This window comes from Pandoraea nosoerga (assembly GCF_902459585.1).
In the GTDB taxonomy this organism is placed as follows: domain Bacteria; phylum Pseudomonadota; class Gammaproteobacteria; order Burkholderiales; family Burkholderiaceae; genus Pandoraea; species Pandoraea nosoerga.
Map to the genome: position 1 here is coordinate 346,028 of NZ_CABPSC010000002.1, position 57,671 is coordinate 403,698.

The following is a 57,671-nucleotide window of genomic DNA, read 5'->3' on the forward strand; positions in this document are numbered from 1 at the left end:
TCGTCCGTCGGGCCTTCCACGCCCCAGTTGGCGCTGAAGTTCTCGCCCGCACCGTCGCGGTTGTCCTCGCCGTTGGCTTCGTTGTGGCGCTCGGCGTATGCGGTGAGGTCCGCCAGCGTGAAGCCGTCGTGCGCGCTCACGAAGTTGACCGAGGCCCACGGCTTGCGCCAGCGCCGCGCGAACAGCCCTGCGGAGCCGAGCAGGCGCTCCGCGATGTCGGGCCGGATCCCGTCGTCGCCGCGCCAGAAACGGCGCACCGTGTCGCGGAATTTGCCGTTCCATTCGGCGAACCGGGGCGGGTGCTGTCCGAGTTGGTAGCCGTCCGGCCCAATGTCCCATGGCTCGGAAATGAGCTTGGTGCGCGCGAGCACCGGGTCTTGCAGGATCGCGTCGAAGAAGCCGGCCCCCGGATCGAAGCCGTAACCCTCGCGCCCGAGCGTGACGCCAAGATCGAAGCGAAATCCGTCGACCTGCATCGTCTCGACCCAGTAGCGCAGCGAGTCCATCACCATCTGCAGCACGCGCGGATGCGACAGGTTGAGCGTGTTGCCGCAACCGGTGTCGTTGATGAAATATCGCTCGTCGCCCGGCACGAGACGGTAATAGCTCGCGTTGTCGAGTCCGCGCCACGAAAGTGTCGGTCCGAGCTCGTTACCTTCGCACGTGTGGTTGTAGACGACGTCGAGGATCACCTCGATGCCGGCCGCATGCAGGGCGCGCACGGCGCGGCGCATGGCATCCATGCCGCCATTGCCGAGATAGGCGCCCTCGGGCGCGAAATACGCGAGCGTGTTGTAGCCCCAGTAGTTGCGCAACCCGCGGTCGACGAGAATCCGGTCGTGCAGAAACGCCTGCACGGGCAGCAGTTCCACGGCCGTCACCCCGAGCCGGTGCAGGTGGTCGATGAGGCGCGGCGAGGCGAGAGCCTCGAAGGTGCCGCGCACCGGCTGGCGCAGGCCGTCCATCTGCATCGTCAGGCCTCGCACGTGCGCCTCGAGAATGACGGTGTCGTCCCATGGCGTGTGCGGACGCGTGTCATGACGCAGCGTGTCCGGCGCTTCGACCACGATGGCTTTCGGCATGGCCGGCGCGCTGTCGCGTCGGTCGATCGACAGATCGGCCTTGTGCGAGCTCACGCGGTAGCCGAACAGCGCGTCGGACCAACGGACCTTGCCGAGCAACGCCCGGGCATAGGGGTCGAGCAGCAGCTTCGCGGGATTGAACCGATGGCCTTGCTCCGGCGCATACGGGCCGTGCGCGCGGTATCCGTAGACCAGCCCGGGGCCGGCGCCGCGCAAGTAGCCGTGCCAGACCTCGTCGGTGCATTCCGGCAGCGGCAGGCGCTTGAGCTCCTTTCGCCCGCGCTCGTCGAAGAGGCACAGGTCGATGCGCGCGGCGTTGGCGGAGAACACGGCGAAGTTGACGCCAAGACCGTCCCACGTTGCACCAAGCGGTGTCGGAAGCCCGGGCAGCAAGGGTTCGTTGAGCGTATGCGGCATCGGCTATTTCTCCGGGGTCAGGACCAGACAACCCAAGGGGGGCAGCGTGAGCGCGAGCGACGCTGCATGGCCATGCGACGGGACGTGCTGCGCTTCGATCCGACCGCCATTGCCGACGCCGCTGCCGCCATAGCAAGATGCGTCGGAGTTCAGGACTTCGCGCCATGTCCCGGCAACGCCGACGCCCACGCGATAGTCATGACGCGGGATCGGCGTGAAGTTGATGACGACGAGGCAAACGTCGCGGTGCGCCGCGCCGCCAGCGGGTGAACCGAAGCGCTGGTAGGCCAGCACGCTGTTGTCGCGATCGTTGCCGACGACCCACGCGAAGCCGGCGGACTCGGTGTCGAGCCGGTGCAGGGCCGGCAGTTCGCGATAACAGCGGTTCAGGTCGCGCACCCAGCGCTGCACGCCGCGCCCTGCGGGATCGTCGAGTTGCGACCATGCGAGCGGGGCGTCGTGATTCCATTCGGCCGGCTGGGCAAATTCGCCGCCCATGAAGAGCAGTTTCTTGCCGGGGTGCGTCCACTGGAAGCCGAAGTACGCGCGAAGGTTGGCGTGCTTCTGCCAGGCGTCGCCGGGCATGCGACCGATCAGCGAGCCTTTGCCGTGTACGACTTCGTCGTGCGAGAGCGGCAGCACGAATCGCTCGGAGAACGCGTAGACCAGCCCGAAGGTCAGATCGTCGTGATGGTGCCGCCGGTAGACGGGGTCGCGACCGATGTAGCGCAGCGTGTCGTTCATCCACCCCATGTTCCATTTGTAGTCGAAGCCCAGTCCGCCTGAGCTCACCGGCGCGCTCACGCCGGGCCACGCGGTCGATTCTTCCGCGAACAGCGCGGCGCCCGGGGCCTCCTGGGCGACGCGCTCGCTCAGCGCCTGCAGGAACGCAATGGCTTCGAGGTTCTCGCGTCCGCCATAGCGGTTCGGCACCCATTCGCCCGGGCGGCGGCTGTAGTCGCGATAGAGCATCGACGCGACCGCGTCGACGCGCAAGCCATCAGCGTGAAAGCGGCGCAGCCAGTCGAGCGCACTGCCGATCAGGAAATTGACGACCTCATGGCGCCCCAGGTTGTAGACGCTCGTCTTCCAGTCCTGATGGAAGCCCTCGCGCGGGTCGGCATGCTCGTAGAGCGCCGTGCCGTCGAAGTGGGCGAGCCCGTGTACGTCGGACGGAAAGTGCGCGGGCACCCAGTCGAGGATGACGCCGATGCCCGCGCGGTGCGCCATGTCGATGAGGCGCGCGAACGCCGCCGGATCGCCCAGACGCGCGGTAGGCGCGTAGAGGCTGAGCGGCTGGTAGCCCCAGGATCCGGCGAACGGGTGCTCGGTCACCGGCAGGAACTCGATGTGCGTGAAGCCCATGTCGCGCACATAGGGAATCAGACGCTCGGCCAGCGTGTCCCAGTCGGCCTGCCGCCCGCCGTCGTCCCCGGCCGGCAGCCACGATCCGGCATGGACTTCGTAGATCGACACGGGAGCGTGCGGCGCGACCCGGCGCGCTCGCTCGGCAAGCCACGCGTCGTCGTGCCAGACGAACGGCGCGCCGGGAGCGACGCGCGAGGCCGTCGCCGGGGGCGGCTCCGTCAGGCGCGCCATCGGATCGGCCTTGAGCGGCAGCACCGCACCGCCGGCCGTGCGCACTTCGAACTTATAGCGCTCATGCTCGGCGAGCCCGGGGATGAACAGCTCCCACACGCCGGCGTCGTGACGCAGTCGCATGGGATGACGGCGCCCGTCCCAGCCATTGAAGTCGCCCACGACCGAGACGCGGCTCGCGTTCGGCGCCCAGACGGCAAACCGCACGCCCGGTACGTCGTCGATGGTCATGATGTGGGCGCCCAGACAGTCCCCGATGTGCCAGTGGCGTCCCTCGCGCAGCAGATGCAGGTCGAGTTCGCCGAGCAGCAGGCCGAACGCATAGGGATCGGCGGTGACCTGATGCGCTTCCTGCCAGTCGATATGCAGCCGGTAGCGCGGCGCGGCGGGGCTCGTCCGCCCGCCATCGGCTGCCCGGGGAAGTCGCGCGGCAAAAAGTCCATCTGCGTGCAAGCGCTGCATCGGTACCAGGCTCGTCTCGTGCGCCGTCGACGGCTCGACGGCAGCGTTGAGCGCGCCCGGCAGGAAAGCGCGAATCGTCCACCCGTCGGCTTCCCGGTGCGGGCCGAGAACGGCGAACGGGTCGGGGTGACGCGCCTCGACCAGCGCCCGGACGTCTTCCTGCGACATCGCCGATGCCGGGGCCTGAATCACTTCGCGGCCTTCGGCGCCGGCCGGCAGGGACGGGGAGCGAGGCTGGGCGGAACTCATGCGGCATCGCTCCCGGCGCCGTCGGGCTGACCGTCGAGCAGACGGCTCACCAGGGTGTCGAAGCCGGCGAGCGGCATCCACAGCCATGCGGGTCGGTTGGCGCACTCGTAGACGATTTCGTAGGCGGCTTTTTCCAGCAGCATCGCATCGAGCAGTTCACGACGCCCGAACGTCTCGGCCAGCCGCGGCGCGCCATAGGCGACGGCTTCGGCATACGCCTCCAGGAACGCCGCGCTCGCCTGGTTCATCACGCGCCGGAACAGCGCCTCGCGCCGCGCGAGCATCGGCGCGGGCAGCGGCTCCTCGGTGCTGGCCACCGAGCGCCCCACGTAGTCGAGCGAGCGCAGCAATCCGGCCACGTCGCGCAGCGGGCTGTTCTTCTCGCGACGCACGGCGACGTCGCGTGCCGGCTCGCCTTCGAAGTCGATGATCACCACGTCGCCCGGCGTGACCAGCACCTGGCCCAGGTGGAAGTCGCCGTGCACGCGCTGACAGATCGTGCCGGCGCCGTGTTCGATGAGTTCGGCCAGCCGTGCGAGCACCGCGTCGCGCCTGCCGAGCAACGACGCGATCGTCGTCGCCTGCGCGTCGCCCTCCTGCGTGCCGCCCATCGATTGATGGGCGTCGAGCCGCGCGAACGCCTGCGACACCATGGCCTTTGCGTTGTGCGCCCACCGCGCCAGCACCGGCGCGTCGGCTTCGGTGGGAGAAAACGCGGCGTCGCCCGAATCTTGCGCGAGCACGAGATGCATCTCGCCCAGGCGCTTGCCGATCTGCCTGGCGAACTGAAGGTATGGTGCGGCTTCGTCGCGCGTTTCGCCTGCGCTCACGTCGTCGTGAGACAGCGCCTCGGTAAGCCGCGAGAGCGTGTCGTATGCCCAGTTCCAGCCGTTGCCCTGGTTCTCGACGAAGCGCTGCAGGATCGCGAGCGTGTGCGGGTGGCCCTGTGCGTCGCGGCGGCGGACTTCGCCGAGCCACTGCGGCGAATTGGCGAACCCGCGTTCGCTCAGCGCCCGCAGCATCTCGGCTTCCGGGTGCACGCCCGGGACTACCTGCCGCACCAGCTTGAGCGCGAGAACATTGCCCATGGCAAGCGAGCTGTTGGTTTGCTCGACGGCCATCCACTGCGTGGCTTCTCCCGGCGGCAACGGTTCGTCCGCGAGGACCGGAGCGCTCTCGAACTCGAAGGTGCCGAAGTCGGCGGCTTCGCCCGCGCCCTCCACCGGCTGGGCCGGCAGATTCACGTTCGATTGCATCAACGCGGCAAGCGCCGGGCCCAGCGCCTCGCTGGAAAACGCGTCGGTCAGATAACCGATGCGTCGGCCGCGCCGCACGCGCGCCAGCGCCAGTTGCACCGGTAGCGCCCGCATGCCGGGCTGTTCCCAGATGACCGTCAGCGGCAGCAAATAGGTTTGCGTCTGCCGCTGCCCGTCGGCGTCGATTTGCACTTCGACTTCGCACAGCCACAGCGGAGCATCCGATGCATCGCCCTGTGCGAGCGGCGTCACACAGGCAAGGCGCGTCGAATGCAGACGGGCGTCCTTGGCGGCAAACCACCGGCGGCGCGGCAGATAACGCGGCAGGATATTGCGCGAGAGGGTCTCGCACGTGCTCGTATCGAGCAGCGACGCGCCGGCGCGCCACACGAACGTCGTGAACTCGGGCAACTGCTCCGACGCTTCGTCATTCCAGCGCGGTGCTTGTGTCGCCTCCACCAGTTCGAACCAGTAAAAGCCATAAGGCGGCAGCGTGAGCAGGTACGTCAACTGGCCGACGGCCGGGAAGGCGGTGCCGCCGAGCAGCTCCACGGGCGTGCGGCCGGCGTAGCGCGAGAGGTCGAGCTCCACCGCCTGCGACGCATGCGAGAGGTTCGCCACGCACAGCAGGGGCGCCTCTTCGTCGTACTCGCGCAAGTAGGCCAATACCTTGCGATTGGTCGGATGCAGGAACTCGATGCCGCCCCGACCGAACGCGCGTCGCGAGCGCCGCGTGGCGATGAGGCGACGCATCCAGTTGAGTAGCGAGTGCGGGTCGCGCGCCTGGCTCTCGACGTTTACCGACTCGTAGCCATACAGCGCGCCCTGAATCGGCGGCAGCGTGAGTTGCTCGGGATCGGCCCGGGAGAAACCGCCGTTGCGATCGTAGGACCATTGCATGGGTGTGCGCACGCCGTCTCGGTCGCCGAGATGGATGTTGTCGCCCATGCCGATCTCGTCGCCGTAGTAGATGACCGGGGTGCCCGGCATGGACAGCAGCAGGCTGTTCATCAGCTCGATACGACGCCGGTCGCGCTCGAGCAACGGGGCGAGGCGCCGGCGGATACCAAGATTGAGCCGCGCGCGGCGATCGGACGCATAGACTTCCCACAGATAGTCGCGCTCGCTGTCGGTGACCATTTCGAGCGTGAGCTCGTCGTGGTTGCGCAGGAAGATCGCCCATTGGCACGACTCGGGAATCTGCGGCGTCTGGCTCAGGATATCCGTGATCGGGAAGCGGTCCTCGCGCGCGATGGCCATGTACATGCGCGGCATGAGCGGGAAGTGGAACGCCATGTGGCATTCGTCGCCGGCACCGAAGTACTGCTGCACGTCCTCCGGCCATTGATTGGCTTCGGCCAGCAGCAGCCGGTTGCGGTACTTCGCGTCGAGGTCGGCGCGAATGCGGCGCAGGATGGCATGTGTCTCGGGCAGGTTTTCGTTGCTCGTGCCCTCGCGCTCGACGAGATAGGGCACGGCATCCAGCCGCAGCCCGTCCACGCCCATGCCAAGCCAGAAGTGCATGACCCCCAGCACCGAGCGCAGCACCTGCGGGTTGTCGAAGTTGAGGTCGGGCTGATGAGAGTAGAAGCGATGCCAGTAATACGCGCCGGCCGTCGGCTCCCACGTCCAGTTCGAGACCTCCGTGTCGACGAAGATGATGCGCGTGCCTTCGTATTCGCGTCCGGTGTCGGACCACACGTAGTAGTTGCGATGCGACGATCCCGGTCGGGCGGCGCAGGCGCGCCTGAACCACGGATGCTGATCCGACGTGTGATTGATGACCAGCTCCGTGATGACGCGGATGCCGCGCGCATGCGCTTCGGCGATGAGGCGCCGGACGTCGGCAATGGTGCCGTAGTCGGGATGCACGCCGCGATACTCGGCGATGTCATAGCCGTCGTCGCGCCGGGGTGACGGGTAGAACGGCAGCACCCACAGCGTGTCCACGCCCAGCTCGGCAATGTAGTCGAGCTTTTCGATCAGGCCGGCGAAGTCGCCGATGCCGTCGCCGTTGCTGTCGTAGAACGACTTGATGTGCAACTGGTAGATGACGGCGTCCTTGTACCAGAGCGGATCGTCGCGCAGGGCCGTCATGCCGAGCCGGGGTTCTCGTTTCATGGGGTCTCCCCGGAATCGGGATGCTCGCGCCAGGGCCGCACGGCCCAGATGCCGTAGGGGGCGTGCGGCGGCAGGTGAACGTGTTGATGTTTGCCTCGCCATACGAACTGCGTTCCGTCGAGCAGATTCTCGGCCTCGAGCGCCGCGTCGTCGGGCAGTTGCCAGCGCCAGAGCGGCAGTTCGATCGGCGCGTCGTGCACTTGGCCGGCATCGAGATTGATCGCCACGAGAACGACGTCCGAACGCGTCGGCGTGGCCTTCTCGAAATACAGGACGTGGGGATCGCCGGCATTGAGGAACGTGACGCCGCGGTGCGTCTGCAACGCCGGGTGCCCGCGCCGTATGCGGTTGAGCACGGTGATTTCGCGCACGATGTTGCCGGGACGGTCCCAGTCCCACGCGCGGATCTCGTACTTCTCGGCGTCGAGATACTCCTCGCGCCCGGGCAGCGGCGTCGCTTCGCAGAGCTCGAAGCCGCTGTACATCCCCCAGAGGCCGGACAACGTGGCGGCCAGCGCCGCGCGCGCCAGATGCACGGGGCGCCCGCCGCGTTGCAGGTGGTAGGGGTTGATGTCCGGGGTGTTGACGAAAAAGTGCGGGCGAAAGCAGGCCGCGATCTCGGGGCGCTGCAGCTCCATCAGATAGTCGGTGATTTCCCCCTTGGTTTCCCGCCAGGTGAAGTAGGTGTACGACTGCGAAAACCCGATCTTCGCGAGCCGGTACATCAGCTTCGGGCGGGTAAAGGCTTCGGCGAGAAATACCGCGCGCGGGTGCGCCGCGCGCACGGAGCCGATCAGCCACTCCCAGAACGGCAGCGGCTTGGTGTGGGGATTATCGACGCGAAAAAACTCGATGCCTTCGCCAATCCAGAACAGCACGATGTCGCGCAACGCGAGCCACAGCGCGGGCACGGCGTCCGGCGCGTAGAAGTCGACGTTGACGATGTCCTCGTACTTCTTCGGCGGGTTCTCGGCATAGCGCAACGACCCGTCGGCGCGCCAGTCGAACCAGCCGGGATGCTCGCGCAGCCACGGATGATCCGGCGAACACTGCACGGCGAAATCGAGCGCGATGCGAAGCCCCTGGGCGTGCGCCGCATCGCGCAGGCGCCGGAAGTCGTCGATCGTGCCGAGCTCGGGGTGAATGGCATCGTGACCGCCGGTCTCGTCGCCAATGGCGTATGGGCTGCCCGGGTCGGTCGGCTGCGCGTCCAGGCGGTTGTTTCGTCCTTTGCGGTGCGTGCGGCCGATGGGGTGGATCGGCGGCATGTAGAGCACGTCGAACCCCATCTCGGCTATCGCGGGCAGCCGCCGGATGACGTCGTCGAACGTGCCGTGCCGGTTGACGTCGCCGCTTTGCGAGCGCGGAAACAGTTCGTACCAGCTCGCGTATCCCGCCTCGGGCGGCTCGGCGTCGAGCGCAAGGGCCGGCGAGCGCGCGGCGAACGGGCGGTGACGCACGGCGGCCACGGCCTCCAGCGTGGCCGGCGCGCTCAGCGTCGCGTAGGCGATGGTCGGGTCCTGCGACTCGCCTTGTTTGGCGATGGTCTCGAGCGTCTTGCGGTGCTTCGCGACGCACGCCTGCGCGGCGATCTCGCGCAGGCATTCGACGCCTTCCCGGATTTCCAGCGCGACGGGCTGCCCCGCATCGCGCTTCTTCGCGACCTCGATGCACCAGTTGACATAGGGGTCGCGCCACGCCTCGACCAGGTATTCGTACCGGCCCAGCCGCGTCGGGCGGAACTCGCCGCGCCAGCGATCGTTGCCGATCGGCACCATCGGGGCTTCGCGCCAGGTGTTCGAATCGAGCGCCCGCCACCGCAACACCGCGCTCGGATGCGCATGACCGTCCGTGAAGACGTCGGCGTAGACGGGCACGTTCTCGCCGACGACGGCGCGCGCGACGAAGCGCCCGTTCTCGAGCGACGGCACCACGTCCTCGATCACGACACGCGAGTGCGCCGCCGCGTCGCGCACGGCCCGACGATCCTGCTCGCTCGCCGCGCCATACCTGGCCTTCGGCCACGCGTGGCGCGACACGCTGCGATCGAGCGTCGCATGCCAGATGCGGACTTCACCGGGCGCCAGCGTGATGTGCGAGAGCGTTTCGGGCTCGCCCGTGGGGTTGCCCTGCGAGTCGAGCGGCGTGAAACGAACGTGGCCGCCGTTGGCGCAGGCGGAGACCGGCAGGCTCGCCGCTCGCGTCAGACTGCGATTGACGGCGACGATACGGCTGTCCTTCGCATTGGGTACCTGCTGCGTCAGGACGGTGACGGCAGCGTCGGCGCCGGAAAGGCATCGTAGTACGGCGGGCGCGACAGGCAGTTCGTGCGCGGGCGTCTTCGCCGGCGATGCCCGGCGGGCCGTCTGCGCGAGCCGGCGGTTGCCGGCGCGGACCGTCTGGCGGAAGTCGATTTCCTGGGCCGGTGCCCCGGAGTCCGCAGCGTTCGGCGGCGCCACGCCGGGCACTTCCCGCGCGGCATGCGCGTGGCCGAATTCCATGCCGGCGGGCATGAGAATGCCGTCGCCGAGCTCGAAGGCCAGTTGGAGCGCCCGTGCGCATTCGAGCACGTTGTGGCTGCGCGCGACGATGTCGCCGGACGTGTCGAAGGGGTCGCCCGCCAGGGCGATTCGCCACGCACATTTCGCCAGGTCGGCATGCTCGTCATAGAGCCAGGAAGCGCGCATGTCCCACCAGCACGAGGACAGGAATACACCATCGAACCCGGCCGAGGCCACGGCGCTCATCTGCTCGCGCGAGAGTCCCGGCGTCCAGCCGAACCATTGCAGCGCGGGGTAGTGGCGTCGCATGTCGCCCAGCAGACGGTGCCACGCCGCGGCGGGCCGCACGTCGAGATGGTGCAGGCAAAAACCGTTTACGCCCTGTGCGGCGAGGCAGTGCAGACGCGCCGCGAGCGGGTCGGAGGACGGGCTGCGCGTCTGCGATCGAGCCGTGGCGTTGGCTTGCGGCGCGCTGAGCGGCGAACCGGCCGGGCGCGTGGGATGCGCCAAGTTCGATGCGCTTTGGAGGCGGCGTGGATCGGGCGGGGCGTCGTCGTCAGTGCTCGCGCCGGCTTCAGCGCCCTCAGCGCCCTGAGCGGCGCGAAACGACGCCGCGCCAACGTCGGCACTGATCGCGACGTCGAGCGCAATGCCGTGGCGGCGCGTCGCACGCAGATATTCCGGCAGTTTGTCGTCGCACGTCGTTTCGTCGATCAGCAGGCGTGAGAAGCCCAGCGATGCGACGCTCTCGACCAGCGCGGCCCAGGCGTGCGGCGCGGGCAGCGGGCTGGCCATCAAGGCATAGATTCGCGGCGGCCCCATGCCGACGGCGATGTCGGTCATGGCAGCCGGAACATCAGCCGTGGCGCCTTGGCGCGAGGGCAAATTAGACATTGCAACCGACTCCCGGGCTCTCGCGAGCGTTCAATGTCGTCGGTAATGCAAGTTCTGTGCCTTGGGTGTTGCCAACCTTACCGCCACGGGCAGTCGCGCAGGGCCGCGGACCGCTCCGGTGGCACCGGCGCTTATTGGCATGGATTTGTAGAAACTGCGACCGGCGATCTCCCAGCTCCCAGCTCCCAGCTCCCGCTTCCGGCCTCCCACCTCCCGCCTTCTACGTTACGGCCGCCGGGAAGCCTGAGGGCCCGACCCCGCTCAGCCCGGCCGGGCGCCACGCAACCGCCGGCGATTGAGCAGCAGCGGGATCGCGCCGACCACGATGCCGCCCATGCCGACGAGGTTGGTGACCCAATCGAACGTCGGAACGCTATAGAGCGCGATGAAGAACAGGAAAACACCGCTCGCCACAGGCCACACGACGTGCGTGATGGCGCGCCATGGCGCGCGCCACGGCTGGCGTGTCAGCACCTCGCGGTAGTACCAGCCGCAGGCAAGTCCGGTCAGCCCGAGATAGAAGCAGATCTGGAAGCCGATCGCGGTGATCGAGTCTTGCAGGATGACGTTGATCGTCGGCAGATACGACGACATCAGCAGCAGCGCGAGGCCCGTGATCCAGATGAAGAAGATGGCGACGTGGGGCGTCTGCCAGCGCGGATGCAGACGCGCGTAGCGCTGGTGCAGGGCGCCGTCGCGGCTCTTGGCGAACAGTGTCCGCGTGAACTGGAGCATTTGCGTCTCGACCGTACCGACGGTGCTCAGCAGCACCGCGACGATGGCGACGTAACCCCACGTTGGGCCGAACAGCTTCTCCGCAATGGCGAAGATGATGTTCGTGTTGTAGTGCTGGATCTCGGCGTCCGACAGGCCCAGCAAGGTCACGACGATGAATACGAGGAAGAACGCCATCAGGAACACCATCGACCAGAACGCGGCGCGCCCGGGAATACGGTTCGCGTCGCGTGTCTCCTCGCTGAGATTCATGGTCACATCCCAGCCGTAGTAGAAGAAGATCGCCACCAGTGCGCCATTGGCGAACGACTGCGGCGTGAACGCGAGCGGCGAGAACCATTGCAGGGAAAACGGATGCTGCGCCGCATGCGGGAACACGACGAGGCTCGCGACCAGGATCACGAGCAAAATGACGCCTTCGGCGATGGTCATCAGCACCTGCACGTAGCTCGTGAGCTTGATGCCCTTGACGACCACGGCGCTCACGAACGTGAGCCAGGCAGCAGCGATCAGGGTGACGTAGTGCACGTTGTTCATCAACGGCCGATCGAAGATGAGCAGGGTGGCGTTGGCCGCAGGGATCATGGCCGAGACCATGAACACGCAACAGAGCACCAGAAGGGCCCAGCCGGCGAAAAAGCCGAGCGTCCGGCCGAAGACCATGCTGACCCAGGCGTAGGAGGTGCCAGCGCTCGCCAGCGCGCGGTTCATGTTGATGAACGCGTAGGCGATGCCGAACATGATCAGCCCGCAAACCAGGATGCTCGCCGGCGAGAGCGTGCCGGCCGTGCCGATGATGGTGGATGTCGTGATCTCGATGCTGTACGCCGGCGCGGTGCCGGCAACACCCATGATCACCGACTCGACGATGCCCAGCGAATCGGCGTTGAGCTTCGCAGAAGGATTCATGGCGCGCGACTCGTGGTTGACATCGATGGATCGACTTTTACTCCGGGCCGAAGGCACGCACAAGTGGGGGAATGCCGTGCCGGAAGGAGGAGGGCAGCCGCCGCCCGGATGGCGCGACGGTGGGACCGCCGGGAACAGGGAGGAATATCGGGAATGTCGGGCGGACCGGGGGCAGAGTCACTGCATCGAACGCGAGAGTCCCATTAAATCAATGACTTGTGGCGCCGCATGGGGACGCGGCAGAATAACCCTCGTATTCCGATTTACGTGGTTTGCGTTGCACGGTTTGCGTGGTAGACCGGTTACTTTCCCTGGAGAGGTCGAAATGAGCACCTATCAGATTGCAGTCGTCGTCGGAAGCCTTCGCCGTGATTCGATCAATCACAAGCTGGCCAATGCGCTGGTGCGTATGGGGCCGCCGGAGTTCACGTTCAAGTTCGTGCAGATTGGCGATCTGCCGCTCTACGACCAGGACGACGACGGCAATCAGGCCGATGCCGTCAAGCGGCTGAAAGCGGAAATCTCCGCCTCGCAGGGGGTCATCTTCGTCACTCCCGAATACAACCGGTCGATGCCCGGCGTGTTGAAGAACGCCATCGACCATGCGTCGCGCCCTTATGGACAGAGCGCGTGGGCCGGCAAGCCGGCGGGCGTGCTGGGCGCGTCGATCGGCGCGATCGGCAGCGCGCTCGCGCAACAGCACCTGCGCAACGTTCTGGCTTATCTCGATATGCCGACACTGGGCCAGCCCGAAGTGTTCATCCAGGTCAAGGAAGGCTTCTTCGACGCGGCCGGCAACATCAGCAACGAAGGCACCGCCCAGTTCGTGAAGGGCTGGATGGATCGCTACGTGTCCTGGGTCAAGGCACACGCGAAGGTGTGAGCCGCCTCGGCCGGCACGCCAGCGCGCCATCCGCCAGCGCGCCGTCTTTTCCCGTCTCTTCCCGCTCGGGTGAAGTGCCGAGGTGCCGGCGTCTCGAGATACCGAAGTCTTCGTGGCTATCCCGCAGGGCCGCGCCACACGCGAAAATACATGAGATTCGTTGTTGCAACTTACGGAACGGAAGGCGATACCCGTCCACTGGCGGTACTATGCCGCGCTTTGATCGACGCCGGTCACGAGGCCACGCTGCTTGCCGATCGCTCGACGCTTGGCGCGGCGACGGCGCTAGGCGTGCCTTCGGTGGCGCTGGCCGGCGACATCAAGGGCGTCATGACGCCGTCGGTGGGCATCTCCAACGTGGTGGCCGGCGAGCGCGGGTTCTCCAACATGGCGAACGCGCTGGCGCACATTGCCAATACGCATGCCGAAGCATGGCTTCGCGAGATCGTGACGACCGGCGGCGGCTGCGATGCGGTGATCGTCTCCGGCCTGGCGGCGTTCGTGGGGCTTTCGGCGGCCGAGGCGCTTGGCGTCAAGGCCATCGGCACGGGACTCATTCCGATTACGCCGACGTCTGAATTCGCGTCGCCGTTCTTGCCGCAAGGCATCCCGCGATTTCTGCATGCGGCCAGCCAGCGTTTGGTGAACCAGATGCTCTGGCGTGCGTTCCGCAAGCAAACGAATGCCGCGCGCGCAGCCGTGTGCGCTCTGCCGCCCAGGCAGTCGCTCTGGACGGACCATCCGATGCTCTATGGCATTTCCCCGACGCTCGTGCCGCAGCCGCGTGATTGGCCTGCCAATGCGCACGTATGCGGGCAGTGGGTGGCGCCGTGCGGCGAATGGACCGCGCCGGCGGCGCTCGCCGAGTTTCTGGCCGCCGGTGAGGCGCCGATCTACATCGGGTTCGGCAGTATGGCGGGGTTCGATCAGAAAGCCCTGCTCGCCGAAGTCGTCGCGGCCGTGGGCGGACGCCGAGCGCTGTTCTATCCGGGATGGAGCGGCGCCGATACGTCCGATACGTCCGATACGTCCGCTACGTCCGATAGGTCCGCTACGTCGGCGTTGCCCGCGAATTTTCACGTCATCGGCAATACGCCGCACGACTGGCTTTTCCCTCGGACGTCTGTCGTGATCCATCACGGCGGATCCGGCACGTCGCATTCGGCAACGCGGGCAGGGGTGCCATCAGTCGTCGTGCCGTTTGCCGGGGACCAGCCGTTCTGGGCGGACCGGCTGCGACGCGCCGGCGTCGCCGCACGCGCCGTTCCCGGCCGCAAGTTGAAGGCGTTCGCCTTGGCCAAACAGATCGAGTTCGCCGAACGGCCTGCGACCCGGGCGCTGGCACGGGAACTGGGCGAGCGAATGCGGGCGGAGACCGGGGTGCGCCGTGCGGTGGCGCTGATTCACGAGCTGATGCGCGCGTAACGTGTCGCCATTGCTCTCGTCATGGGTCTCGTCACTGGAGTCGTCATTTGACGGTGTAGCCGCGGCCCTCCATGCAGGCGCCGTAGGCGTGCCAATACGAGTCCATTTCGGAGGCCTGCGCATTGTGCGCCGCTTGCGCCTGCGCCGCGTGTTGGCGCCGGGCTCGTACACCGCCGGCGAGCGCACCGGCGGTGGCGCCCACAGCCGCCCCGTGCCCCGGATCGCCGTGAGCCACGTCCCCGATGATCGCCCCTGCGGCCGCGCCGCGCGCCGCTCCCCCAACGCGCGCCCCGGTCGGGCCTGCCGGCGGCGGGGCCTGCTGCGCGACCACTGCCGGGTCGATGCCCGTATTTTGCTTGGCCCATGCGTAGCAAGCCCCGTCGTCACTGGACTGCTTTTCGGCGCTTTGACCGTGGGCAGGGTACACCGCGGGCTTCTGCGCGAAAACCGGCGCCGCCAGCGAAAGGCCGATCAGAAAAATGGTGAACTTCATGACGATCTCCGGTAGTTGGCAAGCGCGAGCCCTCGGTCAAAACACCAGCGTTGCCGTTGCCATGAACGTTGCCGTGCTCTTCAGGCGGTTCGTGGCAGTGACGGTGGGCACCCAGCGCGCGGAGAAGGACAACGGGTGCTTGCCGTCGAGCTTGGTGTCGTAGGTCACGATCGGCCCCATCGAAAAATCGTGCCCACGAAAGCCGTTCAGTCGGTCCGCGGTCGGGCCGCTGTCGCTGCCCAATTGCTGCGTCGTGCCCATGACCAGCCCGATGCCCAGGCCGTTCGAGAACTTCTTCAGGCCCATCACATCGAGCGTGAAGAGCGGGGCGTTTTGGTAGTCGGTGGCAGTGTTGCGCGTGTAGAACTGCACGCCGGCCACAACGTCGAATTCGAGGTTGTACGACGGTACGAACTTCGTATAGGCGACCTGCGGAATGAAAGTCCAGTTGTTCAGGCTGGTGTTGGCGAGCGCGTTCGCGTCATAGCGACCGGTCGGCGCCCATATCGCGACGGAGAACGACATGTGGTCCGTCGCGGAGAAGTGATAGCCGGCGATGAGCGGGGTGAATGTGATATCGAACAGGTTCGACGCGTTTTGCGACGTGGTGGCCGACGCGTTGCCCACGCCAAGATTGGCCGTCGCCTTTGTCCAGAGATAGGGCAGCGTGAAGCTCGACGCGAAGTTCCATGCGCCGGTGCCCGTATCCCAGGTCTTGAGCAGCGTTGCCAGCGTAAACGACAGTTTCCCGTCGAGCCCCAGCGACGTCTTGCCGGCAATCGGCACCTGGCGGCTGCCGCCGATGTCGCCATCGAAGTAGATTTCGGCGAAATTCACCGCCCATATCGGCTCCGGCGAGACGACGCCGGCGTTCGGCTGCACGCCCGTACCACTCCCGTATCGAGTTCGAGCGCGATGGCAGGGACTCCAGCCTCCTTGGTTAGGGCGACAAGCGCATCGGCTTCCACCCGATTCGACTTGAAAGTGAAGATCGTGCGCACACCTCGTGATGCCAATCGCAATACGGTATCGCGACCGATGCCGCGACTTCCGCCGGTGACTATGGCCACACGAGGGGCAGCATCCTTTGCAGTTCGTGACATATTTCCCTTTCCTTTCACAACGTGGATGTGAATCAAGATTAGGGAGCGAACCGGACTTGTTGAATACCGAAATTTGTCAGGTTTTTGCCTATTAGTGCTTCGGCGGGGTGCTTCGGTGAGTGCTTCGGCGGGGTGCGCCTGATTCCATTATTTAACATAATGTACATTATGCGAATGATGAGCATCGATGCGCAGCATCGTCTGGCGGGGCCGCCGGCCCGCTTCGCGTCTTTTCGGTAAACTGTCGGTCTTTCCGGGCCGCTGCGGCGCCCGCCGCGATCGCGCAATGGTTGCGCGCCGTTTTACCGTCTTCCCATGTCGAACACCCACGAAATCCGTCCCGGTCAGTCCATCGAGCTATTGAAGGAGCTCCACATTCTCACGCGCGACGGCAAGATGAACCAGGACAGCCGGCGCAAGCTCAAGCAGGTCTACCATCTGTTCCAGTTCATCGAGCCGCTGCTTCAGGAGGTCAAGGCCGAACGCGGCCGTGTCACGCTGGTGGACCATGGGGCCGGCAAGTCCTATCTCGGGTTCATCCTCTACGACCTGTTCTTCAAGGCGCTCGCCGACGACTCGCACATCTTCGGCATCGAGACGCGTGAAGAACTGGTCAAGACATCCCAGGCGCTGGCCACCCGGCTCGGCTTTCCCGGCATGTCGTTCCTGAATCTGTCGGTCGCCGATTCCATCGCCTCGCCCGCGCTGCCGCCGAGCGTGGATGTCGTCACCGCGCTCCACGCCTGCAATACCGCCACCGACGATGCAATCCGTTTCGCGCTGGCCAAACAGGCCCGCCACATCGTGCTGGTGCCGTGCTGTCAGGCCGAAGTCGCCAGCGTCCTGCGCAAGCACAAAGGCAAACAGCTCGCCGGCAATCCGCTGACGGAAATCTGGCGCCACCCGCTGCACACCCGTGAATTCGGCAGTCAGGTCACGAACGTGCTCCGCTGCCTGCAACTGGAAGCGCATGGCTATCAGGTCAGCGTCACCGAACTCGTCGGCTGGGAACACTCGATGAAAAATGAGCTCATCATCGCCCAATACAAGGCTCTGCCACGCCGCCGTCCGGCCGAACGCCTCGAGAGCGTGCTGACCTCGCTCGGCCTCGAAGAACTTCGCGAGCGTTTCTCGACCGCCCCCGTGGGCGCTGACGACGCTGCCCGCCCCGCCTGACGCCGTTCGAGCGCCCCGCCCTGACAGGAGCAAAACGCGCGACGCCCCCTGTCTGCTGGGCAGTCGGATGCGCAATCGATTGGCAGTTGGGTCAGCACTTGCGCGGCGACGCCGGCTCGCAAAGCCCCGGCACGCCCTGACAGCAGTTTTCGGTGAGAAAGCCCACGAGCGCGTTCATCCGGTCGATGGAGGCGCTATAGAAAATGTATCGCCCTTCCTGCCGCGACGTAATGAGCCCCGCGTGAGCCAACTCCTTGAGGTGAAATGACAGCGTGGCGTTGGGCAGGCCGAGAGCTTGCGCGATGTTGCCGACGCTCAAGCCGTCCGGGCCGGCCACGACCAACAGACGGAACACGGCAAGCCGGCTGCCCTGAGCAAGCGCGGCCAGGGCTTTGACGGCGTCGGTATCATTCAAGGTGATGCGCCCTCTGTCCAATGTTCCCATGAGTGTTTCGATATTTCCGGAATTCTAAGTCATTCCGTTGCGGCAGATGAGTGACAAGCGCCGAGAGTTCCGCCAGAATTCCCATCGGCTTGTCCTGGCGAACGCCCGGATCGCCGGTCAATTAGTTTGGCGTGCCAAGTCCGCAGTGCAACGAACCCCTCTGCTCAAGGCTTACGACATGTCACATCCCGTCTTTCTCGAGAGTCCGCCCTGGCCGCGCATGCCGGAGGGCCGTAAAGGCGAATTGCCGACTTACTTCGGGCGCGGCGGCCCGTCGCTCGAAGCCAATGCCGGAATTCCGCTGTTCTGGCGCGTCCTGTTTGCGCCCGAGGACATCCGCTTTGCCTACGTCATCGACGACTTCGACCCGCAGGACCAAGCCATCGAGATCGAGGAGTTTCTCGAAAACGCCTCGGAAGAGGAAAAGAATGCCAAGTACCCCTATCTGGTAACGACCAAGGCGCAGGCGCTCGAGCGCGCCGCTCGTCGTCGCGATGCATTGATCGCCTTGCTCGACGAGCGCTACGCCCCGATCTACGACGCCTTCGTCGACTACGTTGCGTCGGCTTACGGCGATTATGTCCTCGTGCGCACGAGTGGGCTGCCCGACGTGACCGACGCCACAGGCTGGCTGACAGCCGAAATGGAGCGTGTCGCCACACTCGACGGCGGAAAACCCGTCGATGCGGGCTTTTCGGAAGAAGCCGACGAACTGCGCCGCGCGCGGGACGAGAGCGCCGTCTGGCAGACGACCGGCGTGGGCGACCCGCACGCAGCAGTCCATCCGTGGCCGAGCAAGGCGCTCATCGAGGTCTTTCCCGCCTGCGCTCCGCGTCCACGCCGAGAAGCGAGTACGGCGGCAACTGTTCCGGCAAAAGAAAAGCATCACTACCGTGACACGAATCGGCTCGACAAGATGCTGGAATGGGTCGCGGTCTTCGCGTTCGCCGGCGCGTTCCTCGGTACCTGGGTCGCCACGCATTCGGTCTGGCTGTCAATCCTCGCGACCGTCGTCGTGACCGCCATCTGCGTGTGGATCATGCTGCGGATCCGGCGCACGGACTAGCGAGGCAAGGCCGCCCGCGATGGCGGCCTTCTCCCAGCCGTCTCTCGGCCTTCGCTTTTTTCAGTCTGCGCCGATCACCGCATTGAGGCCGACGAGCTGGCGAAGTCGCTCGACGGCGGCGTTTCGCTGGTGCACCGAGCGGCATGCCTGCGCTTGTGCCGTCGCGTCCGTCGGACACACGACGTCAACAAGCGCCCCCTCGGCTGCGACGAAATCCCGCCAGCGGGCGTCGGACGCGCGCATGGCGCCGCGCGAGGCCGCGGGCAATCGGCGCTGAATCGCCGAACTGATGCTCGCGATATCCTCGTCGTAGCGCGCCACCGCCTGTCCCGCGCAGCGGCCAATGGCCTCCATGTCGGTCAGCGACGCGCAATGGCCGCGCTCGAACGCCATGCCGCGCTGCGGCACCGGCCCGCCGCGTTCCCCGCGCACGATGTTGGCCGGCGGCAGGGGGCCCGCCAGATCGGCCGCTCCCTTTGCCGGAGCCCCGACGGCCGCGACGTAGCGAGTCAGCGCCTGAGCCCGACGCTGCGTGAGCGTCATCACGTCATTCGCGTTCATCGGCGCGTACACCGTGCCCCGTGCCGTGGCGTATACGGCGCCGATCAGTCTGATATCGGCGTCCCGGCTCGCGAGCCATGCGCGCTGCGCCCTGACCAAAACCGGTCTCGCGGCCTCAGGCAGCCCGTGCTGAAGCGCCCGGTAGCTGACGTTCAGTCGTGCATCCCACGCCTGCGTTGCCCTGACGATGCATTCGTCCTGTCCGCTCGTGGACTGCTGGGCCGGGTCGTCAAGGCACTGCGAGAGATGTCGATCGATGTCGCCCTCGGCGCTGAGGGGCGGTGGCGAGTCTGCTGCACGCGCTGCACAGACCGCGAAGGTCAGGCACAGTGCCAGTGCGCGAAGCGGTTGCGTCAAAGGGCGTGTCACGGTGTCTGTCGGTAGCCGGGAACCCCTGGATTCAAACGCGCGCGGCGCGAAAAATCAAGCATCAAGGATCAGGCATCGGCCCGGCGGCCCCGCCCTGCCACCTTGTCCGGCCATCCCTCCCTGCCCCCTGGATAGAGGGCAACAAGGTGCGGCCGGCTCGGATGAGACTCGTGCGGCAGTGCGTGATAGCATTTCTGCTTTATCGAACCGGTGTGTGGCGTCCTGCGCGATCGTCGCAACTTTCGACACCCCGACACCTCGACACCCCGACACCTCGACACCTCGACACCTCGACACCCCGACACCCCGACACCCCGATATCCCAGATATCCCAGATATCCCAGATATCCCAGATATCCTGGATATCCTCCGATTTCCCCCCGACATCCCTCGATACCGCCGCATGTCTCCAACCGCCCGCAAACGTCTCGCTGCATGGCTCGGCCTGGCCGCCATGTGGCTCGCGATTTGCGCGCCGGTCGTCAGCCAGTGGCTCACGGCGCATCGGGCCGGGCAGGCTCATCTGCTCGACGTGGCGCTCTGTGCGGTAGACGGCGGTGCGCCGCCGCTATCGCTGTCGTCGGCCGCCGCGCTACACACGCATGACGGCGCAGGCAGTGCTCACGCCCCGCATGCGACGCACGACAGCCAGCACGACCTGTGCGGTTACTGCTCGCTGCTTGCCCACCATCCCCCGCTCGTGATGCCTGCGCTCGCGGGCCCCGTATCGTTCGCATGGATCGCCCGCGCGGGACCGGCGCCCGATGTCCGCCCCTTCCCTGCCCGCCTCGCCTTCACGCCGCCTGCGCGCGCGCCTCCCGGGCTTTCCTGATCTCCGGTTCAGTCCGACGCCGCTACCGCGCCTATCGCGGTGACGGTGTCGCCTTCATTCATCGCGTTTGCGCCGCGCCCCGCACGGCTGCCGTGGCACCGGCCGCGGCTTTGCCAGTCGGCCGACGCAGCGAGCCGGCCGCATTCCAACGGCACTCCAACGGTGCATCGGCGGCGCTCCAACGGCGCAAGAAACGCGAAAAGAGACGGAAGCCTCGCTTCATGCAGATCCCAATTTCCCAGGCGCGCGAAGCGCAGCCGGCCGCGGCGGCCGGTCAATACCGAACCCTGTGGCGCTGGCACTTCTATGCCGGCCTGTTCGTCATGCCGTGGCTCATGGTGCTTGCGGTGACCGGCACCCTCTACGTGTTCCAGCCGCAAATCGAGCCGTGGCTGTATCACGATCGCATGGTCGTCGCGGCGTCCGATGCGCCTCGGCTGGGCGCGCAGACGTTGATGGAACGCGCGGCCGCGTCGCTGCCCGCCGGCGCGCGGATCAGCTCAGTCGAGGTCGATCGCGACCCGAAGCGCAGCGCCGAGTTCATCTTCCGCCTGCCCAATGGCGAGCGTGAGAGCGTCTATGTGAATCCCTATACCGGCGCGGTGCTGGGCACGCTGAGCGTCGAGCATCGCTTCATGAAGCAGGTGCGGGAGTTGCACCGCGCGCTTTTGCTCGGCAAGCCGGGCGCACTGCTCATGGAGCTGGCCGGTTGCTGGACGCTGGTGATGCTCGCCACGGGGCTTGCCCTGTGGTGGCCGCGCGGCAGCGCCACCTGGACGAATGCGCTGAGACCTCGCCTGCGGCTGCGCGGCCGTCCGTTACTGCGCAATCTGCACGGCGTGGCGGGGCTGTGGCTCGCGGCCGGAGGCCTCGCCTTCGTGCTGACCGGACTGCCGTGGTCGGGGTCGTGGGGCAAGCAGTTCAAGGCGCTTGCCACGCAGGCCGGCATGGGTTCGCCGCCCGGCGCATGGGGTGAAGCGCCGGTACGCTCGCAGATTCCCGCGAAGGCGATGAAGATGGACGACCTGCCCGTCGCCCAGATTCCGTGGGCCGTCGGCAACACCACGGTGCCGGTGTCGACGCTGCCGGCCAGCGCCGCGGCGCCCCTTCGGAGCACGGCACACGGCGACGCCAGCAGCACGGAGTCTTCGGAACACGCCGACCACGCCGACCATGCCGACCATGCCGGCCATGCCAACGCGGCGGACGCCGCAGGCACGGCGCCCGCCACCCTGCACGCCCAAGGCGCGCTGCCCATCGATCGCGTCATGGCGATCGCCGCGAACCTCGGCGTGCGCAGCGGCTACAGTCTGGTGGTCCCGTCGCGCGCCGATGGCGTCTACACCGTGTCGTATTTCCCCGCGGACCCGCGCGAGGAGCGCACGCTGCACATCGATCAGTACAGCGGCAAGGTGCTGCGCGACATCGATTACGACGCCTACGGCGCCGTTGCACAGGCAATCTCGTATGGCACGTCGCTGCACATGGGCAAGTATTTCGGCGCGGCAAATCAGTGGCTCTGCGCGCTGATCTCGATGGGGTTGTTCGCAATGGCGGCCACGGGCGCCGCCATGTGGTGGATGCGCCGCCCGGCGCGCTCGCTCGGTGCGCCCGCACGCGCCGCGGTGAAGCCGCCGATGCGCGGCTGGCTTGCCGGTATGGTCGTGCTCGGCTGCGTGTTCCCGCTAATGGGCGCGAGCATGCTGCTGGTCTGGCTGGCGGACCGGCTCGCCTTCGGGCGGCGTTCGCACGCCTGATCGCCGTCTACGCCGCCGGGCGCTCCCCGACATAGGCGGCTCTTGGCCGGATCAATTGCGTGCTCTCGCGCTGTTCGCGCGCATGCGCGATCCACCCGATGGTCCGACCCAGTGCGAAAAGTCCGAACGCGGCGCCCAATGGAAGGTTCAGGTGGCGCCGCACCGCGACGAGCGCAAAGTCCAGTGACGGACGCTGGCCGACGAGCGCCTCTGCCGCATCGACCATCGTCTGCCATGCCGGGTGCGCCGGCAGGATTCGCGCGAGCATCGCGCTCGCCCGAACATCCCCGGCCGGGTACAGGTGATGTCCAAACCCGGGCAATGTCTCGCCGCGCGCGAGCCGCTCTCGCATGCGCGCGGCGATGTCCGTCTCGCCGAGTTCGTCCCACATCGCCTCGTTACGCGCGGTGGTCCCGCCATGGCGGCCACCGGTCAACGCTGCCAATCCCGCAATTACCGCCGCGCGCAAGCTCGCACCGGTCGACGCGACGCAGCGCGCCGTGAAACTCGACGCGTTCAGTTCGTGATCGGCGCACAGTACGAGCGCCATGCGGATGAGGTCGGCGCCTTGCGCGTCGCGCACACCCCACGCCTGCGCGCATTGCTCGTGAATCGGCGCGTCGCCGGGCCGCGTGCCGAGCAGACATGCCGTCATCAGCCGCAGCAACGCCGCACTGCCTTGCGCCACACGGACCGGGTCACGCTGCCAGATGGCCGTGGGCGCGTCGTCGCTCACGACCGTAAACGACGGCAACAGGGCTTCTTCCGCGCGAGTACCGCGAAACCGTTCGAGCAGCAGCACCGGCCAATCCGCCGCGAGGCGATCGCCGTCTAATCCCGAAAACGCCGATGCCTCGTCGCACTGCCACAACCATGCCGCCGCGGCCTCGACGGAGGCCGACCCGGCCATGGCGAGCGCGTCGCGCCCCCGGTAGTAGCAGCGGCCGTCTTCGATCAGCGTGATGGACGATTCAAGTACCGGCATGCCCCAGTCGAGTGCGGCCTTGGCCACCTCCTTCGGCTTGCGCCCGCGCGTGCGCTGCGCGGCCAGCCGCTCGACTTCGGCGGCCCGGTAGCGGCGCTCCCGGTGCGTCTTGCCCGGCTCGGCGTGCAGCAGGCCACGACTCACGTAGGCATAGAGGGTCGGCAAGGAGATTCCCAGGCGTTCGGCAGCCTGGGCGGCGGTGAAATATTGCGTCATGGCGGGCAGGCGTGGCGCTGGTCGCGAAAAAGATTGATTAAGATAATCAATATTGACAATAAAATCCATCGGCATAAGCTTCAATGCGCCGGCAGTCTTGCATCGCGACTCACTGCGATGCCACGTATCGATTCATTCGAGGACTTTCCATGCCTTTCGATATCTGCCTGCCGCCCGACGCCATTGCGCTTGCCGATGACACGGGCTTCGTCGCGCCCTATTTTCGAGCGATGCGCCACGCCGTGGCCGCCGCAAGCGCCGCAAGTGCCGCGAGTGCCCCGAGTGCCGACCACGCCGCCCACCGCCTGACGATCAGCGGACGTGGCGCGTTGCCGTGCGTCTTTCCTTTCACGGATTTCGCGGCGGCGGCGATCGCCTGCGCGACGCTCGGCGTTGCCGGACTCGCGACAGGCGCAGGCGGCGACTTCGGTCTCGACGAGCGAGCTGCGACGCCCGACGTGAACGTCGACCGACGGCTCGCGTCGTTCTGGTTTCTCACGTCGTTGCGGCCGCAAGGCTGGACGTCGCCGCCGCAGTGGGATCCGATCGCCGGCGATTACCGCGCGGCCGACGGCTGGATTCGCCTTCATACGAACGCAGCGCATCATCGGGCGGCGGCACTCGCGGTACTCGGCGTGGACCCCGATCGCCACGCGCTCACACGCGCCGTCGCCATGTGGCAAGCCGACGCCCTGGAAGCCGCCATCGTCGGCGCCGGTGGCTGCGCGGCGGCCATGCGCACCCTCGCCCAGTGGGACGCGCATCCGCAGGGGGGCGCCGTGGCCGCCGAGCCGCTGCTGCAATGGGAGACGTTCGACGCCGGCGCAGCCGGGATACGAGATGGCGGGGCCAATTGGCGGCCGGTGCCGGCGCGCCCGCTCAGCGGCATTCGCGTGCTCGATCTCACGCGCATCCTGGCCGGCCCGAGCGCGACGCGGTTTCTGGCCGGCTTCGGCGCGCAGGTGCTTCGCGTCGACCCGCCCGAGTGGGACGAGCCGGGCACCGTGCCGGAAGTCGTTCTCGGCAAGCGCTGCGCGCAGCTCGACCTGAAGCGGGCCGAAGGCCGCGCGGTGCTCGAGGCGCTGCTGCGCGGCGCGGACATCGTCGTGCATGGCTATCGGACGGATGCCCTCGAACACTTGGGCCTCGGGGCGGCGTGGCGGCGCGAGCGCAATCCCGCGCTCATCGACATCTCGCTTAACGCCTATGGGTGGCAAGGTCCGTGGCAAGCCCGCCGCGGCTTCGACAGTCTTGTGCAGATGAGCTCGGGAATCGCCGATGCAGGCATGCGCGCTGCCAATGCGGATCGGCCGGTGCCGCTGCCGGGTCAGGGCATCGACTATGCGACCGGGTATCTGATGGCGGCCGCCGCGGTGCAAGCGCTGGCGCTTCGGCAAACCCGAGGCGTGGGCGCCACCGTGCGCGCCTCGCTGGCGCGCACCGCGCGACTGCTGGTCGCGCATCGCACCGGCAATCCCGCGCCGGCGCCGCTCGCGCCGGAGACCGGCGCCGATCTTGCGCCTCGCATCGAGGACACGTCCTGGGGGCCGGTGCGCCGCGTGGCAACACCGATGTCGATCGCCGGCACCCCGGTGGAGTGGGCGCTGCCGGCCATGGCGCTCGGTACGGCCACGGCACGCTGGCCGTGATCGGCACGCCCCGCGGTCACGGAGGCCAACCGACGCGCAACGGCTCCGTGCTCAGTCGGCCGCGTGGCGCCTCCTGGCGTGCCGAGCGGCCGACAACCGGCGCTCCGCCTGGCTGAGCAGCGCCGAGACGTCCACGGGATCGTTGGCAACATCGGCGGCGTCGGCGCTTGCCGGAATGGGCGGCGGCGCCATCGCAATGCCGAAACTCGCCTTCAGCGGCAGGCGTCCTCCGCCGTGCGGCAGTGTGAACGCCGTCGCTTCGATGCGCCCACGCAACAGTTGCGCGAATTGCTGCGCGCGCGACTCGTCGAGCACGCGCGCGAGAATCACGAACCCGTCGGCCCCCAGCCGCGCGAGCAGGTCACCCGGCTGGCAGGTGTTCAGGCACACGGCGCCAACGCGGCGCAGCACATCATCGCCCACGCGGTGGCCCCACGTCGCGTTGATTTGCGTGAAATCGTCGATGTCGAACTTGATCAGCGCCACCGGCCCCTGCGACGACAGCGCGCACAGCGCACGCGCCCGGCGCTCGAACGCCCCCCAGTTCATCAAACGCGTGAGCGCGTCCGTATCGGCGCTCATTTCCAGCTCGCCGAGCAGCCGGATGCGCTCGCGGCGCAACTCGATCAATTCCACGGCGTTCCGTCGCAGGACATGCAACGCGTCGAACACGGCACGCACCTGCGGGCGACGCGCCGCCGCACGCTCGGGCGGCAACGGCGCGTCGAGATCGCCCTTCGCCAGCGCGTCGACGAATTGCACCGCAGCCTCGAACGGCTGAACGACGCTGCGCCGGAAGTTGCGCAATGCCACGAAGATGACCAGCACCAGCGTGACTTCGACTACCGCCGTGAGGATCAATGTGCGCCGCGCCCGCTCGCGCTGGGCCTCGACCTTGCGCTTGGCCAGCGCGAGCATGCTGTCGCGCAGGTCCGTGATGGCCCCCATCGTCGGCACGTATTGGCTCGCGAACTCGGCAGTCGTGAGCCGTGCGGGGGGCGCCTGGCTGGCGAGCGTGCGCACCGTCGCCACGTAGTGCAGTCCCGCCGCGAAGTATCGCGTGTTGAGGGGCGCGAGGGTCTGAGGGCCGAGCTCGGACGGCTCGACCACACGGGCGGCGATCATCTCGCGCAGTTGGTCGATGCGCCCGAGCGTTCTCTCGATGGCGCGCTGGTCCGCTTCGGTCAACGCCTTGCCCGAGGCCAGGGCCGCCGTGAAGTGCGAGCCGAGTTGGCCGGCGTATTCGCGCAGTTCGGCCGCGAGACGCGCCAGGATGATGTAATGAATCGCATCGGGCGCGCCGCGCGCGACCACGTCGATACGCGACGCCGCCACCGGCATGAAGTCGGCGATGACGCGCACCATGCGATCGACGGCGTCGCGCACGGCCGCGTCGCTGCGCATCTGGCGCGGACGCTGAACGAGCAGATCGACGTTGGCGCTCGCGGCGGCAAGTGCCAGGCGCGCCCGCTCGATCGCGCGCAGGCCTGAATCGCACTGCTCGCAGCCGTCGGCCGAGAGCGCCGCGAGCAGTTCCTGGAGACGGGCATTGGTGGCTTCACGGGCGTCGCGCAGCGCAGCGACGGCTGCGTCCGGCAGTGGCAGGTCGGCACCGAGCACCGCATTGGCCGGCCCCCGCTCGGCGGACGCCTTTTCCATCGCAAGCAAGGTGGCGCGCAGTGCGTCCAGCGCGACGTCGGCATCGCGGGTGCGCTGGTAGGTTCCCCATGCCCATGTGAGCAGCGCGCCACACAGCACGGCGACAACCGCGACGACGGCGAGATTCTGCACACGCAGGCGGCCCGTGTGCGAGGCGGCAGACAGTAACTTGCGCTTCATTGAGGATCACGCCGCTGGCCAAACGGCAGGCACTCCTGGTGAAGCCGTCGCGGACGATCGCGGCGGCGGCCATGCGCGATGCGCAGCGCGGCGCCCGGACGCGGCGGCCACGCTCAAACGTCAATGGCGCCGGCCGGCGGCGCCATTGGAAGAGGCGCCATTGGAAGAGGCGCCATTGTCGCACAACGGGTCGCCCGGGTCGCCTCGTTTGCCGGGCGGCGCGGCCGGCCCGGGGCCGCGGACCGGCGGCCGGCGCCATGCCTTGCCGACGGCCCCGCTTCGCACGTAGCTCGGCGACCACGTCCGCGCCGCCGGCAGCGGAAAGGCTCATGCCTGTCAACGGCCGGGCCCGGTGGCGCGTTTAACGTGAGAATCGACGCTTCGCGCGCGAGCGAGCTTGCGGGCGTCCGTCATCGTTTTTCGCCCCACCCTAGGCATTCATGGTGTTTTCTCTCAAGATTTCGCGGCTCTCGAAACTGACCGGCCGTGTTCGCGCTCTCGCAACGCTCCCCACGCTGGCGGTCGCCGCGGTCCCGCTGACCGTCGCCCTCGCCTCCCATACTGCCCATGCCGGCACGGTGATCGTGCTCGACTCGGGCGCGGCCCAGCTCTCGCTCATCGATCAGGCCTCGCACAAGGTCGTCGGCACCATGCCCACGGGCAAGGAGCCGCATCACCTGATGATCACGCCGGACAAGCGTTCGCTGATCGTCGCGAACTCCGTCTCGAACAGCCTGATGTTCCTCGATCCGAACACCGGCAAGCTGCAACGCCAGGTTGCCGACATCGACGATCCCTACCAACTCGGCTTCTCGCCGGACCGAAAGTGGTTCGTGACCGCGGCGCTGCGGCTGGACCGGGTCGACGTCTATCGTTATGACGGCGAGAACGTATCCGTCGTCAAACGCGTTGCACTGGCCAAAACGCCGAGCCACATGACGTTCTCCTCGGACAGCAAGACGGTCTTCGTCACGCTGCAGGATTCGGGCGAGCTCGCCGCCATCGACCTCGCGACGCAGACGGTGAAATGGCGCATGCCGGTCGGCAAGACCCCGGCCGGCCTGTGGATGACGCCTGGCGACAAATACCTGCTCGTCGGCATGACGGGCGAAGACGATGTGGCCGTGGTCGACTGGCGCGCACAGAAGGTCGTCAAGCGCATTCAGACCGGGCGCGGCGCGCACAACTTCCGCTCGCTCTCGGACGGCCGCCACATTGCCGTGAGCAATCGCGTCGAGAGCACCATCAGCATCCTCGACTACGAATCGCTCACCAAGGTCGCCGACATCACGGGCCTGATGCCCGGCCCCGACGACATGGAACTTTCGGCCGACAAGCGTTATCTGTGGGTGACGTTCCGCTTTGCGCGCCATGTGGGCGTGATCGATCTGAGCACGCGCCAACTGGTCGATCGCATTGCGGTGAACCGCTCGCCGCACGGCATCTTCTTTGCCGAGCGCGCGCCTGTTCTCTCACCGAATCCGGATTGACAGGGTCGCCCGAATGATTCAGGAAGCGCTCAACTTCGTGGATAACGGCATCAGCGCCGTACAGACGCTCATCTATGTCGATGTGGTGCAACCGCTGCTGTTCCACTTCAACCTGATGGGCTATGACGACGACATCTATGACGCCCTGTACTGGGTGCTCATCGGCGTGCTGCAGATCGGGGTGACATATGCGCTGCTGCGCCCGCTCGAGGCGCTGCGCCCCGTCGAGCAGTGGCAGGACCGCCGTCAGGTGCGCGCCGACGTGATCTATACGTGGATCGCCAAGCTCGGCATTCTGAACCTGCTGTTCTTCGTGGTGCTCCAGCCGGGTTTCAATGCGCTGCAGAGTCAGATGGTCATCCACGGGCTGCCCGCCATCGACCTCGACGGCCTGTATCCGGGCGTGACGGACAAGCCGCTCGTGTCGTTCCTGCTCTACCTGATCGTGCTGGACTTTGCCGGCTACTGGTACCACCGCTGGCAGCATCGCTTCGGCGTGTGGTGGGAGCTGCACGCCGTGCACCATAGCCAGCAGCAGATGTCGCTGTGGTCGGACGATCGCAATCATTTCCTCGACGACGTCATGCAGGCCGCCTTCTTCGCGGGTATCGCCCTGTTCATCGGCGTGCAGCCGGCACAGTACGTGGTGCTCGTGGCGCTCGGCAACTTCCTGCAAAGCGTGCAGCACGTCAACGCCCGCCTGCCTTACGGTCCGGTGCTCGAGCGCGTGATCGTGAGCCCGACGTTCCATCGCCGCCATCACGCGATCGGCTACGGTCACGAAGGTACTCGCTACGGCTGCAACTTCGGCGTGCTCTTCCCGTGGTGGGACATGCTCTTTCGCACCGCTTCGTGGGAGCGCACCGTAGAGCCGACCGGCATCCGCGATCAACTTCCGGCGCCCCACGGCCGTTCGCGCCGCTATGGCACCGGCGTCGTCTCGCAGCAGGTGCGTGCGCTGGGTCGCATCGCGCGCCGGCTTGCTCCCCGCCGAAGCACCGTCTGAGCCCGGGCGGGATCAGCACAACCCAGGCGCCGGCGCTGCTGGTATTCTTCGGCGCTGACACTCGAAAACCGACTGGCACGCTGCGCCAACCGGGGACGCCGGCAATGCCGCGCACGTTCGTCTGCCGGTAAACGCCCCCGGTCCGCCCGTTCGATCGACCTCGCCCGCCGCGGGTGGCGCGTCGGACACGGCGTCCCACTTCTGCTGATCATGGTGCAACTGCAATCCCACGCCGGCGAGGCGCTCGCCGGCCCCCACATTGCGTGGTACGTCTACGTGCTGCGCTCCTGCCTTGCGCTCGTCGTGCTGGGCGCGTGCGCCTGGGGCGCGATGGCGCTGACCTATCGATGCCCCGGCCCCGGCTTCGTGCGCTATGGGGTCGTCGCGCTGTGGGTGCTGCTCGGTATTGCCGCCCTGCTCGCCCTGTGGCGCGTGCGGGCCGGAGCATCGCTCAAGGGGTGGCCACTGGCCTTCACGTTCGCGATGATCCTCCTTCTCGGCTGGTGGCAGACGATCCGACCGTCCAACGACCGCGAATGGGCTGCGGACGTGGCGGAGATGCTCGATTCGCGGCAGGACGGCACGCACGTCACACTGCATAACGTGCGCAACTTCGCGTGGCGCAGCGAGACCGACTTCACGCCCCGTTGGGAGACGCGCGAGTACGATCTGGACAAGCTGGTCAGTGCGGACCTCGTCCTGTCGTACTGGATGGGGCCGGCGATCGCCCACACGCTGGTTTCCTTCGGCTTCTCCGACGGCAGGCGCGTGGTGTTTTCCATCGAAATCCGCAAGAAGCGCGGCCAGAAGTTCTCGGCCATCGGCGGGTTCTTCAAGGACTTCGAAGCCACGCTGGTGGCCGCCGACGAGCGCGACATCCTGCGCGTGCGCAGCAACGTGCGCGGCGAAACCGTCTACCTCTACCGGCTGAACATCCCGCCCGCGCAATTGCGGCGCGTCTTTGTGGCCTATCTGGAGCGCGCCGCGGAACTGCGCCGCGAACCCGCCTGGTACAACACGCTCACGAGCAACTGCACGACCATCGTCTTCGAGATTGCGCGCCTCATCGCGCCGGGCCTGCCGCTCGATTACCGCCTGCTACTCTCGGGCTACTTCGCCGAGTACGCGTTCGATCAGGGCGGTCTCACCCCGGGCTTCACTTACGCCGAGTTGCAGGCGCGGGGCAACTTCGTCGCCCGGGCGCTCGCCGCGGGTGACGCCCCCGACTTTTCCGCACAGATCCGGCAGGGCGTGCCGGGCGACGATCCGAGGGTGACGCCGTGAGCGGCCGCACGATCCTGGCGGCGTGGACGCGTCGCGCCGCGCGGGTCGCCGCCGCCGCATGCCTGGCCGCGCTTTCCGGCTGCGCCATGGTGGAAGTCCGCTCGCTCGGCCCGGAGCAATACATCGCAATGAAGCGCGGCGACATTCTGTCGACCAACAAGCTGAGCGCGGCCACCGACGAAACGATCCGCGTCGCCGGACTCGACGACACGATCTGCGCCAAACCCTCGCTCGACTGCATCGATGCGCTCGGGCGTGCCGGCGAAATCGACAGCGACCGGCGGCTTGCCGCCATGGCCGAGATGGCGCTGCAACTGGCGATCGCCCAGACGCCCGCCGGCGAGCGGCAGTGGAACGACGCCCAGTTCGATCTGTGGCTGCGCGCGGCGCGATACTCATACGCCTACCTTTTTTATGGCGACCGGCCGTCGAGCGAGCGCGCGTTCGAGGACCGCCAGACGCAGGTGCGCGACTATTACAACTACGCGGTGCAAACGTTCTCCGTTGCGCTGTTTCGGCGTGTGCAGGCCACCGGCAGCGACAAGATCGCGGGCTGGACGCTGCCGGTCGATGCGAGCAGCGTGCGCTTTGCCGAGAACCGCACGCGTCCGCGCGAGGTACTGCCCGCTTCGACGCTGTCGTTCGCCGGCCTGCGCAGCCCCTACCGACGCGACGGCTTCGGCGCGGAACTGGTCGCGGTGCTCGACGAGAAATCGGCCGCCGAGGCGCTTGTGGCCGACGCCGGCCGCACGCCGGCGCCGCGCGGCGATGCGTCGACCGGCCCGGACAGCGATGGCGTCTATTCGACGCCCGGCGGGCGAAGCAGCGGCGCGCGCAATCTGCGCGAGCGTCGGGCATCGCGCGACTTCCGACGCGCCACCGACCCCGACGCCGGGCCGATGTTCAGCGAAATGCCCTCGCCGTCGCTCACGTTGCTGCTGCGCTTTGACGGCAACACACGCGACGAAATTCTCACGACGCACGTCGCCACGCTCGTCGTCTATGACCCGTACCGGCAATCGTCGGTGGAACTGCATGGCCAGACGGTGCCGCTCGCGGGCAATTTCACGGCTGGCTATGGCTTGTGGCTGGCCCGCTCGGGTTTTGCCGAGCAGTCCCTGCGCACGTTGTTCGGCCGCGACCGCGGCATCGATCGCCCGCACATTTACCTGATGCAGCCTTTCGATCCGGGGCGCCGTGTCATCCTGATGCTGCATGGGCTCGCGAGCAGCCCGGAAGCGTGGGTGAATCTGGCCAACGAGATTCAGGGCGACGCCACCCTGCGCGAGCACTTCCAGATCTGGCAGGTGTACTACCCGACCAATGGGCCGATCCTGGTGAACGCGATGGCCATTCGCAACGCGTTCGAAGCGACGCTAAAGCACTTCGATCCGGACGGGCAGTCCGCCGCCTCGCACGATGCCGTGATCATCGGCCACAGCATGGGAGGCGTGATTGCGCGGCTGATGGTCTCGCGCGCGGACGACGAGCTATGGCGAGCGTTCCGGGAGGACTACGACATCGATGAAGACCGCCTGGTCCGGGCGCGCGATCGCCTCGATCCGTTGTTCCATTTCAAGCCGGTGCCGCAGTTCGAGCGGGCGATCTTCATCGCCGCGCCCCACCGGGGCACGCCCTTCGCCCGCAACCGGCTGGGGCGCTGGGTTTCGAACCTGATCAGATTGCCCGTGACGCTGCTCGCCGGTCTCGACGACGCGCTGCACTTTGCCACGGGCGCCGAGGATGCGCCGTCCGAGGGCAGAACCCGCTACGTGCCGAACAGCGTCGATCAACTGCGCGACGACGATCCCTACGTGATGGCCGCCGCGAACCTGAAGATTTCACCGTCCGTGCAGTATCACTCGATCATCGCGCGACGCGACGCGAAGGGGCCGCTCGAGCAGTCGAGCGACGGCGTGGTGCCGTACCTGAGCGCACATCTGGCGGGCGCGCAATCGGAGCGCGTGATCGTCTCGGGCCACAGCGTTCAGGAGACACCGCAGGCGATCCTCGAAATCCGCCGCATTCTGCACGAGGACGTCGACGCGCTCGACCCGATTCGGGCGCCGGACCGCGCGGATCCGTTCGCGCCGATTGCGCCGGCGCCGCTCGCGGCGCCGGTGGCGCCCGCGACATCGCCCGCAGCCGGCGCGACGAAGCCCGCCGGGGTCACCCAGGCGGCCAAGGCAGCGAAGTGATCAGCGAAGTGATCAGCGAAGTGATGGCGTCCGCGGCGCGCCGGCAACGTCAGGACACGGCGTTGATCTGGATGTGATACACGCCCCACGGGCACAGCGTGAACTGTTCCTTGAGCGGCTTGCCGGCGAGCGCCGGGATCTTCGCCGGATCGTACACCGCCCACAGGGGGCCCAGGCCACCCAGGGCGAGCGGCTTGTCGTCGAGGTGTGTGGCGAGCAGGAAACGGTACTCGCGCACAGTGCCCAGCGTGGTCGCCACGACGTAGCCGTCGAGCGCCCGCAACAGCACTTGCGTGGCCGGGTTGGCCGGGGCGCCCGTGCTCGCGAGCACGTCGGCGAGCAGCGGGCCGCGCAGCGTATGGGGCTTCGCGTCGTATTCGAGGGTGGGACGGACCGTCCGGGCGGCCATGCGCGCGAGCATGCCGAAGTCAAACGCGTATGCCGCGTCGAACTGGACCAGCTGCTTGTGCAGGAGCTGGTCGAGCGCCGGGTCGACGGGGCCGCGGTTATGGCGGCCAATGGCTCCGCTCACCGTCACGAGCGGCGTGGTGGCTGGCGGGACTGGAGCTGCGGACGGTGCCGCGGAAGGTGCGGCAAACAACGGCGCGGAGGTGCCGAGCGCGAGCGCACCGGCCAGGAATTCACGTTTTTGCATGACGTTGGCGAAGACGATGAACAAACGGGGGCGGCACCACACGCAACCTGGCTGGCCGCATGCGGACGAACGCAGCGCCCCCGCCCGGTGGCGAGAGCGTAACACCGAAGCCGCGGCCTCGCTCATCATGAATAAATTTAAAGAGAATCATAAATAAGACCATTTTCATTCATGAAAGAGAGTCTCTATGATCGTCGTCACGATTTCACTCATCCGGCGGCAAGCGTCATCAGAGAACATGACAACGACACACAACCTGGGATTTCCGCGCATTGGCGCAAAGCGTGAACTGAAGTTCGGTCTCGAAGCGTATTGGAAGGGGCAGTCGTCGCGAGACGAACTCAAGGCGCTGGGCGTCTTGCTGCGTCAACGTCACTGGCAGGACCAGGCGGCGCTCGATCTGGTGCCGGCGGGCGACTTCGCGTTTTACGATCAGGTGCTCGACATGAGCTTCACGCTCGGCAACCTGCCCGAACGCGTGCAAGGCTTTCATGGCGATGCGCTGGACAACTACTTTCGCGTGGCGCGAGGCCGCTCGGCGCTGAGCGCGCAGGCCCACACCGAGTGCTGCGGCGGCGTGGCGGCCGGCGAGATGACGAAGTGGTTCGATACCAACTATCACTACATCGTGCCGGAGTTCTCCGCCGCCACGGTGTTCTCGCTCGACGCATCGCGTCTGGTCGACCAACTCGCCGAAGCGCGCGCCGCCGGGGTGAGCGCCAAGCCGGTCATCATCGGGCCGGTGACCTATCTCTGGCTCGGCAAGGCGAAAGACGACAGCGACAAGCTCGCCCTGCTCCCTCGCCTGCTGCCGGTCTACGTGAAGCTGCTCGAAACGCTCGCGGCACAAGGCGCGCAGTGGGTACAGATCGACGAGCCGATTCTGGTGACCGAGCTGAGCGCCGAGTGGCAGGACGCCTTCGAGACCGCTTATGCCGCCCTGGCCGTCACACCGATCAAGCGCCTGCTCACCACGTACTTCGGCGAATTGCGCGAGAACCTGCCGCTGGCATGCCGGCTGCCGGTCGACGGCCTTCACCTCGACGCCGTCAGCGCCCGCGGCGAAGTCGCCAAGGTCGTGGCCGCGCTGCCGACGGACAAGGTGGTATCGCTCGGGGTCATCAATGGCCGCAACATCTGGAAGTCCGACCTGGGCGCCGTGCTCGAGTGGCTGGAGCCGGTTGCGGCGGCGCTTGGCGAGCGGCTGTGGATCGCGCCGTCGTGCTCGCTGCTGCACGTTCCCGTCGATCTGGACAGCGAGCGCGAGCTCGACGCGCAAATCCGCTCGTGGCTGGCCTTCGCCAGGCAGAAACTCGCCGAGCTCAACGTGCTGGCTCGCGCCATCAACGAAGGCCGCAGCGCCGTGCGCGCCGAACTGGCGGCCAACGCGGCGGCCATCGCGAGCCGCCGGGCATCCCCGCGGGTGCACAACCCATCGGTCAAGGCGGCCGTCGCCGGCATCGAAGCGTCGCTGGGCCGGCGTCAGAAGCCCTACGCCGAGCGCGCCGCAAGGCAGGCCGCCAAACTGAACCTGCCCCTCTACCCGACCACGACGATCGGTTCATTTCCGCAGACGGCCGACATCCGCGCCGCGCGCCGCCGGTACAAAGCCGGCGAGCTCGACGAGGCCGGCTACATCGCCGCGATGCGCGCGGAGATCACGCGCAGCGTGCGCGAGCAGGAAGCGCTGGGCCTGGACGTGCTCGTGCACGGCGAAGCGGAGCGCAACGACATGGTCGAGTACTTCGGAGAGCAGCTCGAGGGCTATGCGTTCAGCCAGTTCGGGTGGGTGCAGTCGTATGGTTCGCGCTGCGTGAAGCCGCCCATCATGTTCGGCGACATCAGCCGCCCCAAGGCCATGACCGTCGAATGGATCACGTTCGCCCAGTCGCTCACCGACAAGCCGATGAAGGGCATGCTGACCGGCCCGGTGACGATTCTGAACTGGTCGTTCGTTCGCGACGACCAGCCCCGTTCGGTGTCGTGCTTGCAGCTTGCCCTCGCCATTCGCGAGGAGGTACTGGACCTGGAACGTGCCGGCGTGCGTGTGATCCAGATCGACGAAGCGGCCCTGCGCGAAGGCTTGCCGCTGCGTCGCGCGCAATGGCAGACGTATCTGGACTGGGCGGTGGAATCATTTCGCATCGCGGCCAATGGCGTGCAGGACGATACGCAGATTCACACGCACATGTGCTATTCGGAGTTCAACGACATCATCTCGGCGATTGCCGACATGGATGCCGACGTCATCACCATCGAGACCTCGCGCTCCGATATGGAACTGCTCGACGCGTTCGACTCGTTCCAGTATCCGAACGAGATCGGACCGGGCGTGTACGACATCCACTCGCCCAACATCCCGACGCAGGCGCATATCGTGTCGCTCATGAAGAAGGCCGCCGAGCGCATTCCGGCGACGCGCCTTTGGGTCAACCCGGACTGTGGGCTGAAGACGCGCCAGTGGTCCGAGGTGATCCCCGCCCTGCAAAACATGGTCGCCGCCGCGAAGACACTGCGCGCACAGTAAGGCGATGGCGGATGGCGCATCGCGCGCCGACGGCGCCTCACGACGGGCTGGCGTTTGCCGGCCCGTTCCGCGTGGACGGCGAGTGCCGCATCCTGTGATTCCCCCGCGCCATGCACGCTCGGAAAAATCTCACGAAACGACGCAAAACGCGCCGCGACGGCGCCAAAACGGCACGGACTCGCCGAGTTACATGAAAAACGCTTGCTAAGTATTTGATTAAAAGTCGCTTTGCATGGCATAGTCGCGCGGGCACACGCCGCCGCGCGCTAAGTTTCTCCTAAGTTTCGCGCGCTATCGTGCGCCCTTGCCGCCCCGTGGCGGCAAGGTAACGCGCGCGCGCCGGCTCGGTTGCGCCGCGAAGCATTCGGGACACCATGCGGATATTGCTCGTAGAAGACGACACCATGATTGGCGAAGCCATGGCGCAGGCGCTCAAGGACGCCTCGTATGCGGCCGACTGGTGTCGCGACGGCGACGCCGCCCTCGCGGCGCTCGCCGCGCACACCTACGACCTGATGCTGCTCGACCTCGGCCTGCCCGGCCGTGACGGCTGGGAAGTGCTGCGCGCTCACCGTGGCGCGGGCGGGCGCACGCCGATCATCGTCGTGACCGCCCGCGACGGCGCCGAGGACATCATCCAGGGACTGGACCTCGGCGCGGACGATTTCGTCGTCAAGCCGTTCGAAGTCGGGGAACTGCTCGCCCGCATGCGCGCCGTCATCCGCCGCAATGCCGGCGTGGCCGTTCCCGTGCTGACCAACGGCGCCCTCTCGCTCGACCCCGCCACCCACGAGGCGACGTATGGCGAGAACCGCTGCGTGCTTTCCGCTCGCGAGTACGCGCTGCTGCACGCGCTGATGCTCCGGCCGGGGACCATCCTGTCGCGCGACGCGCTCGAGCACCGGCTGTACGGCTGGGGTGAGGAGATCGAAAGCAACATGATCGACTTCCTGATCCATTCGATCCGCAAGAAGCTCGGCGCCGACGTTATCCGCAATATCCGCGGCGCGGGCTGGCTGGTTCCCAAGGCATGATGCGCTCGCTTCAGTCTCGTCTGGTCATTACGCTGTCCGCCTGTGCGCTGGGGCTGGCCGTCGTGGCGGGCTTCGTCTCGTATGCGGCCGCGTTCCGTGAAGCGTACCGCTTTCAGGATGATCAGTTGCTGCAGCTCGCCGCGCTCGTCGACACGCGCAACCTCACCGCCGCGGACACCGCCATGCACGGCCTGCCGCTTCAGGACCACGATTACCGCCTCACGGTGCAACGACTCGGCGGCACGTTTCCGGCCACGCTCGCCGACGGTTTCCACACCGTCACCACCGGCGGCCACACCTGGCGGGCCTTCGTGCGCACGATCGGGCCGTCGCAGCGCATCGTGGTCGCCCAACCCACGGAGGGTCGCAACGAGATCGCACGCAACAGTGGCCTGCGCACGGCCGTCCCGTTCGTTGTATTGGTGCCGCTGCTCATCGGCGCCATCGTGCTCACGGTGCGGCGCGCCTGGCGGCCGGTGCAGCGGCTCGCCGGCGAGATCGACAAGCGCCGCAATACCGACCTGCGCCCCCTCGATACGCGCGGCACGCCGACCGAGATCGAGCCGTTTGTCGTGTCGATCAACCGGTTGCTGGCGCGTCTGGCCAAGGCGCTCGACGAGCAGCGCCGGTTCGTGGCGGACGCCGCGCACGAGTTGCGCTCGCCGGTGACCGCGTTGGTGATTCAGGCCGAGAACCTCGATCGCGCGCTGGCGCCGGCGCCGCTCGACGCCGAAACGCGCAATCGTCTCACGCGGCTCAAGAGCGGCTTGCAGCGCACCCGCACGCTGCTCGAGCAATTGCTCACGCTGGCGCGCGCGCAGAACGTGCCGGTGGTGGCCGTCACGCCGCTGACACTGCTGCCGGCCGTGCATGAAGCGCTCGAAGACGTTTTCGTGCTGGCCGATCGCAAGCAGATCGTGCTCGATCTGGTGGACACGTCGCCGAATGTGCCGGGCCAGCCGGGACTGCGCGTGCTCGGCACCAAGCGCGACATCGTCACGCTGCTCGGCAATCTCGTGGGCAACGCCGTGCGCTATACGCCGGAAGGCGGCACCGTCTCGGTGCGCGTGTCGGCCACCGGCCCAGACGTGGCCATCGACGTGATCGATTCGGGCCCCGGCATCGACGCCGACAAGCGCGAACACGTCTTCGACGCGTTCTATCGCGGCAGCGATCAGCGAGAGCCGCGTGAGCACGGCGGCGAAGGCACCGGGCTCGGACTGGCGATCGTGCGCGCGATCGTCGACCGGCTCGGCGGCCGCGTGACGCTCAAGGACGCCAGCCTCACGCCACCGCGCGGACTACATGTTCGTGTCACGCTGCCGAACCCCGACGCCTCGCCGTCGGCCATCCGGCCGCCATCGCCCCTACCCCCATCCCGCTGAGCACCGCTCGCGGCCCTTCAGTTCTTCTTCACCTCAAAGTCCGGAAAGCCTCGCATCCATGTCCACACGCCCTCAACGTGACGCCGGGTTGGAACCCTGGCCGATCTCTCCTGCCGCCCTGCTCTGGCTGGTCGCCGCGTTCGCGCTCGTCTGGTTCGGCGTGCTCAACCTGCGCCATCTGATCCCCAGCGACGAAGGCCGCTACGCCGAGATGGCGCGCGAAATGCTCGCCACGGGCGACTGGGTCACGCCGCGTTACAACGGCTATCTGTATTTCGAAAAACCGCCGCTGCAGACCTGGATGAATGCGCTCACGTTCATGCTCTTCGGGCTTGGCGACTGGCAAGCGCGTTTGTGGACGGCGCTCACGGGCTTCGCCGGCGTGCTGCTCGTGGGCTACACCGGCCGGCGCGTATTCGGCGCGCGCGCGGGGTTCTTCGCTGCGCTCGCCCTCGCGAGCGCGCCGCTGTGGAGCCTGCTGGGCCACTTCAACGTGCTGGACATGGGGTTGTCGTTCATGATGGCGCTCGTGTTGTGCTCGCTGCTGCTCGCGCAGCGAGCGGGTCTCACGCACACGCAGACGCGCAACTGGATGTGGCTGTGCTGGGCCGCAATGGGCCTGTCGGTCCTCAGCAAGGGCCTGATCGGCGTGGTGCTGCCGGGCGCCGTACTCGTGATCTATACGCTGATATCGCGTGACTGGGCGCTCTGGACGCGCCTGCACATCGCCAGCGGGCTGATCGTGCTGCTCGCGGTGACCGTGCCGTGGTTCGCCGCCGTGATGGCGCGCAATCCGTCGTTCTTCGACTTCTTCTTCATCAACGAGCATTTCAACCGCTTCCTCAAGCCGGATCATCATCGCCCAGGAGCGCTGTGGTACTTCGTGCCGGTGCTCGCCGTCGGTTTCCTGCCGTGGCTGTCGATGTTGCCGCGCGTTGTCCCGGCCTCGCGCGCCTTGCCGCGCCAGCCGAACGGTTTCCGCCCGGCGCTGATGCTCGCGGTCTGGGCGGTGTTCATCTTCTGCTTCTTCTCGATTTCACACTCCAAGCTCATTTCCTATGTGCTGCCGGTGGCGCCCGCGATCGCGCTGCTGCTGGGCATCGGTCTGGCGGGATTGACGCGCGAGACGCTGCGCAAGCACCTCATCGTCTCCGTCGTGCTGTTCGTAGCCACGATCGTCACGGGGCTGGTGTTCCTCTCTCACCACTCGGATCGCCACAATCCGGTCGCGGCATACCGGGCCTTCACGTATTACCTGTACGCCGCGAGCATCGTCGGCCTGATCGGTATCGGCGTGACGCATTGGCTCGCACAACGCAGCACGAAGCAGGCGCTTGTCGCCTTCGCGGCCACGTGGTTCGCCTTCGCGATGATCAGCGGCTCGGGCCACGAGGCGTTCGGGCGGGGCAGCTCGGGCATCGATCTGGTGCCGGCCGTGCGCGCCGAGATGGACCGCCTGGGGCCGGACACGCCGTTCTATTCGGTGGGCACGCTCGACCACACGATGCCGTATTACCTGCGCCAGCCGATGATCATGGTGGCGGTGCAGGACGAGCTCGAATTCGGTATCTCGCAGGCCCCCGATAGCTGGATTCCGACGCTCGACAAATTCGCCGACGTCTGGATGTCCGCGCCCAAGGCGCTCGCGCTGGTGGACCCGGAGAAGTTCACGGTGCTGCAAACGCTCGGCCTGCCGATGAAGGTCATCGCACGCGACGATCGACGCGTGATTATCGAGAAACCGACGGACCAGGCGGGCGCAGCTTCGTCCGACGCCGGCAAATAACGCAGGAACCGGGAGATCCGGGCGCGATCCGCGCCGGCGGCTCCCACGGGACGCGCCCGCACGCCGGCAGGCGCGTATCCTCCTGATGGGTGAACGGCACCACAAAAAAACGGCCGGGGGCATCACAGCACCCTCGGCCGTTTTTCTTTTTCTTCAGGGACTTACTTGGCTTTCTTCTTGCCGTCCAGAGGTTTTGCGGGACCGACCGAAACACTGGCTTCAGCCGTGAGCATCAGGAATGTGAACGTCTCTTCCAGATACAGACGGACGGTGCTCGCCGTGTGCTCGAGGTAGCCGATCGACACATCCTGGCCGATGTGCATCTCGAAGTCGCCGCTGCGTGTCGAGACGATGCAGCCGCCGTCGATGGCCGGCGCCCAGATGATCTCGCCGCTCACGATGTGGCCGATATGCTCGAGAATCGGGTAACCCTGGTCGTTCGCTTCGGCCACGGCGGTGTAGGCGTCGGCGCCGAGCAACACGCTGTAAGGACCATCCACGCCCTCCAGGCGCAATTGCTCGAGCGCCTTGGCGATCACGGTCGGGTAGTCGGCGATGTTCTGCGGCAGCGGCAGTACCGGATTCGACGTCCCTTCGCGCACTCCCGTGATGCCGGCAGCCCGATACCCGTCGAAGATCGCACGGTCTTCGGCGTATGCGAGCTTGATGGCCGCGTCCTTGGCCGGTTGCCAGTCGGAATCGTTGGCGCCGCGCTCGACGTCGTCGATCGCTTCGCGCGAAAGCTCGAACGGCACGCGCAGCGCCACGAGCGGCATGACTTCGCGTTGACGCGCGCCCACCCCCTCGAGCGGCGCCTCGATGGCCTTCTGATGCCCCGTACCCACGCCGGCGAGTGCAAGCCCGCCCGGCCCCTTCACATCGACCACGCGCCGGGCCGCGACGGTACGCTTGAACGTGCGCGCCACTTCCTCCTCGATCTGTTCCCACGCGGCGTTCGAAATGGGCGCAAGTTCGCGATGCAGGTTGTTCATGCCTGAGAAACTCCTTTGAGCGATCCGATGTTCAGTGAGCCTGCCGACGTGTCGGGGCCCGCATTCGTAAGAGAAGAAACCGTGACGTCGAGCACCGGGCTCGCGCGCGTGGGCACCTGGGTGTCGAGCAATGTCTGGATGGCGGACGGGCCGGCAGCGGCCGCCGCCACCTCGGGGGTGCGCTCGGCAAGCGCCTCGAGCAGCGGCGCCGAGGGCACGAAGAACAGGCCGCCGGTGACCGCCGTGCTGAAGTCGAGCAACCGGTCGTAGTTGCCGGGCGGGCGCCCCACGAACATGTTCTCCAACATCTGCTCGATGGGCGCGGGCGAGCGGGCGTAGCCGATGAAGTACGTGCCGAACTCCGCCGAGCCGGGCCGCCCGAACGGCATGTTGTCGCGCAGGATCTTGATTTCCTTGCCGTTTTCCTCGAGCGTGGTGAGCGCGCTGTGCGACCAGCTCGGCTTCACGCCCTCGTCGAGTTCGACGTCCGAGAGCTTGGTGCGCCCGATGATGCGCTCCTGCGCCTCGATCGGCAGCGCGTTCCAGCCGGCCATGTCGTGCAGGTACTTCTGCACGAGCACGTAGCTGCCGCCCGCGAACTCGGGATCTTCGTCGCCCATCACGGTGAACTCCAGCGCCTCCTGACCCTCGGGGTTCTCGGTGCCGTCGACGAAGCCGATCATGGCCCGCATGTCGAAATAACGGAAGCCGTGCACTTCGTCGACGACCGTCACGGCGTCGCCCAGCTTGTTGAGCATGAGCGTGGCCAGGTCGAAGCACAGGTCCATCTGCTCGGCACGGATGTGCAGCAGCAAGTCGCCGGGTGTCGCCGGCGCATGGCGCTTGCCCGATCCGAACTCGCGAAACGGATGCAGCTCGGCGGGACGCGGTGCGCCGAACAGGCGATCCCAGGCGCTGTCGCCAAAGCCGACCACGCACGACAGTTGCCCCGACGGCACGCGCTTGCCGACGGAGCGAACATAGGCGGCCACATCGGCGCACCAGCCGCGCACGGTGGCATGCGCGGCCTCGTCGTCGCGCACGGTGGCTACGAGAAAGATGGCACTGCGGGTCACGGTGCCCGACACGGGCTGAGGTTCAGGGGGAGACGTCGGACGTTCGGTCATTGCACTCCTGCGTGTGGCTGAGGTTCTCGGCGCCTGCGCAGGCAGCGTCGGGTCGAACGGCAGACCGTAGGCTATCGGGCGGCGACTTTTGGTGCGTCAAGTTTATAACGCAACACACCGCAATATGCCACTCCCTTGCTCAACCTCGCGTGAAAAGCCTTGCACCGCGGGGTTTTGCGACCGAACAGCAGATTTCCGTCGATTTCGCCACACGGTCGCGACAGTGCTGCTTCACCGTCGCGGCCCACCCCGTCAGGCGCCGTGCCGGCCGTGGCCACCCATCGACTGCACGGCATGTGGCGCGAAGACGGTCAGCGTTTCACCCAGCGCCTCGCGCGCATACGCCGCGGCCACCGTCATCTGCGCCAGACGCGCGCGCAACTCCAGATTTTCCCGCTCGAGATGCTGCACCCGGCGCATCGCGTCGGCCACATCGGTGAGCGCTTCATTCGCCGGCTTGTGCCCCTCGGGCATGGCGTCCAGCAAAGTAATGGCGCGGGCCAGATTCTGTTCCAGTTGCTGGACCCAGATAGACGGGCCGCTTGCGGGCAATGGACCAAAGGCGGGCGCCGCGGGCACCTCGTACAGCGCGCGTGCCCGCACGATGGCCTTCTGCACCGTGCCGGCGCTGGGGCGACGCGTCACGCCCGCCTCCGCCATGAAGCGAAGATAGGTTTGCGCCCCGTAGACCCGGTGCGTGGCTTTCCACACGTCGACAAGAAACGCATTGAGAAAAGCCGGATTGTTATGGGGATTTGCCGCGTCCGCGCTGCGCGCGGCAGCCAGCAAAGCAGCGTAGGTTGCATCGTCGAACTTTAAGGCGGACCGTGCCATGGCGATCTCCGGATGCTTGCCGTATGGGGGGCGTCGTCCGCCGGCGGGCTATCACTGGCGACACCGGCGGCGCGACGGGCCAAGCGAGCGCGTCAGCAGCACCACAACGCTTCGTTCGCGTGGTGCGATGCGCGCGAGAGAGTTCAGCGCTTATCGACTGCAGGGCTCCGGGTGATCACGGCTTCGGCGCCGGCGCCGGCGTAGGCGGCACCCACTTGCGCTTGGCGGTGGGATCCTGCGTCACCGCCACGGCAACCGCTTCGGTGTAGTCGACCGTTACGGCATCGCCCACCTTGACGCCCTCGAGCAGCTTCGGATCCTCCACGACCACATCCACCGTGCGCGAGGGGCCGCGTACAGTGATGACGTTGGCCTTGCGGTCGATTTTCTGCACGGTTGCCACGACCTTGAGGTTGCGCGCGGCGTCCGCGGCCGGGCGCTGGCCCGGCGCCGCCCGGTCGGCGCCTTCGGTCTGGACCCGGCTGCGGATGCCGTCGCCGGGCGCCACGGAAATCGCAACGGAGCGCTCGTAGGCCACCACGACCTTGTCGCCCTTGCGCATCTGCTCGAAATTCTTCACATCGGGACCGACGATAAACGTCACCGGCTTGCCGTGGTCGTCCGCGACCTGAATGGTGCGATTCTTCGCGTCGACGCCGAGCAGCGTGGTGCGGAATTCAACCACACCCCCTGCAACGATCGGTGCCGGCCGGGCCGCGTCTTCAGCGTGCACTACGGTTCCCAACGACAACAGGCCGGCCAGAATCATGGCTTGCGTAAGCTTCATGGTGAGTCCTTTGTTATCGATGTACGCGACTCCCGAACCGGGGACCGCGACTTAGTTAATTATCCAAACTAAAACACCGGGACTACCGGTCCATGCATTTACCCGGGGTTTCCGCTGGATAGTAACAAAATAATTCTAAATCGCAATGAAAATTCGTTTTGCATGCAAAATATCAAATCAATCCTGCGTAATTAAAATTGTCCATTCCTCCCGGCTCGCCGCTCATTCGCCATCGATAAACGCATCGGAATGATCGTCGCGGCTTGATACAGATCAATATTTGCGCGCATTGATCGCCGAATCCAGTGTAATGTGGCCCGCCCGAAAGAAACGTTTTGTTACAAATATCATCTCGTTATTAGAAAGATTCTTAATCCATTCGGATGATCATCACCAACTTGAAAGTTTGCATTCCGAATTACTAATCTCCTTTTATGCGGCGCGCTGTGGCTTTGTTCGCGGCTGCACTTCCTGTGGAGGCCGCGCCCGCCTTTGCGCACTTCCCCTGGGGAGTGGTTGCGCGTCCGCCTAGCGTCGCGCCTGCACATCGATGTCGTCCCGTTCAATTCCGCTTCCGAATGAGGTCACACAGTGCGAATCCCGTCCCTACGACGCATTTGCCGAAGATTGCCCCGCCACCGTGCGCTGCTCGCCCTGATGGCCGGCGCGCTTGCCGCCGCACCGCCGACGCTGGCGCAGGTGCCTGCTTCGGACAGCGATCTTCCTGTGCAAGGCATGCCGGAAATGCAACAGGGCGCCGTAGACGCGCTCTCTGCCATGAGCCGTTACCTGCGCTCGCTCAAACGGTTCCGCGTCGAAGCGGACACGGTAACCGACGCCGTATTGAGTACCGGGCAAAACGTCGGCTTTCTGCACCGAACCGAGTTGTCGGTCCAACGCCCCGACAAAGTGCGCGCAGTCGTGACCGGGCAGACGCGTAATCGAGGTTTGGTCTACGACGGCAGGACGTTCACGCTGTACGACCAGACGCAGGGCAAACATTTTTACAGTCAGGCAAGCGCCCCACCGACCATCGACCAGTTAATTCGGGATATCGACGAGAAATACGGTATTGGTCTGCCGCTGGCCGATCTTTTTTATTGGGGGATGGACGCCGACGATGCCTCGCAGCTTCGGTCGGCATTGTTTATCGGACTCGACCGCGTCGGGGGAGAATGGTGCAACCACTATGCTTTTCAACAGCCTGAGCTCGACTGGGAACTTTGGATACGCACTGGATCGCGCCCCCTGCCTTGTCGATTCGTCATTACGGACACCACACAGCCATCTCGACCACGGCACGCCGTGAACTACCGCTGGGACGCCAATCCGACTTTTGCCGCCGACACCTTCACGTTCCGGGCCCCTGCCGGGGCGCAGCGCATTGAAATGCGTCCGCCCCCCGGGCCGCGAAGCGACGCACTCCCGGCAGGAGGTCAGCGATGAAGCCGCCGACCTCTCACGACCGCGCCCGAATCCGGGACAAGTTTGTCGCGCCGCGAATCACGGCTACCAGCCGAGCCGTTTGCCTGGTGACTGCGGCGGTATTCGCGGTGGCTTCCGGCGCAAGCCATGGATTCGGCTTCCATGGCGGCGCGCGCACTAGCTTGCACGGTGGTGGCTTCCACGGGGGCGCCATATCGCACGGCGGCAGTTTCGCGGGCGCCGGCCCGAGGGGTGCTCAACCCGCGCATACCCACGCGGGCGCGACCCCCAGTCCCGGCCCAGGGCCGCGGCCCGCTCCCGCTCCCGGCCCCGGGCCTTCGCCGAACCCGGGCCCACATCCCCCCGGTCCTGGCCCCGGCCCTGTCCCTGGTCCTGGTCCTGGGCCTGGACCGCACCCGCCGCCGGGCCCGGGCCCGGGGCCGCATCCGCCGCCCCCGCCGCCTCCTCCACCTCCTCCGCCCCCACCTCCGTATTGGGGGGGTGGTTGGTATGATCCGGTGGCGGCGGCCGTCACGATCGGTGTATCCGCGGCGATCATCGGTTCGACCGTTGCCTCGATTCCGCCCGGCTGCGTCAGCACGGTCGTCAACAATGTGGCGTATCAGCATTGCGGCTCGACGTGGTATCAACCGGTCTACTCCGGCTCCACCGTCCAGTTCGTCGTGGTCGCGGCGCCACACTGACCGAGACGATGGCGCGGGGCTTCGGCCCGGCGCCATCGTCCCGGTTCCGGCGTGCTTGTGAGGGTGACAGCGAGAACGTTATCCTTGCTTCATGAATCGCCGCATCCTCATCGCTCCCGAAGACGTCGAGCTGACCGCCATGCGCGCCCAGGGCGCCGGCGGCCAGAACGTCAACAAAGTCTCCAGCGCCATCCACCTGCGTTTCGACGTCATGCGCTCGTCTCTGCCCGAGGACGTCAAGTCTCGCCTGCTCTCGCGGCTGGATCAGCGCATCACCCAGGACGGGGTGATCGTCATCAAGGCCCAGCAGCATCGGTCACAGGAACTCAACCGCGCGGACGCACTGGCCCGTCTCCAGGCGCTGGTCGACGCAGCCGCCGTGCCGCCACGCCGGCGCATCGCCACACGCCCCACGCTGGCCAGCCAGGTGCGGCGCCGCGACGCCAAACGGGTGCGCTCGCGCCTCAAGGCGTCTCGCGGCAAAATCCGTGGTGGTGACGAGTGACACCAAAAGATAATTATTGTTATCTTTTCTCTTAAAAAGAGATCTTAAACTATCTTTTTATGGCAAAACCGTTTTCGAGATGCTAAGATAAATCATCATTTTCTCGAAAATGCACACGAACATGAGCTTCATGGAACCCCTTATCGCGGCGCGCAAGGACGCCGGGCTGACGCAGGCCGAGCTTGCCGACCGGGCCGGCCTATCGCGCATGACGGTGCAGAAAGCGGAATCCGGCGCGCTCGACCCGCGGGTGTCCACCGTGCTGGAAATGGCGCGCGCGCTCGGACTGGAACCCATGCTCGTGCCGGCCGGCCTGCGGCAGGAAGTCGAAGCCTTCCTTCGCTCCGGCGGCAAGTACCTTGCGCAGCCCAGTGGCGTATCCGCCCCGCCCTCCATCGTCGAGACGCTCGGGCGGCCGGATGCCGCCGCCGGTGCCCGCTCATGAACATCAAATACCTGCGTGCATACCTTCATCAGCCGGACGGCTCGCGCCGACCGATCGGCTACCTCTCACAGTACGGCGACATCCTGCGCATGTCGTTCGACGAAGATTACATTGCCGACGCGCAGCGCCCGACGCTCTCGCTGGCGTATCGCGGCGCCAATGAAATGGCCACCCGCGAGATTCTGGCCTCGCCGCAGGACGCCCGCCTGGTGCGCACCGACGGTCGCTGGCCGGTGTATTTCGAGAACCTGCTGCCGGAGGGCCACAACCGCGAACGGCTCGCCGCCGAGCGCCGCTGCAGCCCGGACGACGAGTTCGAGTTGCTCGCCGCCGCCGGCCACGATCTGATGGGTGCGCTGGAAGTCGAGCCGGTCCCGGCGCGCGAAGGCGTGCCGGACGTCGTGCACCGCTGGCATACCGCGCTCGGACTGGAAATGGTGGAGCCAGGTTTCGTCGATACGCCGGTGGAAGACGCCGCCTCGCTGCCGGGCGTCGTGACCAAGTTTTCGGCCATTCGCGACGGGCGCCGCTACATCGTCAAGCGCCACGGGCGGGCGGGTTCGGTCATCCTCAAGCTGCCGACCACGCGACACCCCGACCTCGTCGAGAACGAATTCACCGGCTACCGGTTGTGCGGCGCGCTCGGGCTCGACTGCGCAAAAGCCGAGATCATCTCGCGGCACGACGCCGAACTGCCCGAGCAAGTGCCCTTCGAGCACATTCTCGCGGTGCCGCGCTTCGACCGGTTGCCCGACGGGCGGCGCGTTCACATGGAAGAATTCGCGCAAGTCCTGCAATACCCGCCGCGCAGCAAGTACGGACGCGGCCTGGACGTCGATTACACAACGATACTGCGCGTGCTCGATCAGCTCTCCCGACAACCCGTGCGAGACGTGCGCGAGTTCCTCCGGCGGCTCATCGCTTTCATCCTGCTCGGAAACACCGACGCCCATCTGAAGAACTGGGCGCTGACCTATCCCGACGCCCATACGCCGCAGCTCGCACCGGTGTACGACCCGGTTTGCGTTGCCGCCTTCTTTCATGATGTCCCGCTCACGCAGTACGGCGTGAATCGCGCCATCGACAAGACGCTGCGCGCGTTTGACTGGAACGCTCTCGAAGGTCTGTTGAAAGGCGCCGGACTGCTGCGCGTGGGGCGCCTGATGACGATCGCCCGCGAGACCGTCCGCGAAGCGCAGTCGCGCTGGCCCGCCCTGCTCGGCGACGCCCCCGGCGCAGTCCGCGCCACGGTGCTCGAGCGGCTCAATGGTGGCGTCGCGCTCACGGCTTGAGCGGTTCCGCCCCCCCGTCGGACGAAAATATTACCCGGATGATATTGCACCTCCTATAACACCCGGGTAATATTAGTCGGTGTTGACGATTTTCGTCTGTTTCCGGAGTCCGCCATGACCGCTCATTCCCCCGGTTTCACCGTCTTTCGCGATATGCGCCGTATCGCGTCGGGTTCGCTCGCCGACGCCGCCATTGCTTACCAGCAAGCGACGATGGCCGACCCGAATGCGGCGGTATTCATCTTTGACGACCTGCACGGCGACACGCGCGACGTCGATGTGCGCGGCACGGCCGTCGACATCCGCGCCCGCTATGGCACACCGGCGCCGGCCGCGCCCGCAGGCGAAGCAGCTCCGGCCAGAACGCGCGGCCGCCCAAAACTCGGCGTCGTCTCGCGTGAAGTGACGCTGCTGCCCCGCCATTGGGAGTGGCTGGCGGGTCAGCCGGGTGGTGCATCCGTTGCCCTGCGCAAGCTCGTCGACGAGGCGCGCCGCAGGCATGCCGGACGCGACTTGCAGCGCCGCGCACAGGAGCGCGCATATCGCTTCATGTCCACGATCGCAGGCGATTTGCCTGGCTTCGAGGAGGCGTCGCGGGCCCTGTTCGCGAACGACCTCGAGGCGCTGGGCTCGCGTATGGCCGGCTGGCCGGACGATGTGCGCGCGCATGTGCTGCGCCTCGCATCCCCCGACGATCTCGTCGACGCGCCCGCATGAGGCCGCCCAGCCCAGGCAGGCGTCGCGTCTCACGCGGGCGCTACGCCGGGCATCGCCGGCTTGCCGGTATCGAGCGGTCGCAGGGGATCTCGGTGAGGGCGTGTTACGGCGCCTTCTGGCGCGCGTCGTACCGGGCCCAGGCGAACATGAGCATGCCGGCGCAGGAAAGCAAGGCGCCGACCCAGCCGGTCGACGTCCAACCGTAACCCGCCGTGATCGCCGCGCCGCCAAGCCACGCGCCGGCCGCGTTGGCCATATTGAAGGCGGAGTGATTGAGCGCCGCCGCGAGCGTCTGCGCCTCGCCGGCGACGTCCATGAGACGGATCTGCAAGGCCGGCCCGATGATGATAATCGTGCCGATGGCCAGCACGTTGACACCGGCGAGCCAGGGGCTCGACGACGTGAAGGTGAACGCGCCGAGCAGCAACGCCGACCAGATCAGCGTGCCGCCGATGGCGCGCATGAGCGACGCCGCCGCAACCAGACGCGGCCCGATGACGGTGCCCGCCACCATACCCACGCCGAAGAGTGCGAGGTAGAACGGCACCCACGCTTGCGGCACACCAGCCACCTGCATGAGCGTCGGCTTGATGTAGCTGAATACGGCGAACATGCCGCCAAAGCCGATCGCGCCAATGCCCAGCGTGAGCCACACCTGCGAGCTGCGCAGTGCGCTCAACTCGCGCAGCGGGCTCGCGCCGTGGGGCGCGGGGGCGTTCGGCACCCAGCGCCAGACCATCAGTGCCGTGAGCGCACCAATGGCGCCGACCAGCACGAACGCGGCCCGCCATCCCAGCCATTGGCCGAGACCGGCGGCAAGCGGCACGCCAAACAGCGTGGCGAGCGTGAGGCCGAGCATCACCTGCCCGACCGCATGGACGCGACGGTGCGAAGGCACGAGAGACGCAGCAACGAGCGATGCCACGCCAAAGTAGGTGCCGTGCGGCAAACCGCTCAGAAAACGCAGCCCGATAAGCGCCAGGTAGTTCGGCGCCAGGGCGCTGGCGATATTCCCGATCGAGAACATCGTCATGAGGGCGATCAGAAATGCACGCCGCGGCAGGCGCACGCCGAGCACCGCCAGCAACGGCGCACCGATGACCACGCCCAATGCGTAAGTGCTGATCGCATGACCGGCTTGGGGAATGGTGATGTTCAAATCCCGGGCGACGTCCGGCAGCAGACCCATGATCACGAACTCGCCCGTACCGATACCGAAGCCGCCCATCGCCAGCGCGACGAACGACAACCACACGGGAATGGACGATGGGGGCAAAGCTTCGGCTGCCTCGGCGGGCAAGACTTGGGGGGCACTCATTGGAATTCGGTGATGACAGCAGCAGCGCGAGGCTGCCAAGTTGCCGGTAGCGGCAGGAAAAAACGGCGGCGGGTGCTGCACGATATCGATGGCCGCGATAGGAGCATCCGCCATCGGGCGCCATCGGGCGTACCAGGCACCGCAGCCCGGTTAAGGACGGACACCCGGGACGCCCGGGACGCCCGGGACACCCTGTTAAGGACGCCAATTTTACGCCAATGGCCGAGATCTTGCCGAGCAGGCGCTGCAACGCAGCATTCACAACATTTCATGAGACATGAGGTTCACGGCGCCACGACGACCGACTTATCTTGCACCGCAAAAAAAAGCCGGCCCAGTGGGTGGGCCGGCAATCTACGGTTGCGCTCCGGATGCGGGTACCGGATGCAATCGTATTGGGGGTCGACGAAGCGAGGTGCGCGGCAAACGCCCGGCCCGGCATGGGGGCCGCGTCGTTCGTTCGCACTCCGCTCCGGAATCCGTCGTCAGTGACGATGCTTCTTCGCTCGCCACTGACCCGACGATTCATCCTTTTCGTAGTTCTTTTTCACGGCCGTCCATGCCACCTTGTGCGCGGTTTCCTCGCGCGACTCGTGCCCCCGCCGTTCGGCGGGTTCCTTGTATTCGTCCCAGGCGGCGTTGAATGCCTTGAGGTAAATCTCCTGTGCGTGTGCGGGCAAGTGGTTCTTGACGCTCGCAGGCAAATCACGCGTTTGGTGATACGGCATGACGATGTCTCCTTGCACGCAGCCCCTCGAATCCGGTTCGCGGGACATCCATGCAGTTCCGGTGGAGCAATGTCGAGCGGCGCGCAAGCCCGCGGTTCCCGCGGGCCGGCGCCTGCCGATCATATGTGCCCCATCAACACCAGCAACACGACGATCAGCACGACCAGCCCGATGCCGCCGGACGGGTAGTAACCCCACCCCCGGCTGTAGGGCCAGGCCGGAATCGCGCCAATTAGCAACAGAATCAGAACGATCAACAAGATGGTGCCAAGCATGACTTTCCTCCCTTGTCGCCTTGCCGATGCGGCGAGGCATGGCGCCGACGCAGTTGCGCCGCCCTCCCGAGTGCCGCGCGCCGGTCGCGCGCGACGTATTTACCCGGCGGCTTGACGGGCGGCTCTTCCACCGGCGGGTCCAACGGCCTGTCGGGCGGCGGTGCCGGGGGCGGTTCGTCCTCCTCGGGCGGCGACTTCGGCGGCGGCGTTCCAGGCGGCTTGCCCGGCTCGAACGGCTCCGGCAGATGCCCGCTCAGCCCATGGAATGGCGTCAGCCGGCAAATTTCGGTTTGGCTCGGCATGAGCAACGTCCCGCCCGGCTCAATGCCAGTAGGGGTCGACGGTGTAATAGGTATGCACCTGCTCGGCCCACTGCAGGTCGGCCATGCTCGGCCAGTGATCCTTGTCGAAGCCCGGCGCCTTCTTGAGGGCTTCCTTGTCGATGTCGAGAATGAAGCGCTTGTGCTCCACGTCGAGCTGCAAGGCATGCCACGGAATGGCGAAGAGCTTGTCGCCCATGCCGAGAAAGCCGCCGAACGACAGCACGGCGTAAGCGACGGTGCCGCGCTGCACATCGAGCATGATGTGCTTGACCTTGCCGAGACTCTCGCCGGCGGGGTTTACGACGTCCTCCGCGTCGAGCGAGTCGGCTGCCATGATCGACGGCCCGGGACCGTCAGGCAATTTGTGGCTCGCGCCAACGATACGGGCACCCGACTGCGATGAGGCGCCCCGCTGGGTATGCATGGTCATGGTTCCTCCTTCGTCCGGTCATGTCGCGGCGCGCAGCGCGCGCCCGCGACGGATGGCACGAATGCGGTTACTTGCCCGACACCTTGATGTCGTCCTTCACGTCGACAACGCCGTCGACGCCCTTGACCGTATCCACGACGAGGGTCTTCTGCGCCGACTGCGGCACCGAGCCCGTCAGGTGCACCACGCCGTTGCGCGTGGTGACGTGGACCTTGGTGGACGGCACGTCCTTCTTGGCGAGCAGCTCGGCCTTGACCTTGGCGGTGAGCGCCGAGTCATCGATCTTGCGACCGGTATCGCTCATGGCACCGCTCGCACCGGCGTTGTCGGCGATCTTGATGATGCCGCCCTGGTCCAGCGCATGCGCCGAAATGCCGGCGGTGGCGAGCGCACCCGCCATGACGAGTTTGAGCAGATTGGCTTGTTTCATTGATGACCTCCCGAAAATGTCGTCACATCGTTGGCAGTGTCTGCCGTGGGCGTCACCTTCAGCACATCCTGTGCGGCGCCCCTGCGACGAACGAGTCCTAGGTGATACATCCCCTCGCCCGGAGATGCCCGGCCTTGCCTGTCCGCCAGGTCCGGCCCGCGACGTGAATGCAGCACGCCCCGCGCTCCGGCCCCGCCGGATATTCGTTGACGCGTCCGATCGGCGTCAGATCTTGTGCCCTTCCTGGCTTTCGCCCGGGCGACTCATCGGTTTCTCGCGGCGCTCGTGCAACCGGTTGTCGACGCCCGTCACACCGGGAACCTTGGCGACAACGCTCTCCACGACATGCTGCATCGATCGCTCGGGCACGGAGCCGGTAAGCAGCACCAGTCCGCTGTGGACAGACACGTCGACCCTTGCGACGTCGAGATCGCGCGCATCGAGCAGCGCCTTGCGAACCGCGTCGCGCAACACCGTATCGTCTCCCGACGCACCGTGCGAGCTCGCCCGCACCGATGCATGCGCCGTATGCTGCGGTTGGCCGCGCACGCCGGTCTTCGCAGACCGACGTTCGTCGTCCTTGACCGCCCCGGGCCCGGCTTCGGCCGTCGAGAGCGCTGCCTGCGCGCCGACAGTGCCTTGCGGCCACTCCACGCGCCGCGATTGCGCCGGACTCGGCGGCGAAGGCACATGGCCCGCCGCATTACGGCCCGTCCCTGCATAGTCGTCGTGGGGCCCATAGCCGCTTTGCCGTCCGAACCGCGGGTGTTCGCCCGGGGACGCATTCCCGGGGCCGTAGCCGCTTTCTTCACCGTGGGCAATCTCCGGCGCATAACCATGGCTGCCGCGAGCCCCCTGATGGCCTGCCTCACTTCCCGTCCGGGTGTCGCTCGGCGCAGCGGACGACTCCCCGGACGACGCCTTCGTCGTGTTTTCGTTTTGCTGCGCGCCTCGCTTCGGGTTGGAGGCCCCCAACCATGCCGGGTCGCTCTGTTTGGCGGCCTGCGCCGTCTGCGCGTTGCGCATCGCGGACTGCCTGGTTTCGTGCGACGCCGCCGAATTCGTGCCGCCCGGCCCGTTCAGTGCGTCGGCTCCCTGCGCGCCGCCACCAACCGTCTCGGCATCGCCATCTTCATGCGTGAGTACGTGTTCCTCGTTCTGTCGGCCTTCGTCGGCCCCTTTCTTCGCTTCCTTGTTCACCCCTTCGTTCGCCGCACCGGCCGGCGATGGGGAATTGCGCTTCGCCATGACAAACTCCTTGGCTGCCGCCGACGCCACGGTTTCCGGCACTCGGCTTGTTGAAATCGATTGTAGATAGACGGGTTCGCCGGGCGAATCGGCGGAATCTGAAAGACGTGTAGGCGCATGCTGGCAAGTCGCGAGGGGGCGACGGAGGACGAGAGGTCGACCAGGGAAATCTCTTTTCAGTCGGGAGGTTACGGCACGGAATGAAGGTGATTTACGAGCACGCCGAACACCGACCGCGGCACAAGAACGCAGGGCCGCCGGCTGGCCGGTGGGACGTGTCCTACAGCCCGACGCTCACCGATCTCGCTCACCGATCTCGCTTACCGATCTCGCTTACCGATCTCGATGTGATCGAACAACTTGCGGAAGTATTCGATATCCACGGCCAGCGAGGCCACGCCGCCAAATGCGCCGTCGGGCCCGGCGGTGCGCCGGCTCAGGCCATGAAGTCCGCCGCCATGTCGGCGTCGGTGCGTGCCTCCAGCCTGCCGTCACGGCATGCCTTGCGAAAGACGTCGTAGTCGCGCTCGACCTGATCGGCGTAGCCGGTCGCGTAGTGGATCAGCGCCTCGCCGAGCCGCACGCCCTTGCCGACGTAACCGACCATTTCGGCCGCGCAGCCGCCCGCCTTCGCGTGCGCACGCGCGAGCACCCAGCCGCACAGTCCGGCGTATTCGCGGAATCCGTCGGCGCGAAAGAGCTCGAATTGCGCGGAGATCTTCATGTCACGCAGCTGACGCCCGTAAATGCAACGCCCGAACGGACCGCTGGCCCAGCCGAGAAACGCGTCGGAGGCCGCCTGCATGAGGCGCTGGCCCTCCACGACGCGTCGTCCGTCATGCTTGGGTGTCGTGCTGCGGAAATAGCGCGAGATCACCGACTTCGACGCTTCCTTGAACTGAAGAAAGAGAGGCTGGCCGTGCGCGTCCATCATGAGCAGCACCAGGCAGCGCGTGCCAACGCTGCCCACGCCCACCACCTTGAAGGCCAGATCTTCCTGCGTGTAGCTCGCCAGCATGCGCGCCCGGTCCACCGGCAGCGAGCCCACATAGCTCCTGTAGACGGGGGCGAACAGGGTGCGCCAATCACCCAGCCCCAGCCAGTCGTCCTCGGGGCCAAACAGCGTCGTGGCGCCGTGTACATGAAAGACGGTGGGCGGCGTGTCGCGGATCTGCCAGTGGTCTCCGACTTGCTGGGCGAACTTGGGCAGCACGTTCTCATGCGTGCGCCCGGCCGCGCGGGCGATACCCCGTTTCACGCCATCGCGCACCCGGTCCGTGCCGGCGAGCTCGAGCATGCGCTCAAAGGTGATCTGCTCGTGCCAGAGCGCGATCGTCGGCATATGGGCGTACTCGTCCAGACGCCGCGCATAGCTGTCGACTGCCGCGCGCACCATCTCCACGCCGAGACCGTCGCCGAAGCCGAATTGTCGAGCGGCGAGCACCAGGCTCGCGCAAAGTCGCTTCAGGTCCCATTCCCAGGGGCCGGGGGCCGTCTCGTCGAAATCGTTCAGATCGAAGATCAGCGTGCGCTCGGGCGTGGCGAAGCCGCCGAAATTGGCCAGATGGCAGTCGCCGCAGATCTGCATCGTGAGCCCGGTGTGCGGGGTGCCGGCGAGATCGTGCGCCTGAACGATGGCGCTGCCGCGAAAGAAAGCGAATGGCGACGCCAGCATGCGGCCGTAGCGCAGCGGCACGAGCGCGGCAACGCGCCCTTCGCTGCTCGTGCGCAGCAGCTCCACGATGTCGCGCTCGAGATTGCCGAGGTGAGCGTGATCGCCGCGCGGCACTTTCTGGCGCAACTGGCGTCCCGCCCCCACGCGAGCCTCGAACGGAACGACCGGAGGGACAGGCGCGGCGATCGCATCGGTGAGTGCTTCGCTGCCCGGGGCACGGGAAGACGACTTGGCGGACGACAACTTGAGAGACATGGCCGGCTCCTTATGTCTGGGACGACGTCTGCACGCTCGCCTGCGTCGGCGCCTGCGCCGGAGCGGGATACCAGTGCTCCGGCCGGATCGTGAGCGGCGAATCGGGCTGTTCTTCGAAATGCGGCGACATGATCTGTACGCCGTAGCGGTTGAAAACGTCCTGAATGTTCTCGTGCAGCGACGAAATCGCGGCAAAACGCGTGGCCGGATCGCGCAGCGTGGCGAACAGCTCATACTCCACGTAGAAGTCGGAGAGCGCCCGTTGCAACACGTATGGCGCCGGCGCCGACGCAACCTGCGGCGTACTCGCGGCAGCCTCGATGAGCATCGCATGCACTTGCCGCCATGGGGTGTCGTAACCGATGGTGAGCGTCGTACTGATCGCCACACCGAGGTGTCGTCCCTGCGTCGTGAAGTTGCGCACCGTCGAGGCCACGACCACCGCATTGGGGATCGTCAGCTCCTCTTTCGCCTGATTCAGAAGCTTGACCGAGAGGGCGTCGACGGAGATCACCACGCCCGTCGCATCGCCGATGGACACGAGATCGCCTTTCTTGAGCGAGCGGCTGTAGATCACGACCATGCCGCTCATCAACTGATTGACGATGCCGCTCGAGCCGAGCGTGACCATCAGACCGAACAGCACCGACAGCCCCTTGAAGACATCGCTCTGCGCGCCCGGCATGTACGGGTAGGCGAACGTGATCGCAAGGCCCCAGATCACGACCGACACCAGACGACGCGTGGCGCCCGCGGTCTCCGGATGCATGCCGGGGATGCTCAGACGGCCGCTCTGCACCGCGTCGAACACGTTGTTCACGAGGCTTTGCAATGCGCGGGTGAGCAAGAAGATGACGATCACGGTCATGACGCCGGGGACCGCCGCGGCCACACCCAGCCCGAAGCGGTCCACCAACGTCCAGAGGAAGTCGGACAGCCGCGTGGCCAGCGGCTCACTGACCGGGAATTGCATCAACGCGAAGATCAGGTACAGATAGGCAAACGCCAATGCCAGACATACCGCGCCGATCTGCACGATCTGGTGCACGAGCTGCATGGCCGAGCCGGTCCAGTCATAGGTGCGTGCGGTGCGTTGGAGAACGTGCTTTTCGAAAGCCGTCTGCAGGCGAGTCTCCAGCCGACTTCGCATGCGCCCCACACCGATCACCAGCAGCGCCAGTACGCCCGCGCCCAGCGCGCTGAGCGCGATCCCCCGAAGGATTGTCGGCCAATGAAGCTGGGCGCGGCGCGCCGCGAACGCCGCCTGAAGGCGCTGACGGACGACCTCGCCGGTCTCCTCGAGGGTGCGCGGGTCGCCCGGTGCCAGGTCGTCTGAGGTCAACGCGAAGAGCAGTCGGTCCTGCACCCGAAACGCAACGCCCGAAACGCCTCCCACGGAGACGTGCAACGCGTCCACCGGTGCGCCGAATGCGCTGGCCGGCAGGCCGCCGAGCGCCGCCCGGGCTCGTGCGGCCCGCACCTGAGGCGTCGCGCCGGCCAGAACCCCGCGAAACGTGACGATGGGGCGATCCATGAAGCGAAGCGCGACGCCATCCGGTCCTTCGGCCGCCGATGCACTCAGGTTAGGTGGCTGCTGCCCCGGGAGCGCCTCGCTTCCGTCTGTCGCAGCTACCGGCACGGCCGCCTCCGGCACAACCGAATCCGCCGGAAAACCGGGCGCAGCCATCCATCCACACACCACCACCAGCACTTGCAACAGCCTCATGCGAACGCGCATATCACGGCTCCTGCGGGCAAGTTGTTCATCAAGA

The 57,671-nt window shown here is 66.6% G+C and carries 45 protein-coding genes and 1 pseudogene (1 of these 46 cut by a window edge); 21 read left to right on the top strand and 25 right to left on the bottom strand.

What is annotated here, in order from left to right; genetic code table 11:
• From glgX to PNO31109_RS04475, 5 genes are all read right to left on the bottom strand, one after another.
• Positions 1–1,499, bottom strand: partial view of a glycogen debranching protein GlgX gene (gene glgX, locus PNO31109_RS04455; protein ID WP_150554426.1) — the 5' portion only. The gene continues 625 nt to the left of window position 1, outside the view; the window shows 1,499 of its 2,124 coding nt (coding positions 1–1,499); the start codon lies at positions 1,497–1,499; the stop codon falls past the left edge of the window.
• A gap of 3 nt (positions 1,500–1,502) precedes the next feature.
• Entirely contained in the window at positions 1,503–3,728 is a 2,226-nt protein-coding gene (glgB, locus tag PNO31109_RS04460; protein WP_150554539.1) for a 1,4-alpha-glucan branching protein GlgB, read from the bottom strand.
• A 77-nt stretch (positions 3,729–3,805) separates the two neighbouring features.
• Entirely contained in the window at positions 3,806–7,288 is a 3,483-nt protein-coding gene (gene treS / locus PNO31109_RS04465) for a maltose alpha-D-glucosyltransferase (RefSeq protein ID WP_420874495.1), read from the bottom strand.
• The gene (locus PNO31109_RS04470; protein ID WP_150554428.1) at positions 7,183–10,581 is read right to left on the bottom strand and encodes an alpha-1,4-glucan--maltose-1-phosphate maltosyltransferase; all 3,399 of its coding nucleotides are present in this window, start codon (positions 10,579–10,581) and stop codon (positions 7,183–7,185) included. The genes treS and PNO31109_RS04470 overlap by 106 nt, the downstream gene beginning before the upstream one ends.
• A 261-nt stretch (positions 10,582–10,842) precedes the next feature.
• Positions 10,843–12,225 carry an APC family permease gene (locus PNO31109_RS04475; RefSeq protein WP_150554429.1) on the bottom strand — a complete coding sequence of 461 codons (1,383 nt, stop codon included), beginning with the start codon at positions 12,223–12,225 and terminating at the stop codon, positions 10,843–10,845.
• Positions 12,226–12,550: 325 nt separating this feature from the next.
• Between PNO31109_RS04475 and PNO31109_RS04480 the strand changes: the two genes are divergently transcribed.
• Together PNO31109_RS04480 and PNO31109_RS04485 are read left to right on the top strand one after the other, a co-directional pair.
• Positions 12,551–13,108, top strand: coding sequence for an NADPH-dependent FMN reductase (locus PNO31109_RS04480; RefSeq protein ID WP_150554430.1), 558 nt, complete (start codon positions 12,551–12,553; stop codon positions 13,106–13,108).
• A gap of 150 nt (positions 13,109–13,258) precedes the next feature.
• Positions 13,259–14,533, top strand: coding sequence for a glycosyltransferase (locus PNO31109_RS04485; protein WP_150554431.1), 1,275 nt, complete (start codon positions 13,259–13,261; stop codon positions 14,531–14,533).
• Between the two features lie 43 nt (positions 14,534–14,576).
• Here the strand turns inward: PNO31109_RS04485 and PNO31109_RS04490 are convergent, their stop codons facing one another.
• The 3 genes and pseudogenes from PNO31109_RS04490 to PNO31109_RS22105 form a co-directional block, all read right to left on the bottom strand.
• Positions 14,577–15,026, bottom strand: a complete 450-nt coding sequence (locus PNO31109_RS04490; RefSeq protein ID WP_150554432.1) for a YMGG-like glycine zipper-containing protein — start codon at positions 15,024–15,026, stop codon at positions 14,577–14,579.
• A gap of 36 nt (positions 15,027–15,062) precedes the next feature.
• Positions 15,063–15,920: pseudogene (locus PNO31109_RS04495) on the bottom strand (SphA family protein); the annotation flags it as partial.
• Positions 15,860–16,129 (bottom strand): SDR family NAD(P)-dependent oxidoreductase, encoded by a 270-nt coding sequence (locus PNO31109_RS22105; protein WP_241013842.1) that lies wholly within the window; start codon positions 16,127–16,129, stop codon positions 15,860–15,862. The pseudogene PNO31109_RS04495 and the gene PNO31109_RS22105, both read right to left, overlap by 61 nt.
• Positions 16,130–16,444: 315 nt before the next feature.
• Here PNO31109_RS22105 and PNO31109_RS04500 point away from each other — a divergent pair, with 315 nt between their 5' ends.
• Positions 16,445–17,305 carry a class I SAM-dependent methyltransferase gene (locus tag PNO31109_RS04500; RefSeq protein ID WP_150554434.1) on the top strand — a complete coding sequence of 287 codons (861 nt, stop codon included), beginning with the start codon at positions 16,445–16,447 and terminating at the stop codon, positions 17,303–17,305.
• A gap of 91 nt (positions 17,306–17,396) precedes the next feature.
• Here PNO31109_RS04500 and PNO31109_RS04505 read toward each other — a convergent pair whose 3' ends face one another.
• A complete protein-coding gene (locus PNO31109_RS04505; protein ID WP_241013841.1) occupies positions 17,397–17,720 on the bottom strand; it encodes an ArsR/SmtB family transcription factor in 324 nt (107 codons plus the stop codon).
• Positions 17,721–17,895: 175 nt separating this feature from the next.
• Here PNO31109_RS04505 and PNO31109_RS04510 point away from each other — a divergent pair, with 175 nt between their 5' ends.
• On the top strand, positions 17,896–18,816 hold the full coding sequence (locus tag PNO31109_RS04510; RefSeq protein WP_150554436.1) for a hypothetical protein: 921 nt from the start codon (positions 17,896–17,898) through the stop codon (positions 18,814–18,816).
• Positions 18,817–18,876: 60 nt separating this feature from the next.
• On the opposite strand, the gene PNO31109_RS04515 is transcribed toward PNO31109_RS04510, so the two are convergent.
• Positions 18,877–19,734 carry a lysozyme inhibitor LprI family protein gene (locus PNO31109_RS04515; protein ID WP_174966269.1) on the bottom strand — a complete coding sequence of 286 codons (858 nt, stop codon included), beginning with the start codon at positions 19,732–19,734 and terminating at the stop codon, positions 18,877–18,879.
• Between the two features lie 415 nt (positions 19,735–20,149).
• On the opposite strand from PNO31109_RS04515, the gene PNO31109_RS04520 reads away from it, so the two are divergent.
• Together PNO31109_RS04520 and PNO31109_RS04525 are read left to right on the top strand one after the other, a co-directional pair.
• Positions 20,150–20,578, top strand: coding sequence for a DUF2946 domain-containing protein (locus PNO31109_RS04520; RefSeq protein WP_150554438.1), 429 nt, complete (start codon positions 20,150–20,152; stop codon positions 20,576–20,578).
• Between the two features lie 221 nt (positions 20,579–20,799).
• Positions 20,800–22,335, top strand: coding sequence for a PepSY-associated TM helix domain-containing protein (locus PNO31109_RS04525; protein WP_150554439.1), 1,536 nt, complete (start codon positions 20,800–20,802; stop codon positions 22,333–22,335).
• 7 nt (positions 22,336–22,342) lie between these two features.
• Here PNO31109_RS04525 and PNO31109_RS04530 read toward each other — a convergent pair whose 3' ends face one another.
• Positions 22,343–23,536, bottom strand: coding sequence for a citrate synthase family protein (locus PNO31109_RS04530; RefSeq protein ID WP_150554440.1), 1,194 nt, complete (start codon positions 23,534–23,536; stop codon positions 22,343–22,345).
• A 230-nt stretch (positions 23,537–23,766) separates the two neighbouring features.
• On the opposite strand from PNO31109_RS04530, the gene PNO31109_RS04535 reads away from it, so the two are divergent.
• Complete coding sequence (locus tag PNO31109_RS04535) at positions 23,767–25,185, top strand: CoA transferase (RefSeq protein ID WP_370749794.1); 1,419 nt, start codon at positions 23,767–23,769, stop codon at positions 25,183–25,185.
• Positions 25,186–25,236: 51 nt separating this feature from the next.
• Here the strand turns inward: PNO31109_RS04535 and PNO31109_RS04540 are convergent, their stop codons facing one another.
• A complete protein-coding gene (locus PNO31109_RS04540) occupies positions 25,237–27,024 on the bottom strand; it encodes a GGDEF domain-containing protein (protein ID WP_150554442.1) in 1,788 nt (595 codons plus the stop codon).
• Positions 27,025–27,464: 440 nt separating this feature from the next.
• On the opposite strand from PNO31109_RS04540, the gene PNO31109_RS04545 reads away from it, so the two are divergent.
• The 4 genes from PNO31109_RS04545 to PNO31109_RS04560 all read left to right on the top strand — a co-directional run bounded on the left by PNO31109_RS04545 (position 27,465) and on the right by PNO31109_RS04560 (position 33,002).
• Positions 27,465–28,514 (top strand): YVTN family beta-propeller repeat protein, encoded by a 1,050-nt coding sequence (locus PNO31109_RS04545; protein WP_150554443.1) that lies wholly within the window; start codon positions 27,465–27,467, stop codon positions 28,512–28,514.
• A gap of 13 nt (positions 28,515–28,527) precedes the next feature.
• Positions 28,528–29,520 carry a sterol desaturase family protein gene (locus PNO31109_RS04550; protein ID WP_150554444.1) on the top strand — a complete coding sequence of 331 codons (993 nt, stop codon included), beginning with the start codon at positions 28,528–28,530 and terminating at the stop codon, positions 29,518–29,520.
• A 210-nt stretch (positions 29,521–29,730) separates the two neighbouring features.
• Positions 29,731–30,804, top strand: a complete 1,074-nt coding sequence (locus PNO31109_RS04555; RefSeq protein ID WP_150554445.1) for an Lnb N-terminal periplasmic domain-containing protein — start codon at positions 29,731–29,733, stop codon at positions 30,802–30,804.
• Entirely contained in the window at positions 30,801–33,002 is a 2,202-nt protein-coding gene (locus PNO31109_RS04560) for an alpha/beta fold hydrolase (protein ID WP_244958125.1), read from the top strand. The genes PNO31109_RS04555 and PNO31109_RS04560 overlap by 4 nt, the downstream gene beginning before the upstream one ends.
• 49 nt (positions 33,003–33,051) lie before the next feature.
• Here the strand turns inward: PNO31109_RS04560 and PNO31109_RS04565 are convergent, their stop codons facing one another.
• Positions 33,052–33,657: a putative pterin-binding protein gene (locus tag PNO31109_RS04565; protein WP_150554446.1), complete on the bottom strand. Its 606-nt coding sequence runs from the start codon at positions 33,655–33,657 to the stop codon at positions 33,052–33,054.
• 238 nt (positions 33,658–33,895) lie between these two features.
• Here PNO31109_RS04565 and metE point away from each other — a divergent pair, with 238 nt between their 5' ends.
• The 4 genes from metE (at position 33,896) to PNO31109_RS04585 (ending at position 40,389) form a co-directional block, all read left to right on the top strand.
• Positions 33,896–36,184, top strand: a complete 2,289-nt coding sequence (metE, locus tag PNO31109_RS04570; protein WP_150554447.1) for a 5-methyltetrahydropteroyltriglutamate--homocysteine S-methyltransferase — start codon at positions 33,896–33,898, stop codon at positions 36,182–36,184.
• A gap of 374 nt (positions 36,185–36,558) precedes the next feature.
• Positions 36,559–37,218: a response regulator transcription factor gene (locus PNO31109_RS04575; RefSeq protein WP_150554448.1), complete on the top strand. Its 660-nt coding sequence runs from the start codon at positions 36,559–36,561 to the stop codon at positions 37,216–37,218.
• Positions 37,215–38,603, top strand: coding sequence for a sensor histidine kinase (locus PNO31109_RS04580; RefSeq protein ID WP_150554449.1), 1,389 nt, complete (start codon positions 37,215–37,217; stop codon positions 38,601–38,603). Before PNO31109_RS04575 ends, PNO31109_RS04580 begins: the two co-directional genes overlap by 4 nt.
• Positions 38,604–38,661: 58 nt before the next feature.
• A complete protein-coding gene (locus tag PNO31109_RS04585; RefSeq protein WP_150554450.1) occupies positions 38,662–40,389 on the top strand; it encodes a glycosyltransferase family 39 protein in 1,728 nt (575 codons plus the stop codon).
• A 161-nt stretch (positions 40,390–40,550) separates the two neighbouring features.
• Here PNO31109_RS04585 and PNO31109_RS04590 read toward each other — a convergent pair whose 3' ends face one another.
• The 4 genes from PNO31109_RS04590 to PNO31109_RS04605 form a co-directional block, all read right to left on the bottom strand.
• A complete protein-coding gene (locus tag PNO31109_RS04590) occupies positions 40,551–41,381 on the bottom strand; it encodes a family 1 encapsulin nanocompartment shell protein (RefSeq protein ID WP_150554451.1) in 831 nt (276 codons plus the stop codon).
• Entirely contained in the window at positions 41,378–42,508 is a 1,131-nt protein-coding gene (locus tag PNO31109_RS04595; RefSeq protein WP_150554452.1) for a Dyp-type peroxidase, read from the bottom strand. The genes PNO31109_RS04590 and PNO31109_RS04595 overlap by 4 nt, the downstream gene beginning before the upstream one ends.
• 252 nt (positions 42,509–42,760) lie before the next feature.
• Positions 42,761–43,342 carry a hypothetical protein gene (locus PNO31109_RS04600; protein ID WP_150554453.1) on the bottom strand — a complete coding sequence of 194 codons (582 nt, stop codon included), beginning with the start codon at positions 43,340–43,342 and terminating at the stop codon, positions 42,761–42,763.
• Between the two features lie 175 nt (positions 43,343–43,517).
• A complete protein-coding gene (locus PNO31109_RS04605; protein ID WP_150554454.1) occupies positions 43,518–44,129 on the bottom strand; it encodes a hypothetical protein in 612 nt (203 codons plus the stop codon).
• 627 nt (positions 44,130–44,756) lie between these two features.
• On the opposite strand from PNO31109_RS04605, the gene PNO31109_RS04610 reads away from it, so the two are divergent.
• From PNO31109_RS04610 to PNO31109_RS04635, 6 genes are all read left to right on the top strand, one after another.
• Complete coding sequence (locus tag PNO31109_RS04610; protein WP_150554455.1) at positions 44,757–45,575, top strand: DUF2092 domain-containing protein; 819 nt, start codon at positions 44,757–44,759, stop codon at positions 45,573–45,575.
• Between the two features lie 497 nt (positions 45,576–46,072).
• Positions 46,073–46,258 (top strand): hypothetical protein, encoded by a 186-nt coding sequence (locus tag PNO31109_RS21840; RefSeq protein WP_174966255.1) that lies wholly within the window; start codon positions 46,073–46,075, stop codon positions 46,256–46,258.
• Positions 46,259–46,349: 91 nt separating this feature from the next.
• Entirely contained in the window at positions 46,350–46,763 is a 414-nt protein-coding gene (gene arfB, locus PNO31109_RS04620) for an alternative ribosome rescue aminoacyl-tRNA hydrolase ArfB (RefSeq protein ID WP_150554457.1), read from the top strand.
• Positions 46,764–46,884: 121 nt separating this feature from the next.
• Positions 46,885–47,208, top strand: a complete 324-nt coding sequence (locus PNO31109_RS04625; protein WP_241014137.1) for a helix-turn-helix transcriptional regulator — start codon at positions 46,885–46,887, stop codon at positions 47,206–47,208.
• A complete protein-coding gene (locus tag PNO31109_RS04630; protein ID WP_150554459.1) occupies positions 47,205–48,500 on the top strand; it encodes a type II toxin-antitoxin system HipA family toxin in 1,296 nt (431 codons plus the stop codon). Before PNO31109_RS04625 ends, PNO31109_RS04630 begins: the two co-directional genes overlap by 4 nt.
• Before the next feature lie 114 nt (positions 48,501–48,614).
• Positions 48,615–49,217, top strand: coding sequence for a DUF2239 family protein (locus tag PNO31109_RS04635; RefSeq protein WP_150554460.1), 603 nt, complete (start codon positions 48,615–48,617; stop codon positions 49,215–49,217).
• A gap of 103 nt (positions 49,218–49,320) precedes the next feature.
• Here PNO31109_RS04635 and PNO31109_RS04640 read toward each other — a convergent pair whose 3' ends face one another.
• From PNO31109_RS04640 to PNO31109_RS04675, 8 genes are all read right to left on the bottom strand, one after another.
• Positions 49,321–50,535 carry an MFS transporter gene (locus PNO31109_RS04640; RefSeq protein ID WP_150554461.1) on the bottom strand — a complete coding sequence of 405 codons (1,215 nt, stop codon included), beginning with the start codon at positions 50,533–50,535 and terminating at the stop codon, positions 49,321–49,323.
• Positions 50,536–51,020: 485 nt separating this feature from the next.
• Positions 51,021–51,263, bottom strand: a complete 243-nt coding sequence (locus PNO31109_RS04645; protein ID WP_150554462.1) for a ChaB family protein — start codon at positions 51,261–51,263, stop codon at positions 51,021–51,023.
• A gap of 119 nt (positions 51,264–51,382) precedes the next feature.
• The gene (locus tag PNO31109_RS04650) at positions 51,383–51,538 is read right to left on the bottom strand and encodes a DUF3309 family protein (RefSeq protein ID WP_072637024.1); all 156 of its coding nucleotides are present in this window, start codon (positions 51,536–51,538) and stop codon (positions 51,383–51,385) included.
• Between the two features lie 321 nt (positions 51,539–51,859).
• A complete protein-coding gene (locus PNO31109_RS04655) occupies positions 51,860–52,285 on the bottom strand; it encodes a PRC-barrel domain-containing protein (protein ID WP_241014144.1) in 426 nt (141 codons plus the stop codon).
• A gap of 73 nt (positions 52,286–52,358) precedes the next feature.
• Positions 52,359–52,721: a BON domain-containing protein gene (locus PNO31109_RS04660; protein WP_150554464.1), complete on the bottom strand. Its 363-nt coding sequence runs from the start codon at positions 52,719–52,721 to the stop codon at positions 52,359–52,361.
• A gap of 225 nt (positions 52,722–52,946) precedes the next feature.
• Positions 52,947–53,969 (bottom strand): BON domain-containing protein, encoded by a 1,023-nt coding sequence (locus tag PNO31109_RS04665; RefSeq protein ID WP_150554465.1) that lies wholly within the window; start codon positions 53,967–53,969, stop codon positions 52,947–52,949.
• A gap of 436 nt (positions 53,970–54,405) precedes the next feature.
• The gene (locus PNO31109_RS04670) at positions 54,406–55,899 is read right to left on the bottom strand and encodes a DUF2252 domain-containing protein (RefSeq protein WP_150554466.1); all 1,494 of its coding nucleotides are present in this window, start codon (positions 55,897–55,899) and stop codon (positions 54,406–54,408) included.
• A 10-nt stretch (positions 55,900–55,909) separates the two neighbouring features.
• Positions 55,910–57,625: a mechanosensitive ion channel family protein gene (locus PNO31109_RS04675; protein ID WP_174966270.1), complete on the bottom strand. Its 1,716-nt coding sequence runs from the start codon at positions 57,623–57,625 to the stop codon at positions 55,910–55,912.
• Between the last annotated feature and the right edge of the window lie 46 nt (positions 57,626–57,671).

Excerpts from the sequence above, each read along its gene's own strand:
- glgB (WP_150554539.1), bottom strand. The coding sequence starts at position 3,728 with ATGTCGCAGGAAGACGTCCGGGCGCTGGTCGAGGCGCGTCACCCCGAC.
- treS (WP_420874495.1), bottom strand. The coding sequence starts at position 7,288 with ATGGCGAGGCAAACATCAACACGTTCACCTGCCGCCGCACGCCCCCTA.
- PNO31109_RS04470 (WP_150554428.1), bottom strand. The coding sequence starts at position 10,581 with ATGTCTAATTTGCCCTCGCGCCAAGGCGCCACGGCTGATGTTCCGGCT.
- PNO31109_RS04475 (WP_150554429.1), bottom strand. The coding sequence starts at position 12,225 with ATGAATCCTTCTGCGAAGCTCAACGCCGATTCGCTGGGCATCGTCGAG.
- PNO31109_RS04480 (WP_150554430.1), top strand. The coding sequence starts at position 12,551 with ATGAGCACCTATCAGATTGCAGTCGTCGTCGGAAGCCTTCGCCGTGAT.
- PNO31109_RS04485 (WP_150554431.1), top strand. The coding sequence starts at position 13,259 with ATGAGATTCGTTGTTGCAACTTACGGAACGGAAGGCGATACCCGTCCA.
- PNO31109_RS04490 (WP_150554432.1), bottom strand. The coding sequence starts at position 15,026 with ATGAAGTTCACCATTTTTCTGATCGGCCTTTCGCTGGCGGCGCCGGTT.
- PNO31109_RS22105 (WP_241013842.1), bottom strand. The coding sequence starts at position 16,129 with ATGTCACGAACTGCAAAGGATGCTGCCCCTCGTGTGGCCATAGTCACC.
- PNO31109_RS04500 (WP_150554434.1), top strand. The coding sequence starts at position 16,445 with ATGTCGAACACCCACGAAATCCGTCCCGGTCAGTCCATCGAGCTATTG.
- PNO31109_RS04520 (WP_150554438.1), top strand. The coding sequence starts at position 20,150 with ATGTCTCCAACCGCCCGCAAACGTCTCGCTGCATGGCTCGGCCTGGCC.
- PNO31109_RS04525 (WP_150554439.1), top strand. The coding sequence starts at position 20,800 with ATGCAGATCCCAATTTCCCAGGCGCGCGAAGCGCAGCCGGCCGCGGCG.
- PNO31109_RS04530 (WP_150554440.1), bottom strand. The coding sequence starts at position 23,536 with ATGACGCAATATTTCACCGCCGCCCAGGCTGCCGAACGCCTGGGAATC.
- PNO31109_RS04535 (WP_370749794.1), top strand. The coding sequence starts at position 23,767 with ATGCGCCACGCCGTGGCCGCCGCAAGCGCCGCAAGTGCCGCGAGTGCC.
- PNO31109_RS04540 (WP_150554442.1), bottom strand. The coding sequence starts at position 27,024 with ATGAAGCGCAAGTTACTGTCTGCCGCCTCGCACACGGGCCGCCTGCGT.
- PNO31109_RS04545 (WP_150554443.1), top strand. The coding sequence starts at position 27,465 with ATGGTGTTTTCTCTCAAGATTTCGCGGCTCTCGAAACTGACCGGCCGT.
- PNO31109_RS04550 (WP_150554444.1), top strand. The coding sequence starts at position 28,528 with ATGATTCAGGAAGCGCTCAACTTCGTGGATAACGGCATCAGCGCCGTA.
- PNO31109_RS04555 (WP_150554445.1), top strand. The coding sequence starts at position 29,731 with ATGGTGCAACTGCAATCCCACGCCGGCGAGGCGCTCGCCGGCCCCCAC.
- PNO31109_RS04565 (WP_150554446.1), bottom strand. The coding sequence starts at position 33,657 with ATGCAAAAACGTGAATTCCTGGCCGGTGCGCTCGCGCTCGGCACCTCC.
- metE (WP_150554447.1), top strand. The coding sequence starts at position 33,896 with ATGACAACGACACACAACCTGGGATTTCCGCGCATTGGCGCAAAGCGT.
- PNO31109_RS04575 (WP_150554448.1), top strand. The coding sequence starts at position 36,559 with ATGCGGATATTGCTCGTAGAAGACGACACCATGATTGGCGAAGCCATG.
- PNO31109_RS04580 (WP_150554449.1), top strand. The coding sequence starts at position 37,215 with ATGATGCGCTCGCTTCAGTCTCGTCTGGTCATTACGCTGTCCGCCTGT.
- PNO31109_RS04585 (WP_150554450.1), top strand. The coding sequence starts at position 38,662 with ATGTCCACACGCCCTCAACGTGACGCCGGGTTGGAACCCTGGCCGATC.
- PNO31109_RS04590 (WP_150554451.1), bottom strand. The coding sequence starts at position 41,381 with ATGAACAACCTGCATCGCGAACTTGCGCCCATTTCGAACGCCGCGTGG.
- PNO31109_RS04595 (WP_150554452.1), bottom strand. The coding sequence starts at position 42,508 with ATGACCGAACGTCCGACGTCTCCCCCTGAACCTCAGCCCGTGTCGGGC.
- PNO31109_RS04600 (WP_150554453.1), bottom strand. The coding sequence starts at position 43,342 with ATGGCACGGTCCGCCTTAAAGTTCGACGATGCAACCTACGCTGCTTTG.
- PNO31109_RS04605 (WP_150554454.1), bottom strand. The coding sequence starts at position 44,129 with ATGAAGCTTACGCAAGCCATGATTCTGGCCGGCCTGTTGTCGTTGGGA.
- arfB (WP_150554457.1), top strand. The coding sequence starts at position 46,350 with ATGAATCGCCGCATCCTCATCGCTCCCGAAGACGTCGAGCTGACCGCC.
- PNO31109_RS04625 (WP_241014137.1), top strand. The coding sequence starts at position 46,885 with ATGAGCTTCATGGAACCCCTTATCGCGGCGCGCAAGGACGCCGGGCTG.
- PNO31109_RS04630 (WP_150554459.1), top strand. The coding sequence starts at position 47,205 with ATGAACATCAAATACCTGCGTGCATACCTTCATCAGCCGGACGGCTCG.
- PNO31109_RS04635 (WP_150554460.1), top strand. The coding sequence starts at position 48,615 with ATGACCGCTCATTCCCCCGGTTTCACCGTCTTTCGCGATATGCGCCGT.
- PNO31109_RS04640 (WP_150554461.1), bottom strand. The coding sequence starts at position 50,535 with ATGAGTGCCCCCCAAGTCTTGCCCGCCGAGGCAGCCGAAGCTTTGCCC.
- PNO31109_RS04645 (WP_150554462.1), bottom strand. The coding sequence starts at position 51,263 with ATGCCGTATCACCAAACGCGTGATTTGCCTGCGAGCGTCAAGAACCAC.
- PNO31109_RS04650 (WP_072637024.1), bottom strand. The coding sequence starts at position 51,538 with ATGCTTGGCACCATCTTGTTGATCGTTCTGATTCTGTTGCTAATTGGC.
- PNO31109_RS04655 (WP_241014144.1), bottom strand. The coding sequence starts at position 52,285 with ATGCATACCCAGCGGGGCGCCTCATCGCAGTCGGGTGCCCGTATCGTT.
- PNO31109_RS04660 (WP_150554464.1), bottom strand. The coding sequence starts at position 52,721 with ATGAAACAAGCCAATCTGCTCAAACTCGTCATGGCGGGTGCGCTCGCC.
- PNO31109_RS04665 (WP_150554465.1), bottom strand. The coding sequence starts at position 53,969 with ATGGCGAAGCGCAATTCCCCATCGCCGGCCGGTGCGGCGAACGAAGGG.
- PNO31109_RS04670 (WP_150554466.1), bottom strand. The coding sequence starts at position 55,899 with ATGTCTCTCAAGTTGTCGTCCGCCAAGTCGTCTTCCCGTGCCCCGGGC.
- PNO31109_RS04675 (WP_174966270.1), bottom strand. The coding sequence starts at position 57,625 with ATGAGGCTGTTGCAAGTGCTGGTGGTGGTGTGTGGATGGATGGCTGCG.